A 57,671-nucleotide genomic window follows, 5' to 3' on the forward strand; every position below is an offset into this window, starting at 1 on the left:
CCATAAAAATGTGATACTAATCATAGTCATTCTGCCATTAAAAAGGAGTATGTTGTGGGCATCAGGATTGAATGGAGCATGACACAAAATGCTTGGGACAAACGGGTCTGTGAAGATTATTGGGCCTATAATCATAAAATCAGCTATGTAGATTATGTACGTATGCTTTGTTAAAAATACAATATTAGCTCGCAAATATTATTTGAAACTATAAGCCAATGCTATGCTTGCTTAGATGATGTTTGCTGTGAATATTGTGGAAGCGCCTGCCCTATTGAAGTACCTGCTGATATCGCCTATATGCGGGCAAAAGAGAGTTGGTTTTGTGCAGTATGTGAGCATGCTATGTGGAGAAGTGACTTTATTAGCAAATAAATAATCAAATCTACTTTCGGCTAAAAAATTCATATTTTTATCTGACATAATCAATCCCTCTCACTCAAAGCGCTAACTCTATTCGTATGCATGACGATTTGGTTTTCGTTAACTTTATCCCAGATAGTTTGCGAGTAATTGATTAGGTCTCTATCAGCCAGGTTTTCAGTATCGAATAGATCATTTAACCTTGCGACTATTTTTGATAGCCAGTCCTCTTGTTTATCCTTAGCATTGCCAGCTCCACCGCTACCAATATTTAGCGGATAGAAACTAACTTATTGCAGCTTTAAATCTTGTTGACGTAGCTTAGAAAAGCGGTAGTGGCTCATAATAATATTACTAAAATAAACCTCATTATCATTGAGCCTCTCACGTAGCATAGGTTGCAAATGGCGAGCATAAAGACTTAGTTTCTCTATATCCTTATTATCGTAATCGATAATCTGCGACATAAAATCATACTGACTGGCTTAATCATGGTGATCTTGCACTAGGTCGCTTCGGCGCATTAGCAACTATTTTAGTATTTATCATTGTATTTATTAGTCTTTCAATATCTTGCTAGTACTAAAGCTCGCTGACGATTATGCTTTTAATAAGATTATTTTATGGATTAAGTAGTAATTTCTTAGATACTTATAGCCTTGTTAAAGAGGGTTTAAGACTATTAGCGTGATGAGTAAATATCGATAATGATTAGATATAAGTAGTAGCAAAAAAGGTGCTAACGCTATATACGGCATATTGTTAGCACCCTTTTTGGTTCGAAAATTTACTCAGGCGAGTTTATCAAAATTGGGGTTTTGATAAGGCTATTGTGGCAAAGATAAATTGGAGATTTGAGGAGTGTTCCGTGGTATAAGTAGCAGTGAGAGTTTTTATAAAAAAAGGCTTAGAGTATATTTACTATGCTATCTTTATATAGTGTTATTGAACTTTTTTTTACTAAAATCTAACACGCCTACAAATCACTGTCGCAAGGGAAAATTATGAAAAATGAAATGGATCTTACAGGGTTTGATCAGCTAGAAAAAAATTTAGCCAGCCTATCTGGTGAACATGAGATGCCAATAGATGAACTGATGACTCCTAAATTCATATCAAGCTGTAGCAAATATTCTAACTTTGATGAATTGTTAAAGTTTTCTGGATTTGAGAGGGAGTCACTAGAAGGCTTTGAAGCTATCCCAAACGAAAAATGGGATAGTTTTATTCAAGAAAATACTACTTACGAAAATTGGCAGAAAATGCGAATGGCAGCCTGGAATTTATATGTCGAGAAGAAACTAACGGAAGGATTAAAATAGTAATTTAACTCTATCTACTTCTTGAAATAAAAAAGCCCCGCAAATGCGAGGCTTTTTATTAAAACACTAATATCAATGCGCAAAAAAATTCTTTTCTGCTAATAATGCAATAAAATTACTTCTACTCTTATAACGTTCTTTATTGCTTGCAACTTTCTCATCAATCATATGAATCAGACGACTTGGTAAAGTTACATTGATTTTTTCAGTTTTTCCGAGATAACGATTTACATCGACTGGCGCTAAAGCCCAAGTTACACCTTCGTACTCTGGATTATCCATATAAGCACCGATATCAGAAGGAAGTGGGATTTGTTCTCCGTCTTCTACCAAGCCTTCTAAATGCAGCTCGATAGCTTCAATCGCCATATCAACAGCGTCTTGATAGTTATCAGCAGCAGAAAAGCATCCTGGTAAATCAGGTACACGGATACCATGCGCTGTATGACTATCTCCTCTCTCGATTGCGATAGGATAAAACATGGCTAGACTCCTTTATATAGGTTTTATTAATTCAACGGTATAGATTATTTCAAAACAGATTTTTTATTAGCATTTACAAGTTAGCTGTAGTCAAACGTTAGCTTCGTTTGCAAACAAAGCTAACTATTGCTAAAGCCACTGGATCATTTCAATCCAGCTTGTTTGAAAATACTATTAACAGTACCTTTCGGTAGGTCTTTTTTAGGGTGTGGGACAGTAACCCTGCCCTTTTTCGTTTTATGCTTGTACTGAAAATGACTACCCTTAGTGGCGACCCAATACCATCCATCTGCTATGAGCATATCTATAAGCTCGGATGACTTAATAACAACCTCCTATAATCAAAATTCATTTCTATTGTAATAACCATAACCCTAGGGGTATGAATTATTAAGTACAATATAACCCTAGGGTTATTATATGTCAAATTTATTCTTAAATATTTCAAAAAGGGGAAAAATCAGCTACTGCGATAACTTCGCCAGCCACCGCAACCTTGACGTCCATATTCTGAGTTGATGGTATGTTAACCGCAATCTCTGGCACAACTTGCCACGGTACAAGCCGTGATAATGTAGGAGCAAGCTCTGACAGCTCGCAGATATTTACCACTGCATCAAGTTTAATACGAATATGACTGGTCAAAAACCTATCTGTACGCGCGGTATCGGTCAGATATGAGGGATATTTGTGCGCTAAGGATTTAGAATGCCAAAGCCTCATAATTTCATTTTGTTTGGGGTATAGCGTATCGAGAACAAACTGCAAAAATCCCAGCCCGCGCTCACTTGCCAGCGCTTGCCAATTGGCATAGATAATCCGCATCAGCCTGTCTGACAAGCCCTCATCATCACGTCTAAGTACTACTAAACCGTTTAGCTTAGTAAAGCACTCTACGACCGACTGACGACCCTGGCACGGCACGCTATAGTTAAATATAGTTGAAAATACCATTGAGCGCATTAGGAGAATAATCATCAACCATTTATGCAAATACATCCGCGATCGCTTGCTCAAGTTCGCCCACTTTGTGGCTTTTTACAATCGAACCAATATACTCACTGGTCGGTAAGCTGGCTCGCTGCATATCTACCCACTATATCGGTCATACTGAATTGCCGCTATCAGTGGTTTGCGTTACCCTGATAATGATTGTATCTTCAGGAAGATAGGCCCACTGACGTGGGACCTATACCGTCAAATCCGTACACATCAACTTGGGAGATAGGAGTATTACATGTGGAATGAAACTATCAGATCAAATTTTAGAATTAGTTTCTATTGCTAAATTGAGACTCGATTGGCTTAATATCATAGCCAAAATACCCTTCTATAACGTCTCGCAGGTTACTCCTACTGATGTTTGGCACTTCCTCGTAGCCACTATTGCTGTAAATTTCTAATTGGGTATCGCGAATAAATAAAAAGCGTTTACCAACAACCATCGAGAAACGTAACTGGCTACTAAATGGATAGATAATATCGGCAGAAAAGCGGTTTTCAATACTGTGATAGATTTCGGTTTCAGGCTTTGCGGCAATATCAATTTCCATTTGTTTTTTTTCTACATTACGTTTTCGGTGGTAGACTGTGACCACACCATTTTCTATTGCGGTTCTAAAGCGCATACCATAACACTCATATAAAATAGGAGTTGCGGCTGGGATGAGTTGAATGGATGGCCACCCATTGCCAATATCTGCAAAGTAGCGCTGGTTGTTTATTTCAAGTCTTACTAGTCGGTGAATATCTTTTCCACCAATGCGAGCAGAGTGCAAGTATGCATTTAACCCGGCTGCTTTGGTTGCCGCTAAGTAGCTTAGAGCTTTGTCTGAACAGGTACCGCCATATGCCATCGTTGCAGGGTGTACGTTGTTGAGTAGGTATAAATTATGGAATGGCTCTTGCTTAAATTTAGCGAGTAGTATTTGTTGAGCTAAGTGCACTGTCATCTGTGAGATGCTCCTCGTTTAGCAATAGCAGAATCAAATGTTGGATAGCTAAAAAAGTAAGGATCGTCTACATCATATGTGAATGTATCTTTCCATATTTCCTTAAGTTCTGCTATTTCTGTATTACCGTTACGGGTTAAATGGTCCACTACCAACTTTCGGATGCCACTGCCAACATCAAAAGAGGTCTTTTTTCGGTTTGCGATCTCGGCAGGTAATAAGTGCCTAAAGGCGTCCCTAAGTGCTATTTTGTTGTAACCGGGAATATAGAACTGCTTATGCTCAAGGTTATCGGCAACCCTCTTTACTGTACGATCTAAAAATGGGCAACGAGCTTCAATACTGTGTGCCATGCTGCACTTATCAAGCCTACGAAGTTCCGTAAAGTGCATATCGATTATCAGCTTGGTACGAATAACTTGCCACTCTTGTTCGGATAGTTGCTCATGGTAACCAGCAAACAGCTCATCTGCCCCTTCTCCGGTTAGTACTACCTTTAAGTCTTTCCTCTGTGCTGCTTGAGCTAATAAATAGGTCGCAAGGCCATTGCTAATGATTGATGGATTGTAACTTTCAGTTGTGTAAAGTACTTTATCAATCAATCCGGGTAACTTTTGCTCACTTGGTAATGGGATGTAGATAACTTGCTTTAATCCTAGGTGTTTAACAAGCATTTCAACCATAGCAACATCAATACTATCGGAATCTCCCAGAGTAAAATAAGTTACATCTTGGCGATGCTGACAAGTTATAGCCGCAATAATCGAGCTATCTAGACCTCCGCTCAGGAAAACACCGAAGGGCTGTTTAGGTAAGCGTTTAATGACTGCTTGTTCCATTGCTGAAAGCAGATTAGATGTTGTACTGGTTAACTGTTGGTGGCGTGCTATTTGGGTGAGCGTGCCCGTGGCTAAGTCAAGCTGACTAATACCAAGGGGCACTTGCTCGAACCAGTCAATATTTTGTAGGGCTTTAAGTTCACTGACAACAAATAAGTTGTTATTGGCGTGACCGTAAAACAGTGGCTTTTTACCCATATGGTCGCGAAACAATAGAATCGAATTTGTCTCCAGTTGATAAATAACCCCTGAATAAAATCCGTCTAACTCGCTTAGTACCTGCTCACGCAGTTGAGCGAATAGTGGTGCGATTACATGTGTATCGCAGTCGCTATTACGGAAGAGGTCATATTGTTTTGCAAGTAAATCTGCATTGTAAATCTCGCCATTAAAAGCTCCTATCATACAGCTGGATTTGTAAGGTTGGCGTCCTGTAATGCTTTCATCATTAATTGCTAAACGTGCAAACCCAATAGCTAATTTCCCCTTGATCCAATAGTGTTGGTCGTCAGGACCTCGATGAGAAAGGCGAGTTAAAGTAGCTGATATATTCTGTTCGGCGGTATCACCGTGAAGCACGACTATTCCACACATAGTTGCGCTTCTTTGTTGACCTGTAGCTGATTACGCAATTGCATTAACAGTTCACCTAACCGATTCAAGCCGCTACCATCTTCTGCATCGCCCCAATAGCTGTCATTGAGTGTATGTTCGGCTATGTGATATTGCTGGGTTGATAATAATAACGCTTCAAGTTCAGGGTTCTGAGTAAATTTGGCTGTAAGTGCTTGCAGCATTATATCTTCCTTAATGTTATGCCAGTTAGGTTGTAGGTGTTGTGATTCTAACTGCTTAGCCATTTGTTTGGCTAACATAGGACTTGCTGCACAGCGTATGCGCTCTTGCAATATAGGGTCTATAAATTTTTGTGCTTGGTAAAAGTGCTCTGCTGTCGGCCAAATTTTATTATGCAGATATATGGCATGTTTTGAAAAGTTGGAAAGCTCTCCCCAGGTTTGGTCTGAATGGTAAAATAAAATAGAGTTAATATTGTCATACTCTAAACTTAAAGGCAGGCAGTGCCCTAATTTTTCGTTTTTACTTTTCAAGTAATCTATATTTTCAGGCCGTATTTGTGGGTGTGTATTAAGTAGTTCTACTTCGATTCCTGCTTGTTCTAGTGCGCGTCGCTTACGTGGGTTGTTTGATACCAATAGTACTTGTTTTATTGCCATTTCTTTTAGCACATCTATGGCTGGTGCATAGTCGCGAACGTCTTGTTCTAAACCCAGTGCCTCAAACGACTCTGCTGCATCTAAAGCTTCGCTCTGCATTTTGTATACTGCTTGAATCTTATTAGAAAGGCCCTGTCCACGGCCTTCTTGATGTAAGTGGAAAATGATCCCACTTCCATTGTGTGCCATTATCTTCATGGATTCGCGCAATTGGTCGGCACAATCACAATCCCTTGCTTCAAATACTTCAGAGGCTAGGCAGGAAGAATGTAATCGCAGTATTGGTTTACTCTCTAGTTTATTGATATCACCAAAGGTGACTACTCGTAACATTTCGTTGCCAGTATCGTACATTCTAAATGTGCCGTGTGGTGTTGGGAGTTCGCAGTAATTTTTAAAAGGCATTTTATTCTATTCTCTCAAGGGGTTTCTGATGTGCTTTTGCAAAGCGGTCACTCTGCGGCACTATTTGATTTAAAAATTCGTAAATATGGCACTCGTTCATTTGTTTAACTTGGGTTTCTAATTTAGTAAAAGCATCTGGGTTAAAAGAGCTAGCCAAGTATTTATACAACTCGCTCAGTTCTGGATATTTGGATAAAGCTTGCGTTAAACCATTGATTCGGTAAAAACTGAGCCTTAAACGTAAAAGACGAGTGTTGCATTCTGATTTGGTCGCTTTCCATACCTGGCCAATCTCACTATCAGTAAAGACCAAGTTATGTCGTTCGTTGTTTCGTAGAAATTCTTGCAGACCAGCGTACAATACTGATCCCATAATTTCATCCTGTACTTTACTTAAATTCAAAATTGGTTCGTTCTGTATACGCCCAGTATGTTGAACAGGAAATGGTGCACTTTTAATAGTTAGTCCATGGTAATGTTTATTGACTATTGCCCAGACCATGTCTGAACGGCGAGCTTCACGGCCGTTAACCTTAAAAATTAGGTTAGGCGTTTGTATTAAGGCTTTAGCGTTTAGTACAAAGGTGTTGCCTCCACGGTTTACCGTATCTTTTGCTGTAGCTAATGGGGATATTGAGCATATTGGAACAATGGCACGAGTGAGTGGAAATCCTGTGACCAATAAAGGCGCATGTGCAATCAATCGAGAGCGAGCTTCAGTGACGCTTTCACCTTTGTAGGCGGGTTCGAGCCAAAATGGTGCTTCGATATGAGCCGTATGTTTACGAGATAAGTCATAGTAATAATCAGGATACTTATTTCGAAGTATTGTATTTTCGTGGCTGCGATCAGGCAGTTCAATATTGTTTGGTAGTTTATCAAGCCAGCGTAAGTTATGAAGTAGATCTACCAATTGCCCACGTAGGCCATTTAACGGAGGATTAGGCGATGAGCCTTCGTATTGTCCGATCACTATATCGACATCTGCTTGCTTAAACACTGGCAGCCAAGCTAGAAACTGTTTGGCTCGGGCATCTAAACGCATATCGTCATCAAGGATCCAAGCATAGTTATTTGGAGTCGTTATGCATTTTAAACCAACATATTTTTGCAGCATGCTCCGTGCATGTGCAATTCCTACCTGACCTTTTGGTCGCTTGGCCAAGTCGGAACCAAATAGGCCGCTTGCGGCATCTTCTATCTGTTGTGTTTCGCTTATTATTTTTATATCACCCACTAACCTTTTACTGAATGAAAGCGCTTCTTTCACAGAAGCATCTGAGCAACCGTTGCATAGCACTATGGAGTTTATACGGGATAAAAAATCACATTGTGCAAGATCAGCAATACTATTCAATAACGGCAATAACTTATGCGCATCACCGGTAATCACACCAATAGTTAGAGCAAATGGTTTGGATGGTTTTTCTAGTGGGCCAAGGGGCAACCACGCATCCTGTGCTTGTTTAAGGTTACAATCAATACCAGTTAAACTTTGACGAAATGCTTGATAACCCTGCATTTCTGGGATATTTATTGTCTGCAGAGATTGGCGCATTAAGTGCTTGAGATTTGGATGATCCACATGATGAATAGTTAGATAAGCCCTCCGAGCCATGTGTTCAAACCCTAATTCATTCCACGGGCGAATATCCGCGCCATAATCAATCAGTTTCACTTCACTCTGGGTTTTTATTAAGTTTTTCGGGTGCATGTTATTACATACAATTCCTGCTTTGCTGCAACTGTGTAGCAAGTCAATCACTTGTTCGCAGTTGCCACCTTGATAAGGGATGCTATTTTCAAAGGGATAAGTGAGTACCAAAGTTTTTCCATCTGATATAACTTCGTCAAGGGTATATAAACCAGGTAGATTGTACCAATGTGAACTGGACCATTTTAAAAAATTGCTTTGCTCAGCAGGTATGTGGGTTTTCCAATAGTCAATGCATTTAAAAACACGTTTACCATCTGTCAGAACAACAGCTTCAGAGCCAATGCCAAGTAGTAGAAGCTCATGAATACCAAATAGCCTTCTGATACGATCATTAGCTGCATCAATACGGCATTGTTTTATTCTATTAGCGAGTGTTGCATGCGGTTTTAAGAGGAGCTCATTACAGCGGTTAGTACATAAATGACGAGCGCCTAAGTCCGTCAGTATTGCTGATAAATCGTTCTCGCTTCCAATAGAGCGTTGCTTTTGAAAGTCACCATCTTTTAATACCCATGCGCTATTACCAATATTTTCTTTGGCAACAAATGCTGTGGCTGTTTCAATACACGTTTGCTGATGGCATAAATTATAGCAAGTAACTCCCAGTTGATTTATCTGTTCAATAAGCGCACGCAAATCAATCTGATCTAATTTTTTAGTTGTGGTCAAAACGATATTGAAGCTAACCAGATTTTTTTGGCCTAAATGATGAACTTTTTCTATAGCTTGCTCTAATTGGTTAAATAAAAAACTTCCTAATTCAACGCCAAGAGTTAATGCGATTTGAGATTCCTGCTTTAGTATTTTTTTTGGTAATGTTTCTGGTTGCCAGAAAAATAGGCGCTTTGCGCGCTCAAGGAACGCGTTACTTTGATCAGCGCTCATACGTCCATGGTATTTCTGCCAAAAAACTGCTAACCCATTATTCTTGGCTGGTGAGTTTGGTGTACTAAGGCGTTGACGGTCACTATCGGCATAGTGATTCAATAGTGGTTTTTTTATATTGCAGTAGCGTGTTGCGTCTAATTCACAGAGGCGTATACACAAATCTCGATCAGTGCAACTTGATAGTTGCTCATCAAAACCGCCTGCCATCAACATAATATCTAGTGATAAGAATAGGTTAGAGCCTTGAATACCTGGATTTCCGCACAAGAACAGTTCTTCATTTATTGAGTCGGGAGGTATACATTTAATAGGCTGCTGTTCATTACCTTCACAACGGTAAAATCCAGCTGCCACCATATTACAATGCTTTTTGATTGCTAACGATTTGCAGTTTTCTAAGTAGTTAGGATGCCATTCATCATCATCGTCAAGAAATGCTAGAAATAGTGAACCGAAGTCCTGCTTTTGTTTGTTGCTCAGATACTCTATTGCCGTATTCCATGCTCCACTAGCACCGACAGTTCGCTGGTTTAGTAAATATTGAATATGGGAATTAGTTGATGGAATAGATTCGACTATCATTCTGTTTTGACACTGAATTTGTTCTGGAGAGTCATCTACAACAATAATATAGCTCGGTGATATGGTTTGATTTAATACTGAGTTTATAGCTCGCTGTTTTAGTAGATTAGGTCTGTTTTTGGTCGCAATAATTACTGCTATTTGTGGGGCGTTCAAACAATACTCCATTGCTAATGAGCAACCAGCTTTCATACTTGCATAGTCAGATCATAAAGCTTCTTGTATTAATAAGTTAGTAATTCGGTCAGAACTATTTAATATTTTTACTTTCATATTATTGGTTGGTACGAATACGGGTTACAGCTACATGAGAAAGGTTACTAGTGATTTTATACTCCCTTTCTGACGGGTAGTAGTACAATGGCTTACAAACGTCACAGTGCCTGAAAAACCGTAACAATATACAATTATTATTTACTTATCAATTAATTTTGCATTAATCGAGGGTAACTTAACCATGACTGTGAAGGGTAAGGCTCCGCAATTAAATTCGGCAGATACAATATCGAGGAAAGGGGAATATTACTTAATCTTCAGTTAGCTAAAAAGCCCTTCCCTGTTTAGAGTATATTATCGTGTATGAGTTATTACACTTTCAATAACGACAGGTCTAAAGCTTCACTAGATACGTACATGCCTGACTGGAGATCCAGACGTGACTTACTTGACCGGATGCCTTTAAGTTAAGAGCATTGGAAGTAGCTCTTTATTATCTGATCAGATATATATGTTGGCCACTATCAAGCTAGATAAGTCATTTCATTCGTATAATAAAATGACTTATCTAGCTTGACTGATACTCAAAATCCACTCTATCTTTAACTAAGTTTAACGCTATAGAAAAATCACTTTATAGGCTGGCTTGATATTTGTCAGATGCCAACTACTTCGTTAGTGTGGGTATAAGAATATCAAGATCATAAATTCATATACGGTATGACTGATTTTGATAGAAGTAAAAAAGATTGCCAACACTATACTAGGCATAGTGTTAGCAACCTTTCTCTAGTTAGTATTTTACTTAGGTGATGTGATTAATATTGGGGTTTGATTACTCTAACTATCCTACTGATAACGATAACGTGCAGAACGCGCATGCGCATCTAAATCTTCACGTTGAGCTAAAATGTCAGCAGTTTTAGCTAACGGCTTACTACCACTTTCACTACAGTAAATAATTGATGATTTTTTCTGGAAGTCGTAGATACCAAGCGGTGAAGAAAATCTTGCCGTTCCTGATGTTGGCAACACATGATTAGGCCCTGCACAGTAGTCACCAATAGCCTCAGGTGTATGACGACCCATAAAGATAGCACCAGCGTGGCGAATGTCATTAAGTAGCGCATCTGGATCATTAACAGACAACTCTAAATGCTCAGGTGCCACCCGATTGATAACGGCCATACCCTCGCTACGGTCTTTCACTAGTACTAGTGCGCCACGATGTTTTAGAGAGTCTCGGGCGATATCGGCTTTTGGCAGATTATTTAACGCCTTCTCAATCTCAATGGCCACTGCTGCAAGCTGCTTAGGGCAAGTTGTCACAAAAATAGCTTGAGCCACACGGTCATGTTCCGCTTGCGACAATAAATCCATTGCTAGCCAATCAGCACGGTCATCTGCTTCGCCTTCAGCATATACGAGCACTTCTGATGGCCCTGCAATCATATCGATACCCACTTGCCCAAAGACTGCACGCTTTGCAGCGGCCACAAACTTATTGCCAGGACCCGTAATTTTATCCACTTGCGGGATAGTCTCTGTACCATACGCCAATGCTGCCACTGCTTGCGCTCCGCCTATCGTAAATACTCGATCGACTTCTGCTAAATGAGCCGCTGCTAAGACCAATTGATTGAGCACACCTTTAGGTGCTGGCACGACCATAATCACTTCTTTAACACCAGCTACCTTCGCAGGAATGGCGTTCATCAAGACTGATGAGGGATAAGAGGCCAGACCACCTGGTACATAAATACCAACTCGATCAAGTGGTGTGACCTTTTGCCCTAGTCGATTGCCCAGTTCATCCTCATATTGCCACGTTTCTTGTACTTGACGTTGATGAAAGTCTTTTACTCTTGTTGTCGCAGTGGTTAGTGCTGCTTTCGCTTCGTCATCTAAAGTAGCAAACGCTTCAGCCAAAGAGTCTTTAGACAGCTCAAGCTCATGGATTGATGTGGCTGGATGTTGATCGAACTTCTGAGTTAGTGCCAGTACGACGCTATCACCATCAAGTCTAACTTGAGCAATGATGTCATCTACTGTTTTTAGCAGGTTGGCATCGTTGACAGTTTCGAAGGCAAGCAAAGTAGCTAGCTGCTGCTCAAAATCCGTATCTTGGGTACTTAACTGGCGCATAAGTCTAATCCTTAATATTTGTAATTAATGTTGATAACTGATTGAGCAAAACAACCTTAGCTCTAAAAAATTAAACTAGGCTGATAGATTCTCTTTGGTATCTAGGTCTATTTAAATCACTTTGAGAGTAAAAGATGTAGTAACTTTTGACCTACTCTAACGACTCGAGCATCAAACAACGAAAAGCCGTATTAGCAAATGCAAATACGACTTTTCTGTTAACTCAAAGCAAAACTAACACTGAAACTAAGGCATCAGCTTCACTTTTGGATAAACCATATTGGCAGGAGATAAGACAAAGTCCAAAGTCTCTTTGTTCATTAGTTTTTCACCTAAAACAATGTCGTAAACACTGCCGCCCGTTTCTTGTGCTTTTTTAGCCACATAAGACGAAGACTCATAACCTAAATGTGGGTTCAGTGCGGTAACCAAGCCTATATTATTAAATACCTCAACACGGCAAGCCTCATTATTCATCATAAGACCATCGATACAACGAGTCGCAAAAACCTCACAAACATTTGACAGCATGCTCATGCCCGTAAATAAATTGAATGCCATGACAGGTTCGAATACGTTCAACTGTAGCTGACCACTTTCAGAGGCCATAGCGATAGCATTGTCCACCCCCATCACATGAAAGCAGGCTTGGTTGACTACCTCTGGGATTACTGGGTTTACCTTACCCGGCATAATCGAGCTACCAGGCTGCATTTCTGGCAGCCGATATTGAGCCAGACCTGCCCGCGGGCCAGACGTCTGTAGGCGCAAATCATTAGCAATTTTCGATAAGCGTGCAGCGAGTAAACGTAAGTTGCCGGACAACGCCACATAAGGACTCGTGTCTTGCGTGGCTTCAATCAAATCTTCGGCGATGTAATAAGGTCTGCCTGTAAGCTCTTCTAATGTTTGTGCACAGAGCTCTGAATAGCCAACAGGAGCGTTTAATCCTGTACCAATCGCTGTACCACCCATATTGATTTCGTGAAATAACACACGACTAGATTCTATACGAGCCATCTCTTTTTTGATCATCGTTGCAAAAGCATTAAATTCTTGACCAGCAGTCATAGGTACTGCATCTTGTAGATGCGTCCGACCCATTTTCAACTCATCAGCAAGCTCAATACTTTTGTTTATGAAGCTATCGTGTAGTATCTTCATCTTTTGTAACAAGCGCGTACAGTAATCATCCAAAGCGACTTTCATCGCTGTAGGATAGACGTCGTTGGTCGATTGTGAAAGATTGACATTATTATTGGGATGGACGTGCTGATAGTCGCCTTTCTGATAGCCTAAGATTTCCAATGCTCTATTGGCGATGACTTCATTGGCATTCATATTGGTTGAAGTACCTGCGCCGCCTTGAAACATATCGACGATAAACTGGTCATGATATTTGTTATCAATCACATCATCACAGGCAGCGACGATAGCGTTTTTAATACGTTCATCGAGCACATCAACTTTATTATTCGCGATTGCCGCGGCTTTTTTTACGGTAGCCAGCGCTCTAACAAATGTAGAAAATTGATGCAAACGTACACCACTAACGGTGAAGTTTTCGAAAGCACGTAAAGTTTGGATGCCATAGTAGGCATCGGCTGGAACGTCACGATAGCCAATTAGATCATGCTCTTGGCGAGTAGCAGTATTCATCGGGTAAAACTCCTTTTTATAGAACCCTGATTAATGATAATGTGCTTATGTTGTCATTCGTGTTGGAATAGCAATTGATAGCGTTACTTGGTTAAAGAAATCGCTGCTGCAGAGACGATATTGCTTTTTATACTGCTACCAGCATAACGAGCCCTGCGGCAAATCAATCTATGTTGCTTATGTCTCATCCATGTGTGACATAAATAAAAATACTTTAAAAGCGTGAAAATCGGTAAGGTGTTGGGTCAATTAAAGGTGTGCCACTTTGCATGACCATATCGGCAGCAAGTTGACCTGCGGCAGGCGACGTACCAAATCCATGACCTGAAAATCCAGTCGCAATAGTCAAACCTGGGATTTTATCGATACGATCTATCACAGGGTTAGAATCTGGCGTTATATCAATCACACCAGCCCATTGTGTTTCAATTTCTGCATTCTCAAAACCTGACCAAGAAGCACGTAAATTATCTAAGGCATTGCCCGTCAGTACTTCATTTGACATTGGATTCATGGCTCGAACTTTTTCAAAGGGCGATACACTGTCCTCTTTCCATTTGCGTGCTAGACGTAAATCATCCCAAAAATATTTACCTAAGCCAATTTTTAAGAATTTATGCTGCACCTTGAGCGCAGGTAAAAACTTTAACCCTAGCAACAAATGGTCTATGGTTAATGGCGCATCTAACTTACCTCTTTGCGAAATAATATAACCACCATCTCTATGCTTTCTGAATGAAAAATCTGGTGCGCCTACAGAGGGGTCAAATTTAATATCCATTGGCTTGGTTTTCAACACCGAGCATATCGTTGGTAATGTCGGCAAATTGACGCCCAAATTACCTAAGAATCTACGCGACCAAATCCCGCCCGCCAACAACACTTCTTGGCAAAGAATCTCACCTTGTTCAGTAATGACGCCAGACACACGCCCGCCTTTGGTGGCCAGCGTTCTGACTGCACAGTTTTCGATGATGACAGCGCCTTTGGCAATGGCGGCATTGGCAATAGCACTCGATGCCAATGTCGGCTCTGCGCGCCCATCAGATGCCGTATAAATCCCGCCCGCCCATTTGCCGCGACCGTTTGGCACGAGCTGGTCAATCTGCTTGGCCGTGACCATACGCGAATCAAGATTTAATGACTGTGTAGAGTTATGCCAACGCTCATACCCTGCTGTTTCGGCAGGTGTTCTGCCAATAAACAAAATACCAGACTGACTATACCCCACATCAGCGCCTACTCTTTTGGACATCTCTGCCCATAACTTGTCAGAGGCTAGCGCCAAAGGCACATCATCAGAAAGACGATTGGTTTTTCGAATCCATCCCAAATTACGAGAGGACTGCTCACCTGCGATTCTTCCTTTTTCTAGTACCACGACAGGTACATTGCGTTCAGCAAGCGTTAAGGCGGCGGTTAATCCAACAATGCCGCCACCAATGATGACCACAGTAGTAGCATGCGGTAAATTGGTCGCAGGATTGATAATCGGTTTTATGATAGGTGCCATTGGAACCGTACTCCTTATGGCTTATTATTGGCCAATATTGATGGTAACTGTTTCTGCACTTGAGGCGCCTTTAAACGCAGTCACTTCTATCTCTACTTTGTAGATATCAGAACCCAACGGTGGGCAGCTAACGGTAGTAGCAGGATCAACACCTCTAAATTTCTCCCCGACTATTTCCATAATATCCATCGTATTTTTTGGATCTTGAATGAAAACACGAGACATCACCACATCTGCCAATGATGCATCCACTGCTTTTAGCGCCCGTTCAATATTGGCAAATACTTGCAGAGTTTGTTCCTTCAAATCGTCTGGAATCTCTTTGGTCTCAGGACAACGGCCCGCTGTGTTAGAAACAAAAATCCAATTATCCACACATACTAGTCGTGAATAACTGCTGTGCTCTTCTAGCGCTGAACCTGTCTTTAATTTAGTAATTTTCGTCATTGTCATTCTCTCAGTTGAATGTAGTTGAAACATAATTTATAACTTATCAAAAGTTATAACGCTGTCAGGCTACGTAAATAAGTTAATAGCCTGAAATAAATAAGCTTAGCTAGATAGCACTATTTAACATAGGACTGGGGTGTCCCATAAGTTAAGCTTCACACCAATACCTTTTTCAATCGCGTTGCGATATACGACGGTCGCCCACGCCACATCTTCAATAGGCAAGCCACCAACAGACAAGATAATAATTTCATCGTCATTTTGGCGTGCAGGTGCATCACCACTGATAATTTTGGCTAAGTCTTCGATGTCTTCTTTTTTTAGCGCACCTTCATCAACCATATCCATGAACTTTACGCCAATGATTGGCACATAATTATGAGCAGGCTTATGGTCTGATTCCTCAAACCAAGCTTCGTATAATCCAGTGCAATCTAAAACTTTTCTGACATCAGAGGTAGCAAGCGCATCATCAATATTACAAGCCGCTGGCATCGCCATGAATGCACCAGGCTTTAACCATTCTTTCTTAATAATGGGATACGTTGCCGCATCACCAACGACACTTGAAGCACAATAAGTCACGATATCCGAGCCACGAACTAAGTCCTCTAATTCATCGACGATTTGCACGTCGATCTGTGGATGCGCTGCCGTCACCCAGTCTATAAACTTGTTTAAACTTTTTTGGCCTCGGCCCTTAATTTTTAAGGTATCAATTTGAGGACACGTCACAACCAATGCACTTAGTGCCGTTTTAGCCATGACTCCAGGTCCTAAGATTCCAACCACTTTGCTGTCTTTCTTAGCTAAGTATCTCGCACCTACACCAGAAATAGCCCCTGTACGATGCGCTGATAATAGGTTTGCTGACATCAAAGCCAAAGGCGCGCCAGTGTCAGTATCATTTAGCATAAAGGTAAGAATAGAGCGTGGCAGTCCTTTACCTCTATTTTCTGTGTTTGAGCCGTACCATTTGACACCCGTCGTTTGAAAACTACCGCCTAGATAAGCAGGCATCGCCATAAACCGTCGATCAGCTGTGTTTTTTGGCATGTTAGGAAATGGAGATTCGTCAGGGAACATCATCATGGCGCCATGAGAGTCATTATTAGGTCCGGCCATACGATAGTCACCGCTGTGTAGCAATTTAAACATATCGTCCATGGTGTCTACGCATTGCGCCATGTCAGTCACGCCAGCTGCAATCATGTCTGGCTCTGATAAATAAATAAAATCAATCTTTGTATTGGCATATTCCGTTGTCATTTTATTCTCACTTCCTTATTAGTGTATGTTGCTTGCTGTCACTTAATAGTCACACACTACAAATCCTATAAATAGAATAAATCGGCAATAGAAAGCCTAAAACTTGACTTTTTATAAGTAAGTTAATAATAAATTTGTGAGGTGTTGGAGTCGATGAATTGAAACGAATCAAGCGAAATCAAAGAAGTAATTAAAGCTAAGGAGATAGATTACTTTAGGAAAGGTAATGCAGAAATATGCGGTCATCAATAGCCTGATGCCGTTCAATGAGAATAGAACGCTTAAAAATAGCAGATAATTAAAATACAGACGCCATAAAATTTCGATTCTATAGCGATAGCCGATCCATCAAAAACAGACCCATTAAATTAAGCTCTGTGGGTATATTTATTCAGCATATGCTGAAACTCTCTTGGACCTTGTCCATTGTATTGTTTAAATTGTCGAAAGAAATGTGCTTGATCTGAGTAACCAGTGTCGATTGCAAGATCGGTTAGGCGCTTGCAGTCATTTTGCATCAACCTATCTAATACATGCTGATATCTCAAAATAAGATTGCAGGCTTTCGGAGAAAAACCATAATAATCGTTAAAAGAGTTACCGATGGTTCGGGCAGAATAGCCGCTTTGATGACATAGCTCGGTGATACTAATATTACCATGGTGTTTTAACATTAGCTTGATCAGTACATGGTATAGCTTAGAGGACTGCAATAAATCGGTCTTTTGACTGCAAATTTGTTGGAAAACGCTGATTTGTTGTTCAAAGCTTTGACAGTCAGATAGCCTATCGACCAAAGAAGTGCCTAATACAGAAACATCCTGTAAAGGAATGCTTTGATCAATAATATCTCCTGGCTTGATAGACAAAAAACTCGGCACTATACCAATTTGATAGCGTATGCCAAAGTATGAGCAGCCATGCTCAAATACCGTTTTTCCAAGCTTTCGCCAACTGCCGCAAGCCCATGCTTCAGGTTTGTCTTTGTGCAATTTAAAAATAATATCGATACTGGCATCGGGCACCACACTGACTGCATCTCCTTCTTTGTCTAAGGTAAAGCAATAAAAGTGGGCAATACCATCACGATTGATCTCTTTTTTTTGGTAGCTGTTTTGCGCATCTAATATAAAATACGGCTGAATTGGACTGATTAATTGAGTGTTCATGAGCCTCCCTGACGAATAGTAATAGGTATAAAAGGCTGGGAATGGCGACCAAAATAGATGTTGGTCACCATTCTATGAGTCATTAAAGTATATACACTACAGCAACCCAAGTGAATAGCACCATTCCTATATTAATATGTGTAAAGGTAGGAATCACACTGTCTATCATATGATCATGCTGTCCATCCGCATTCAAACCTGCTGTGACGCCCAGCGTAATACTAGACGCAGGCGAGCCTGCATCACCTAACGCTGCTGATGCCCCCAATATTGCCAAACTGGCTAATGGCGAAAAACCGAGTAATAACGCTAAAGGCAAATAGATAGGCGCAAGAATTGCAACTGAGGCAAATGAATCCCCAAAGCCGATGGTGATAAAGAGACCCATCAATATCATGACAGTGGCACCCATCACTCTATTGTCGCCAATGTAACTCATAAAAATCTCAATCAATGAGTTTACTTCACCAGTCGCAGTAATCACACCTGCAAAACCAGTCGCCAGTGTAATGACGACACTGATTTCTGCCATCAATGCAACACCTTGAGTAAAGACACCATCTTGCTCATTCCAACGGAAAATACGAGAAAACGATAGGATAACAAAACCGATTAAAGCTCCTACTAATAATGAGTCATACATAATCTGTAAGGTTAAAGCAACACCAATCGAGATAAGCGTAATAGCAATCTGAAATTTATTGATGGGTTTGTCTGATTTAACTTTAGAGGTTAATACAGGAAGGTCTTTATACTCACGTTGTTTGCGATAAGTGATAAATACCGCAAACAACATGCCGGCAATAATACCCATCACTGGAAAAAACATCGCTTTGGGTGCCATACTGGATGTCGCAACAAAGCCTAAGCTTGCACCAACGTCATTGGCACTTGCCAACAATATTTGTTTGAGATACACGTCACCAAAGCCATACGGTATCAGTAAGTAAGCGACACTGATACAAGAGGCTAAAATACAAGCAACTGCACGGCGATCCATTTTCAACTCATTCATAATATGAATCAGTGGTGGTATGAGAATAGGAATAAAAGCGATATGTACAGGAACCAAGTTTTGTGACATCAAAGCGGCGACCGCAAATATAATAAACAGTGTCCACTTAATACTTTTATGTGCCGTAACCGTATTACTATCCATTTTTTTAGTGATTTTAACTGCCAATAGCTCTAGTAATCCGCTACGAGCCAACGCTACTGCAAAGGCACCAATCATGATATAGGTAATACCAATTTGAGCACCTGAGAGCAAATTTTCATTAAAAGCGGCTAATGAATCCCCAAAAGAAAGCCCCGATTGTAGACCACCTAATAAAGCAGCCATAATAAGGGCAATGGGAACTGGCATTTTTATTAAACAAAACGTGACCATTAATATAATAGTTAGGGCGACGGCATTGATGTGAATACCAAGTAATAGCGATAAAAGATAGATCGCCACTATAATAATGAGTGTGGGCAGAGCCCGTTTTAATAGAAAATTTGGCGTGGGTGGGTTTAGAGTCATATTCATAAAATCCCTTAATATGATTAATAGCCAATGTGAAATATAAGATAAGTAATATTAAAATTTAAAAGTAATTTATTCGCTCTACGTTATGAATCAGAGCGAATAAACTATTAGCAACTTTTATTGATTGATAACATTCATACCATCAATCAACGTAAATTTTTCTGAATATGACTGCTATGCCAAATAAAAATAACCATTGACCTTTATTTCAAGTACCAGCCCAAAGGTGCTTCACTGTGGTATGTCGTGATTTGTTTGGTTTCTAAATAATTATCCAGACCCCACGTGCCCAACTCTCGTCCTATGCCACTCTGTTTGTAACCGCCCCAAGGTGCTTGTAGAAATAGCGGCTGTGAGCAATTGACCCAGATAATACCTGCTTGCAGATTTCGAGCGACACGATTGGCTCTGTCAATGTCTTTAGAAATAACGCCAGCGGCCAGACCCAGCTCTGAGTTATTGGCACTTGCAACGGCTTCTGCTTCATCTGTAAAACGACGAAGGGCAACGATAGGCCCAAAAATCTCATCTGTCCAGATAGGATGGTCTTCAGGAACATCGCCAAAAACGGTCGGCTCAATAAAATAGCCTTTATCAAATCCGCTGGCTCGTTTGCCACCAGTTAAAACATTGACACCGTCAGACCTACCTTTTTCAAGCGTAGCCATAACAGCGTCATACTGTTTTTTATTGACAACAGGCCCCAACTGAACCCCTTTATCCATACCGTTACCAATGACGATTTTTTCAGCTTCTTGTACTAAGCGCGCTGTCAATTCATCATAGATGCCGTCTTGAACTAATACTCTTGAGGTTGCAGAACAGACTTGGCCTTGGTTCCAAAAAATACCAAACATAATCCATTCGACTGCTGTCTCAATATCAACATCATCAAAAATAATGAGTGGTGATTTTCCGCCAAGCTCAAGGCTAATTTTCTTCACCGTATTTGCAGCTGATCGCATAATCTGCTTGCCGACTGGGCCACTACCAGTAAAGGCAACTTTATCAACTGCAGGATGCTCGCATAAGATCGGGCCTATTTTTGAGCCATGACCGGTGACGATATTTAATACGCCATTAGGTAACCCAACTTTTTGACAGATACGGCCAAGCTCTATGGCAGTCATTGAGGTAACTTCTGCAGGTTTTAATACCATAGTACAACCCGCTGCTAAAGCAGGAGCGACTTTCCACGCTGCCATATCTAGTGGAAAATTCCATGGAATAATGGCACTGACTACTCCTAATGGCTCTTTACGAACTAGGCAGCTATAACCCTCACTATGAATCTCTATTTCAGACTCTTGATTGTTATCAAAATCTTCTGCTAGGTTGGCATAAAACTCAAAACAATCGATTACACCGTTCATATCCAACTGAGCTTCTGTAAAAGGCTTGCCGTTGTCTTGTACTTCTAACTGCGCCAAAAAATCCAAATTATCTCTGATCTCTTTGGCAATAGCGCGCAGATACTTCGCACGCTGTGAGCCTGTGAGTCCAGACCAACTACCGTTATCAAATGCTTCTCTAGCGGCTATAATAGCGGCTTCTGCATCTTCGACAGACGCGTTAGCAATGTCAGTAATCACACTTTCATTACTAGGGTCGATATTAGCGATAGTGGCTCCGGTTGATGGTGTCACCCATTTGCCGTCAATATAGAGTTCGTTGTATGTGTTCATCAATTATTCCTATAGAAATTTGGTTTGTTGGCGTATTTAGCGTCCTTAACTATACTCGTGATATTTTTTCTTAATAGCGATATGTTCAGCAATGCGCCCAGCATCATGCCAAACACCCCAAATAAAGGATGAGCCCTGCCCTGACAAGAAAGGCAAGCCGACAAAATAAATACCAGTTGCTGACGTGACACCGCGATTATGTAGTGGGCGACCGACTTCATCCAACACATCAACCTCTAACCAGCTGTAGTCATATTTAAAACCAGTTGCCCAAATCACGCTAGTGATGTTACTTTCACTGAAATCTATCGATAAACTCGGATTTCTGATAGATTCAGGTAACGCTAAGAACTCACGGGCTGCTGGCTCTTCAGGTAGATCTAAACCGTTGTCTTCAACATATTTATCTGCCACATCTAAAAGCGCCAAATAGTTTTGCTCTGCTTCATTGACGTTTTCGAATAAATCATCATTGAACGTTAGCGTGTCGCCTGAAAATGATTTTGTTAAGCCTAATAAATGAATACCATCATGAGCCAGTTTACGGAAATCAACTGTTTCTCCGCCATTCATACCGCTGACAGCAAAGCCTTTTAATGGTCCATCATTTGGTTTTTCTTTGTCCCAACCGCCTAACACGCCTAACCACCAAACATTGTCACGACCTCTATAGCGTCTTGGTGGACGTTCATGCGCACCAACAGACAAATAAACTTTTTTGCCAGCAGCGTTTAATTCTTTAGCAATCTGTACGCCTGATGAGCCACTACCAATTACTAAGACAGCACCCTCTGGCAATTGTTCAGGATTCTTATAACTATCCGAGTGAATTTGTTGCACGTTGGCGGTTGAAGCAATAATCGGTGGAATAGAAGGTACTTGGAACGCCCCCGTTGCTACCACGATTCGTTTGGCTTCTAACTCGCCCTCTGAGGTAGTGATGTGATAGCCTTGTCTGCCCTGTAAAGGCGTAACCTTAGTAACCGCAACACCTGTTTGAACAGGGGCATTGATATGTTCGGCATATTTTTGGAAGTAATCCGCAACCTTGTCATGATGAATAAACCCTTCTTGGTCATCCTCAAACAGCATGCTAGGAAAGCGATCATGCCAGCAAGGTCCGTTGGCAACTAAAGAGTCCCAGCGGCGAGTACGCCATGCTTCTGCAATACGATTCTTTTCTAAGACAATGTGCTCAATGCCTTCCTTAGACAGGTGCTCACTCATTGCAATACCAGCTTGTCCACCGCCAATTACTAACGTATCCGTCGTCTGCATTATTTTCTCCAGTAAATTAATGTCTATCTACATCCTATGTGAAACAACAACAATTTAAATAACTCTTTTAATAACTATTGCTTCAGAAAAACAAAATCAATAGAAAATCCATAAGTAAGTGATGGTGCCTAAAATCAGTTCGCTTCTCTGGTTTATTATTTCTGAATCAGAAGTACAAAAAATCAGAATAGATAAGGTTTCAGAGTTTACCTATACTAAATTTTCTTCATTTATTTAACTAAAGGGTACAGAACATGAAACATGAAAGGATTCGCTGCTTCAACACCAAAGAAACTTACCCCGAACAAAGTATAGACAATGATCTGTGTCAGGCAGTCGTTGCTAGAGGGCGTACTGTTTTTCTTCGAGGTCAAATTGGACAAAATCTCGAAACCACAGAAAGCGTTTGCCTTGCCGATGTGGCAGGACAGACGGAAAGAGCGATGTACAACATTGATATGCTATTAAAAGAAGCAGGTGGTGAACTAGAAGATATCTGCAAAATCACGATTTATATCGTTGATCCACGCTATCGTGAAGACGTTTACCGTGTCGTCGGCAAGTGGCTAAAAGGCGTATACCCGGTCTCTACCGGTATTGTAGTCACGGCATTAGCCAGACCTGAGTGGCTAGTAGAAGTAGACGCCACTGCTGTCATTCCTGACTAACGCAGACCTAGACCTAAACTATCAGGTAAACACTATTGCATTTGGAGATTAACATGACCTTTTCTATTATTGCTCGCTGTAAAAAAACAGGACAAATTGGAGGTGCCGTGTCATCTTCTTCACCTGCAGTTGCGTCACGATGTTTGCATGGCCGCGCTGGGGTCGGCATGGTAATGAGTCAAAATATTACTGATCCTATGCTGGGTACCAAAATTCTCGATGCTTTAGAGAAAGGTGACACGCCAGAGAACGCTATTAAACGTTTGGTTGAAACTGAAGACTTTATACAGTATCGCCAGTTGGTTGCTTTGAATAATAAAGACAAAGGCGCGGTATTCAGTGGCGAGCAGACGTTAGGCGTTCATGGGCATTTCATCAGCACAGATGTGGTTAGTGCCGGAAACTTGCTCGATAACGATACTGTGCCACAAGCGATTGTTGAGGCATTTGAGCAGACTGATGGATCCCTAGCAGAGCGCCTGTTGGTGGCTATGAAAGCAGGTTTGTCTGCTGGCGGTGAAGCTGGACCTGTTCATTCCGTTGGCTTGATGGTTATGGCTAAAGACATACAGTGGCCTATCGTCGACTTACGATTAGACTGGTCAGAGAACCCAATTGATGATTTAGCGACTGCTTGGCAAGTTTATGAGCCACAAATGAATGACTATATAGCAAGAGCTGTTGATCCAACGACTGCACCAAGTTACGGCGTGCCTGGCGATTTGTGAATAAAATAGTGTAATACGATGCGTTATGTTTAATAATTGAGGGTACAGTGACAGTACCCTTTTATTAAATAGATGAGTATATACATGAACCGCCGAATCTCTTTACGTCAGATGGAATATTTCGTTGGTGCTGCCAAGCATGGCAGCATCCTAGCCGCTTCAGAAGAAGTGCATATCTCGTCGCCATCGATTTCGGCCGCTATTGCTCATATTGAAAAAGAATTAGAGGTGCAGCTTTTTATTCGGCAACACGCAAAAGGTCTACAGCTAACCCCAGTAGGCGAAATACTCAAAAAAAAATGCCAAAGAATTCTAGATGAAACATCAGATTTATATGCTTGGGCTGCTGAGATCTCTAGTGAGGTAAAAGGCAAATTGAAGCTGGGTTGTTACATTGGTGCTGCACCAACGTTGTATTCCGAAGTGATTCAACATTATTCGCAAACCTTTGAACAAGTCGAGATCGATTTGAACCTAGATACGCCTCGTATGCTGATGATGTCCCTGCTCTCTAATAAGTTGGATTTGGCACTGACCTTCGATTTACAAATTGATGAGAAGCAGGTGAACTTTCAGCCACTAGCGAGCTTGCCACCTTATGCCTTAGTTTCTGCGAACCATCCTTTAGCATCGGAAAAGTCCGTTACCCTAAAAACTTTGTCCAAACTGCCTATGGTTTTATTAGATATCCCCTACAGTTATGAGTATTTTTTATCACTTTTTGAGCAGCAAGGTCTAACACCGGATATTCATACCCAAAGTCATTATGTTGAGATTGTCAAAACAATGGTCGCCAATGAATTGGGATACAGTATTTTTAATACAAGACCTAGGGTCAATACTGCTATGGATGGCAAAGAGTTAGTACGCATACCAATCCAAGGGAATCTGAGACCAATGAAAATAGGTATTATGACGCCAATTAATGCACACAACACACTATTGGTTAAATCCTTTATTCAACACTGTCAGCGTTGTTTTGCAGATGGCAATATCCCCGGAATGAGCGCCTTATAACAACGACCAATAACATTCAAATTTAAGAGGTTATTTATGTCATTAATAAAGAAAGACAGCAGCATAGAAATATTGAAAACACTGATTGGTTTTGACACAACTTCTTATAAAAGCAACTTATCTTTAATCGAATCCATCAAATCCCTATTCGACAGCTATGGCATTTCTGTGGTTGTCGATTATAACGAAGAAGGCAACAAAGCCAACTTATTTGCTACAACTGGTCCAGTAGAGGAACACGGTGTCTTATTATCAGGGCATACCGATGTTGTTCCTGCTAATAAAGATCACTGGGAGAGCGATCCTTTCATTGCTGATGAACGTGATGATAAAATTTACGGGCGCGGTTCGACGGACATGAAAGGCTTTATCGCTTGTGTGATTAGAATAATGTGCCAAGCCAGCCAGCAGAAACTGACTATCCCGCTGCATGTATGCTTATCTTTTGATGAAGAAATTGGTTGCTTGGGCGTTAGAAATATCTTGCCTCAGTTGCCAACGTTGATTAAGACGCCACGGTTTTGCGTGATTGGTGAGCCTACCTCGATGCAAATAGCATTAGGGCATAAAGGCAAGGCAGTTTATCAAGCGCGTTGTAGTGGAGAGAATGGGCATTCTTCTATGGCACCCAATTACCGCAATGCGATTCATGTTGCTACACAAGTAGTGACGTCATTGATAGACAGCCAAAATGAACTGGCTCGTAGCGGACAACGTGATGAAGAGTATGATATTCCTTACACCACTATTCATGTTGGGAAAATTCAAGGTGGTACCGCGTTAAACGTGATTTCAGACAGCTGTACCATAGATTACGAGATACGGCACATAGCAGAAGACAGTATTGACACGATTACCGATATCATCAATACAAACCTGCAAAGACACTCTCACAGTCAATATGCCAATATCCACTTTATGAATGCTTATCCAGGGTTAAGTACCAGTCATGAGCATCCTGAATTAAAATTTTTGAAATCCCTACTCTCAGATGATACCACCGTTGGGAAGATATCTTTTGGGACAGAAGGTGGTTTGTTTTCTCAAACCTTTGATAGCCCTATTTTTGTTTGTGGGCCAGGTTCTATGGAGCAAGGGCATAAACCCAATGAGTATGTAGAAGTCTCTGAAATGGATAAGTGTGACTTGTTTTTAGAGAACTTATTAAAACAGCTGAAATAGCGTCAAATCTGCTTAATTCTCTGAAACTCATTGAAAAAGTAAAATGTACAATTAGTCGTTGGTTGGCTCATTTATTCTTGATTGCCGTATTGAACACATGGCGTACTAAATTAGCGGTCATGCGTTCAATACGACATAGCCTAACAGCTCTTTAGTGTAGAAATCTTTAACACCCACCAAGTTTAGCCAACCCTAGTTTGCCCATATGTCAGTAATATCACTAACCCAAGCTTCATTAGGTCGATTAGTATTAAATGTTTGGTTTAGAAGGTTTAGATAGACCAACCTGTTATGATTTGATTTAAGCGTATTCATAATTTGGGTACGCTTTTTTTAATATCTATTACATATTTATGAGTGCTCTTATTTTTCGGGGAGATTGCCCTTCTACCGAGATGCGGTACGTGCTCAAGCAAAGGATGCATATGCTGCTATTTACCGCACTGAGCTGGTGCTTGATAGTTTGATTGATTTGGCCAATAGTCAGGGTCACGAAATAAGTGATGTGGAGAGCTTATATCAGTTTAGTCAAATGGCGCGTATACCTACGCACTTAAGTCTTGGCAAGAATAAGGGTAAGGTTATTACAGATTTGGCTGCGAGCTTTGAAGGTACTGGCTATATTAAATGGCGGCTTAAACAGAACGGTGTTGACCTTTATTTAGCTCAAGCATGCCAGCAAGCATTAGAGTAGTTATAAATACACTGACGTAGTCAATTTTATAGTCAAGCTATACTGAAAATTGAGATCCATACTAGAAATAGTTAACGCTAAAGCAGATCAAGTCTTATTAAAATTATAACTTATTAGGTAGTAAACCCATCAATATTATGGTGTTTAAAACATCATCAATATCTGCATATGCCATATAACAATCTTACTCTGACAAGTCGGAAAAGCTCTATATACTATTATCTATATAATGTAGAGGGCTGGGGTATGAAACTTACTTTTCTTAGGTGATGCTATTAATATCGGGGTTTGACTGATAGACAGCTACCCAGCAAGGATGACTTGCCTTTAATATAAGGCATGAATGCGAAAGTAAACTTTTCGCTCAGCTCACCTGTTAGGTAAATATGGTCAATATCGAAACAAGGAGTTGAAGCAGGATCAGCGCTCTGAGAACTGGTGGGCACTATAGAAGTGGAAGGTGCTTGTTGATACGTATCAGTATTTATATTGACATTGGGCTTAACCAGTTGTTGCTGTTTTAAGGCTTCACTACGCTGCTCTTGGTACTGCTCAGGCGTAATCGCATTGGCATTGACACCCATACAAATGCTGACCGTTAAAAGGCTTAAAGTAGGGCCAGCTATATCTGTTCTCAAAATATTTGTATACATAAGTCCACCATTTTTATAGTGAAAGAATTATGTATAGGACAAGTACTTATTGCAAGTATTTTTTCTAATTATTAGCTTTATAAAAACAAGAATTCATATTTGAATGGCTAAGTGCTAAAATAGTATTTTAACACTCTTATATGAATGATTATATTATGGACATAAGATTTGATTTTTATACACCAAGTGAGATTTCTCAGATTTTAGGTGAACGCTTAAAAATGCAGCGACTGGCATTAAACTTAACACAAGCCGCTTTAGCAGATAAGGCTGGTACTGGCATCAGTACTGTTGCTCGTATTGAGTCTGGTCAGGGCGGTACACTAGACAATATAATCAGGCTCGCTATGGCTCTTGGCATGGTAAATCACTTTTCTGAATTATTTGATGTAGTACCTACCAATATAGAAGATGTTATCGCTAAACAAAATCCACGCTTGCGCGCCTCAAACAAAAGCTGATATAAGGTAGCCATTTCAATGTATCAACCGATATCAATAGTCAATATTTACTACCAAGGATTCGGAGACAAACGTCTTATCGGTAAATTAACGATGGATGGACGACGCCCTACCTTTGGCTATGATGCGGCGTGGCTGACTGATGGACTGGATTTATCACCAATTGAGATGCCCTTACGATCAGCACCTTATTATGGTACTCATGCGTCGAGCCATTACCTATGCGGATTATTATCAGACAGCTTACCTGATGGTTGGGGAATGCTGCTAATGGATAGATTCTTTCGAAAAACAATGTCTCATGCTACGTCAATCAATGTTTTAGATCGCCTCGCTTATATCGGTAATTCAGCAATGGGAGCACTTAGTTTTGAGCCACAACAAGACCTGTCAGGCGCTGATATCGACATCACTGATTTTACTTTAGCCAAACTGGCCGCTGCCAATCAATCGATTTTATCTGGACAAGATAGTGACATATTGGCTGAGCTCATCGCCATCGGTGGCTCACCACAAGGTGCAAGACCAAAAGCACTTGTCTTATATGATGAAGCAACCGAGTTTATTGCTACGGACTTAACAAGCGAACAGCCATCCGCAACGCCGTGGCTGATTAAGTTCCCTGCCCAATCTGAGCATAAAAGCGTTTGTCTATTAGAATCACTTTATGCTGATAAGGCTAAGCAAGCAGGCCTAAACATGCCTGCGCATCATTATTTTGATATCGGTGAAAAACATGCTGCTTTTGGGGTTGAGCGTTTCGACCGTATGGGCAATCAACGCGTTCATACTCATACGCTAGCAGGTTTATTAGACATTGATTTTCGCATCCCATCACTAGATTATCTGCAGTATTTACGCTGCGTGCGTATGTTGACCCAATCACAAGTTGCTGTAGAAGAGGGTTTTAGACATGCGGTGTTTAATGTCATCTTTAATAATAAAGACGATCATAGCAAAAACTTCTCTTTTATGATGAACAAGGCTGGCAGGTGGTCGTTATCGCCTGTCTATGATCTCGCTTATAACTCAGGTATGAATGGTTATCATCAGATGGACATAGCAGGTGAAGCTCAGCATCCTACCCTTTCACACTTATTAAAGTTGGCTAAACTTGCTGATATTAAGCAAAACAAAGCACAAGCTATTATTGATCAGGTAGCATCAGTTGCTGAAGATTTTTTGACTGTTATTAGAGACCACAACATCGAGAAAGAATTATCCAATCAGGTCATTCGTGATATAAAAGCCAATATCAATCGGATGGCAAATCAATAGACCATAGGAAGTTGTTAAATTTGTTGTTAAAATTAATACATATAGACCCAAAAGCCTTATATAAAAAGACTTTTACTAAGTTAGTCGTTGCGTGGTGGGCGCACCAACAAACATTGTCAAAAGTAATCAAAAGACCTCACAGCCTATCAGTTGTGGGGTCTTTTAATGTCTTATCGCATCATAACATTGCATAACTGACGATGTATTTTCATACAACATACCTTCAACACACAAAAAAGCCTTTCAAGCTTTATATTTTATAGCTTGAAAGGCTTTACCGATCACATGCTTTTATCTAAGTGAGCGTTTTAATATTAGAGTTCACCTAAAGCCGCTCTTAATCTATCTTCAACATCGATTTTGCCACGGCTTCTGCCACTTTTATGCCATCAATCCCTGCTGACAATATGCCACCTGCGTAGCCAGCGCCTTCGCCTGCAGGGAATAAGCCTTCGGTGTTAATGCTTTGGAATTCTTTATTACGTTTAATACTGATTGGTGACGATGTTCTGGTTTCTACACCAGTGAGTAACCCATCATCAGATGAAAATCCTTGGATTTTCTTATTAAACGCTGGAATGGCTTCACGTATGGCATCCACGGCAAAGTCAGGTAATGCTTTGCTTAAGTCGGTTAAGGTAATGCCCGGTGTGTAAGAGGGTTTTACATCGCCCAATTCTGAGTTTGGTTTACCTTTTAAGAAATCACCAATGGTTTGCGCTGGTGCACTGTAGTCTTTGCCGCCTAATTCAAACGCTAAGGTTTCTAGTTGTCTTTGTAATTCGATACCAGCAAGGGGGTGGTTTGGGTAATCTTGCTCTGGGTCGATGCCTACCACAATGGCACTGTTGGCGTTGCGCTCGTTTCTTGAATATTGACTCATACCATTAGTGACCACACGGCCTTCTTCTGATGCGGCGGCAACCACGGTTCCGCCTGGACACATACAGAAGCTATAGACAGAACGACCATTTTTGCAATGATGAACCAGTTTATAATCCGCAGCGCCTAGTATTTCGTTTCCAGCATTGTCACCAAAGCGTGCTTGGTCTATGGTTGACTGTTTATGTTCAATTCTAAAGCCAATCGAGAAAGGTTTTGCTTCAACATACACGCCTTTATCATAGATCATTTGGAAGGTATCACGGGCGCTATGACCAACAGCTAAAACAACATGGTTCGTTTTTAAGGTTTCGCCAGTATTAAGTGTCACGCCTGTTACTTTTGAGTCAGTGATGTGCAAGTCGTCTACGCGAGTAGCAAAACGGACTTCCCCACCGAGTGCTATGATCTCGGCACGCATTTTTTCTACCATGGTGACTAACTTATAAGTACCTATGTGCGGTTTACTGACAAATAAAATCTCCTCTGGTGCGCCAGCTTTTACAAACTCGGTCATGACTTTACGGCCATAATGATTGGGATCTTTCACTTGGCTATATAATTTACCGTCAGAAAAAGTACCTGCTCCGCCTTCACCGAATTGTACGTTAGATTCTGTGTTTAATTTACGCTGACGCCAAAAACCAAAGGTATCTTTGGTGCGTTGTCTGACTTCATTACCACGTTCAATGATAATAGGCTTAAAACCCATTTGAGCAAGGGTAAGTGCTGCTAATAACCCACAAGGTCCAAAACCAATAACAACAGGACGCTCAGTTAAATGCTCTGGCGCTGCACCTACATATTTGTAGCTGGTATCTGGTGTGGCTTTAACATGATTGTCTGACTCAAACTGAACCAGTAAATCATTGGTCAAATCCGAGTCGGTCAGTGTGATATCTAGCGTATAAATTAATTGGATATTTCTTTTATTACGAGCATCATAACCACGTTTAAACATCACAAATGACGCCATTTTCTCAGCAGAAATTTTAAGTTTTGTGGTTATTGCTGTTGTTAACTCTTCAGGTGCATGATTTAACGGCAATTTAATTTCAGTTAAACGTATCATTGGTTACTCATAAACTCGTGTAGAAAACAGTCTCGCATTTTACTGGTACTGATACAAATAAGCGAATAAATATTTTACTTACGCAGGGTAAATTTACGGTTTCTTCAGCATAGATCAGCACCCTATTATAAAAACTAAATGTCAGACTTCATCCCAAGCTAGCTACCAAGCGTAATGGCTAACGTGCTTTAGCTAAAAAAACTTATCTTTAGTTGCGTTAATATCATTTAGTACGTTTGCTTCTTAATTTCCTTCTGTTCACACTTTCTGAACTCAAAAAAACATCGCTTCTGATATCGTCATATTTTATACCGCTTTAGCATTTCTTAACCAGACATAAATGGTGCATAGAAAATCATAAAAACCATCATGGTGCGAAAAAAGTGCAATATCTCCTAAAAAGACCGATATTGGTGCATTTGTCTAGTATTTTATATTGGCATAGATATTGAAGTATTAATAGCAGTTAGGAATGGCTCGTTCACTCGGCCTACCAGGCTGCTACTTTATCTTTCTGGAGAAATATATGTCTTTATTGCCAACGCTTATCACTGCTACTCCTATCAGTACAAATTATCGTATCGACTCAAAATTGACATCACGTTTGTCTCTGCTAGCAGTAGCCGTTGTCGGCAGCTTAAGTCTTATAGGTTGTCAAAAACCTGCGGAAACCAGTGCAGAAACCAATTCTACAGCCACAAAAACCGAAACGGCCGAGATCGCTACTACCCCTGTGGCAGATGGTGACACCATCAAAGTTGGTATCTTGCATTCTTTATCTGGGACGATGGCCATCTCTGAAACATCATTAAAAGATACTGCGCTCATGACCATTGATGAAATTAATGCCAATGGCGGTGTGTTGGGTAAGCAGCTAGAGCCAATCGTCGTAGATCCCGCTTCTGATTGGCCGTTATTCGCTGAAAAAGCACGTCAGCTGTTAACTCAAGACAAAGTGGATGTGATATTTGGTGGTTGGACGTCGGTATCACGTAAGTCCGTGCTGCCTGTCGTTGAAGAGTTAAATGGCCTCATGTTCTACCCTGTTCAGTACGAGGGTCAAGAGCAGTCAGAAAATATCTTCTACACTGGTGCTGCACCTAACCAACAAGCCATTCCTGCCGTTGAATACTTAATGAGTCCAGAGGGTGGTAGTGCAGAACGCTTTGTCTTACTTGGGACCGATTATGTCTATCCTCGGACTACTAACCAGATACTGCGTGCTTTTTTAAAGTCTAAAGGAGTCGCTGAAACAGACATCATGGAAGAGTACACCCCTTTCGGTTTTAGCAACTATCAGACCATCGTTGGTAATATTAAAAGCTTCTCTACCGGTAAAAAGACGGCGGTTATCTCTACCATTAATGGGGATTCAAACGTACCCTTTTATCGCGAGCTTGCCAACCAAGGCATTAAAGCATCTGATATTCCAGTCATGGCATTCTCAGTAGGAGAAGAAGAGCTTCGCGGTATCGATACCAGCTTATTGCAGGGGCATTTGGCATCATGGAACTACTTTATGTCGGTTAAAAATCCTGTCAACAGCGACTTCACTAAAAAATATAAGAAATATGCGCTGGATCATAAGCTACCCAATGCTGACAAGGTCGTGACCAATGATCCTATGGAAGCCACCTACGTGGGTATCAATATGTGGAAACAAGCAGTCGAAAAAGCTGGTACGACTAATGTCGATAAAGTGCGTATTAGTATGGGAGGTCAGACTTTTGACGCGCCATCAGGGTACACGCTGAAAATGGATGAGGAAAACCATCATTTATGGAAGCCTGTCATGATCGGTCAAATCCGTGCCGATGGTCAGTTCGATGTAATCAGCAAAACGCCAACAGTCATTCGTGCTGAGCCATGGAGTCAGTACATCCCTAAATAAGTTTATGGTCACCCAAGCCTCAGTCCATAATCCTTAGCCCCTTAATGGTATCAATACCAGCAACCCTTTAACCTCTACTGATAAAACAGTTTTTAGTAGAGGTTAAAGGAGTGTTGACTGCAAAAAAGGAACCATCATGTCACATTACTCTTCCTATTATAAAAGTGACGCGCAAGCCAATTATTTTAACAAAACTTTTATCATCGCCTTACTATCTTTACTCCTTCTCATTGCTATCACATCGCCTGCTCATGCTCACGAGACATCAGCAGTACACAGCCATGGCGAGAAACTATCGACTAATACTGTGGCAGCGACATCCAATGCTGTAAGTGAAGAGACCTTACTTGCTCAAGACGACACCTTGCTTGCTCAAAACAAGCAGTCTCTAACAACATCAGCTGATCTTGCGATAAGTAAAGGGGATGCTATCGAACAGTTCGTTGCTGCTGACTTCACCATTCGCCAAACCATGCTCAACCAGTGGCCGGGGTCAGTTGAGAGTTTGGATACTTTAGTTGAGCTGATAAAAAACGATGAGCTGTACCAAGGTAATGGTGGGCAAACCTACCTACTTAACAGCGAAGATGAGCTATTTACTTATCCTGCTAAGCAGCTGACCACCGAGTGGCCTAGTGACTTGGCGCAAGTGACTTTGACCAATACGCTACGCTCAGCCTTAGTATTTGGACAAGCCAAGGTTAAGCTTGAGTCAAACGATCCTACGCAACGTGTGCAGGCAGTTGCCATCTTAGCGGACAATATCGAACAGCTAGATCCAGTACTTATAAGTACTGCTGCCGCTAATGAGCAAGACGACGATGTCAAAACGGCGCTGAGTATTTTACAAGCAAGAATTGATTTTAGAGATGGCGACGTCACCAAGCAAATTGCCGCGCTTACCGTGCTTGCTGATAGCGATAGCCCACAAGTATTAGTGGATGTTAAAAAAGCATTGGCGGCAGATGATATCGATCCTGTGCTCAAATCTGCGCTGTTAGACGCTGAGGATAGTATTGAGCAGCGCATTACCATCAGTACTTGGATAGGTCATCTATTCACGGGGCTTAGTACGGCAAGCATCTTACTACTCGCAGCATTAGGGCTGGCCATTACTTTTGGGCTACTGGGTGTCATCAATATGGCTCATGGTGAGCTCATTATGATTGGTGCTTACGCCACTTATATGGTGCAAAATCTCTTTCAAGCGTATTTTCCTAGTATGACTGGATGGTATCTGGTTGCTGCTATACCCGTCGCTTTTTTAGTTAGTGCCATTATTGGCATGGTTATCGAACGAATCATTATTCGCCCGCTTTATGGTCGTGAGCTTGAAACCTTACTGGCAACCTTCGGTGTCAGTCTGATTCTCATGCAGTTGGTTCGGATGATATTTGGCGCACAAAACGTCGAAGTCAGCAATGTCGACTGGTTGAGCGGTGCATATCAAGTATCCTCGAGCCTTGTGCTCCCCTTCAATCGTATCGCTATTATCGGCTTTACCATCATCATTCTTATGCTATTGGTGTACTTACTGAACAAGACTCGCTTTGGGCTATTTGTGCGCGCTGTGACTCAAAACCGGCAAATGGCACGTGCAGTTGGTATCTCCTCTGCTCGCATCGACATGTTGGCATTCGGCCTTGGTTCAGGGTTGGCCGGTCTCGCTGGCTGCGCTCTAGCACAAGTGGGTAACGTCGGACCCGACTTAGGTCAAACTTATATTATTGATGCGTTCTTAGTCGTCGTGGTTGGCGGTGTTGGGCAAGTATGGGGCGCGGTATTGGCATCTTTAGGTCTTGGTGTCAGTGGTACGGTGCTTGAGATTGGCATTGGTGCTGTGATGGCTAAGATTGTGTTACTGGTTCTTGTGATTTTGTTTATTCAAAAACGTCCACAAGGTTTATTCGCCCTCAAAGGCCGTTTTGTGGATTAAGGAGAACCTCATGCGTTTGACTCAATTATTATCTGATTCCCCACGTAATGCTATTTTGATTGGTTTGTGTTTTTTAGTGCTACTGATATTGCCTTGGCTCCATTTGTTACCTGAAACCTCTAGTTTTCACCTGTCTGCTTATTGGATAACTTTGATTGGTAAAATAATGGCGCTCGCCATGGTAGCACTGGCTTTAGACTTGGTCTGGGGCTATGCCGGCATTCTAAGCTTAGGTCATGGTCTTTATTTTGCGCTAGGAGGTTATGCTTTTGGTATGTACTTGACGCGTGAAACTGCTGGCACGGGCTTGCCAGATTTTATGCGTTTTTTGAGTTGGACCGAATTGCCGTGGTACTGGGCAGGCACTCAACATTTCTGGTGGGCGATGGCTTTAGTGGTGCTAGTTCCCGGTCTGGTCGCTTTTATCTTTGGCTATTTTGCTTTTCGCTCAAAAATCAAAGGGGTTTATTTTTCGATTATCACCCAAGCCATGACCTATGCTGCCGCCTTATTATTCTTCCGTAACGAAACAGGCTTCGGTGGTAACAATGGCTTCACAGGTTTTACCACGCTATTAGGCTATGACATCACCGCCTCTTCAACGAGGGCTGTGCTGTGTTTTACGACTGCTTTGGCGCTGCTACTGTCCTATCTTGGACTACGCTATCTGATGAGCCAGCCTTATGGGCGTGTGCTTGGTGCCATCCGTGATAGTGAAAATCGCTTGCAATATCTAGGCTATCGCACGCTTTGGTACAAGCTTTCAGCTTGGGTATTGTCTGCAATGATAGCTGGTATCGCTGGTGCTCTATATGTACCGCAAGTTGGTATCATTAACCCAGGCGAGATGAACCCCGTCAACTCTATCGAGATGGCAGTCTGGGTGGCTGCTGGAGGCAGAGGTTCATTAATCGGTGCCATTGTAGGCGCTGGTACAGTCAATGTGATTAAAACCTATTTTACCGTCGCCTACCCAGAGTTCTGGTTGCTTATTCTAGGCGGATTATTTGTAGTGGTTACTATATTTCTCCCTAACGGCATCATTGGCGTACTTGATCGTCTTAAGAAGGAAAAAGAATAATGTCAATAATATGTAATAATGCTGCTTCCCAAAAAACGGCTAACGATGGACTTATTAAAAATAAAAATGATTCTAGTATACATAAGCCAATGGGAAGTTTTGACAATACAAATAACATAACGATTGCAGAAAACACGCCTACCCGACCAGTCACTACTCTGACTGAAGATTACGGAGATAGTGGTGGCTTGGCGCATCCTGTTCCCAAATCAGGGCCGGATATGAGACATGGTATTGCGCTGTATTTAGAAGGCGTTAGCGTGTGGTTTGACTCGTTCCGCGCACTCAATGATTTATCTCTATACATTGAGGCAGGCGAGCTGCGCTGCATCATTGGTCCTAATGGTGCAGGTAAAACCACGTTAATGGATGTCATCACTGGTAAAACGCGCCCGACCACAGGTAGCGCATTTTTTGGTCAAGTACATAATTTAGCCAAACTATCTACCGAAGAAATAGCCGAAGCAGGCATTGGCCGTAAGTTTCAAAAACCCACCGTATTTGAGAAATTTACCGTACTTGATAACTTAATGCTGGCTGCACCAAAGGACAAACGGGTATCAAAAAGCTGGTTTACTAAAATTGACGCAGAAATCCAAGATACTCTTGACTCAACGCTTGATCAAATACGCCTAAAAGAGCTGATTAGCAAGCCAGCAGGATTATTGTCTCATGGTCAAAAGCAGTGGCTAGAGATTGGGATGTTACTGATGCAAAGACCAAAACTTATCTTACTTGATGAACCAGTAGCAGGCATGACAGATGCCGAAACGGAACATACCGCTGAGTTATGTCTGCGTCTTAAAAAGAATCACACCTTAATCGTGGTGGAGCATGACATGACTTTTATTGATGCCATCAGTGAGAAAGTGACGGTTTTGGCAAATGGCGCTATTTTGGCTGAAGGCACGTTGAGTGAAGTACAGAATAATGAGGCCGTTATTGAGACCTATCTAGGTCGATAATTGATAGTAGTACTTAGACATGGACCTAAAAAACAGAGGTGCTTATATGTTAGAAATCAATGCCATAAATCAATATTACGGTGGCAGTCACATTTTACGTGATGTCACCCTCGCCGCACCTGTAGGAGAATGTAGCGTGGTACTGGGTCGTAATGGCGTCGGTAAAACCACCTTGCTTAAATGTTTGATGGGCATCCTACCAATCAAATCAGGTGAGATTTTATTAGACGGTAAGGACATTAGTCAGATGACGCCTGAGCAGCGTGTGCGCGCAGGACTCGCTTATGTGCCGCAAGGACGCGATATATTTTCTACTTTGACCGTTGAAGAAAACATTCTGATTGGCATGGCGAAATTCTCTCAACGTAAAGCAAGTAAAGTACCCAAACACTTATATGATATATTTCCAGTGCTGGACGAAATGAAGCATCGCCGCGGTGGCGATTTATCTGGCGGTCAGCAGCAGCAACTTGCTATTGCTCGTGCGCTTGCATCAGAGCCTCGAGTACTAGTACTTGATGAGCCGACTGAAGGCATTCAGCCCTCTATCATCAAGGACATCGGGCGGGTCATTAGGGATTTAGGTTATCAAGGTGAAGTGGCTATTGTACTGGTCGAGCAGTTTTATGAGTTTGCAGAAGAGCTTGCCGATAACTATACCGTGCTTTCTAGAGGACAAGTGATAGCTCAAGGGGCTGGATGTGACATGGCAAAAAATAACATTCAAGAATTGGTGGCAATCTAGAAGGACACTTTCTAAAAAGACACTTTCTAAAAGGAAATACAGTTTTGACTTGGCAATCCTCACTACAGCTTCATTTCGACTGCGCCTCTAATGCTGCAAAAACTCGGCTGTGTCATCGTGCTCATACTGGCGCACTCATGGTGCAGCGCGCTCTGTATCCTGAGCCTGATAGTACTGATAACAGCCAAGCAGGGATTTGCCATATTTATGTATTATATCCTCCTGCTGGTATCGCCGATGATGACCACTTAACGTTGGAATTCAACCTAAAATCTAATAGCCATGCGGTGATTACTACTCCTGGAGCCGGAAAATGGTACGGGCAACGCCAATCATTACGATCCTCTAGACCCAGCGACTTATCAAAAGTTAACAACGGTACTCAATCGGCAAACAGCAACACCTCTAACGACTGTTTTAATGATGTTGTCAGCGCAGAACAGCATATCGACGCCCGCCTCGATGACCACGCTGTCCTTGAATGGCTACCCCAAGAAAGCATCTACTACGATTATTCCAACTCTAATGCCAATAACCGATTTTATTTAGCTAAGACAGCAAGTTTGTTGACTTGGGATATTGCGGTATTTGGACGTCAAGCGTATCAAGAGACTTTTGCTAATGGTCATTATGTTAACCGCTTAGAGATATGGCGTGAGAGTAATTTATTGGTCAGTGAGTGCACCTCCCAGCAAGCAAATACGCGCTGGTTTATCTCACCATTAGGACTGAACAATCAACATGTGCATGGCTCTTTTTGGGCAATACCTAGCACAGAGGTCATTGCGCCAGAACTACAGAATAATCCGCTCAAGCTCGGTCAATATTTAGATGCCACTATTACCGAGCTACGCCATCTCATTGATACGCAGTCACTACCCATTCACTGTACTCACAATTTTCAAGGTATTAATTGCCGTTATTTAGGAGCAGATGTGCGCGCTTGCTTCGAGGCTTTTTACCAAGTCCGCGAGCTTATTAGGTCTAAATGGTACACGCTTGAGCCTCATCGACCAAGGATTTGGGATACCTAATACCATGTGCTCCTGCATACTATCATCCTTGAACAAGGCTTAATCAAACTAGAGTGACTCTACTTATCCTATTTACTTGATAAAGATTAAAAACGAATCATAGTCTTCAAAAGACAATAATTATTAAGGAAGTTTTATGCAGTTAAATCCTACCGAAAAAGATAAGCTCTTACTATTTACCGCAGGCATGGTGGCGGAACGTCGTAAAAACCGCGGCGTCAAGCTCAATTATCCTGAGTCTATCGCTTATATCAGCATGTTACTGATGGAAGGCGCGCGTGATGGCAAAACCGTGGCGCAACTGATGAGTGAAGGAGCCACTTATCTCTCTGCCGATGACGTCATGGAAGGCATTGCAGAGATGATACATGATGTCCAAGTTGAAGCGACTTTCCCCGATGGCACTAAGCTAGTGACAGTGCATAACCCCATCGTATAGCTTGTTTGCTATGAAGCTGTATAAAACGATATTGAACTAGAGCCATTGCCATAAGACGATTAAGGATAATAAAAATGACGATAAAAGCAGGCGAATATAATATTAAAGCAGGCGATATGGCTTTGAATGCTGGTCGATATGTTCAAACCATAACGGTAATCAATACCGGCGACCGCCCTATTCAAATCGGTTCTCACTATCACTTCTATGAAGTCAATGCAGCACTGAGCTTTGATCGAGAGTCGACGCTTGGCTATCGACTCAATATCTTATCTGGTACTGCGGTACGCTTTGAGCCGGGCCAAGCGCGCGAAGTTGAGCTAGTCGCTATCGCCGGTAAGCGACACATTTATGGTTTTTCAGGCAAGGTTATGGGCGTTGTAGACCCTAAAACCTCTCAAAATACCTCAAAAAAACGCATTGACCGACGTATCTATGCCGAGCATTTTGGCCCTACCACAGGGGATAAAGTACGCTTAGCCGATACGAATTTATGGCTTGAGGTTGAGTATGATTTGACCAGTCATATTGATCACCAGCGTGATATTGATAGCATCAGCATTGGTGAAGAGGTTAAATTTGGTGGCGGCAAGGTAATCCGCGATGGTATGGGTCAATCACAGCTAATAGGTGAGCAAGTTGCCGATACTATTATTACCAATGCTTTGATTGTGGACTACAGCGGTATCTATAAGGCAGATGTCGCTATTAAGGGCGGTCGCATTAGCGGTATCGGTAAAGCCGGTAACCCTGATATTCAGCCTAACGTGACGTTACCTATTGGCGCTGCTACCGAAATTATCGCAGGAGAAGGTAAAATATTAACTGCTGGCGGGATCGATAGCCATATTCACTTCATTGCACCGCAGCAGTGTGAGACGGCATTAATGTCTGGTGTAACCACAATGTTAGGCGGTGGTACGGGACCTGCTGAAGGTACTCTTGCCACCACTTGTACTCCTGGTGCTTATCATATTCACAGCATGCTAAAAGCCACTGATGCTATTCCGATGAATATCGGATTCTTAGGTAAAGGCAATGTTAGTCTACCTGCCCCCATTGTAGAGCAGATTGAAGCGGGTGCTATCGGGCTTAAGCTTCATGAAGACTGGGGCTCCACGCCCAAAGCCATTGATAACTGCCTTAGCGTGGCTGAAGAATATGATGTGCAAGTGGCGATTCATACTGATACGTTAAATGAAAGCGGCTATTTAGATAGCACTCTAGGCGCGTTTAAAGACCGCTGTATTCACACCTTCCATACCGAAGGCGCTGGCGGCGGTCATGCCCCAGATATCTTAAAAGCTATTGGCGAAACCAACGTTTTACCCTCATCAACCAATCCAACGCGCCCTTTTACTATTAATACCATTGACGAGCATCTCGACATGCTCATGGTTTGTCACCACTTGAGCCCAGCCATTGCTGAAGATGTCGCTTTTGCAGAAAGCCGTATTCGTAAAGAAACCATTGCCGCCGAAGATATTTTACAAGACATGGGTGCCATCTCCATGATGAGTAGTGATTCGCAAGCGATGGGACGCGTGGGAGAAGTCATTATTCGCACGTGGCAAACAGCTGATAAAATGAAAGCCCAACGCGGTCATCTGGCTCCTGATCAATCAGCTAAAACTGAGCAAGCATTAGAAAATATCATGCTAAGTCCCACTGACTCTGATAGCAGCAATGATAATTTTCGTATCAAACGCTACCTCGCAAAATACACCATCAATCCTGCCATCACTCATGGCATTAGTGACGAAGTGGGATCCATTGAAGTAGATAAATGGGCGGATTTAATTTTATGGTCGCCTGCATTTTTTGGCGTAAAGCCCGACCTTATCATTAAAGGCGGCTTGATTGCGGCAGCGTCCATGGGCGACCTCAATGCTTCCATTTCAACCCCGCAGCCTGTGCACTATCGCAGCATGTTTGGCAGCTTGCCCAAAACAGTGGCGCAGACTTGCATCACCTTTATGTCAAGTGCGGCTATTGATAAGGGGGTTGCTAGACAACTAGGGTTAGAAAAGGTCATTAAAGCGGTACACAACATTCGTAAGGTACGTAAACAAGACATGAAGTTTAATAGCTACTGTCCTAAGATGGAGGTCAACCCGGAAACCTATGAAGTGTACGCCGATGGTGAGCTGCTGACCTGTGAGCCTGCCGACTATCTACCGATGGCACAGCGCTATTTTCTATTCTAGCTGCTTTTTATTGTCGTGCTGACAATCCACCATCAGCTGTCAACCATCTACTTTAACGGACTATAAACATAATTATGAACATTTATACGCAACGTCTTGATCTATCAACCCTTAGCGCTGAACAACAAGCAGTTATTGATAGGCAAAAACAGGCAGAAAACTTTTTATATTTAGATTTCGATACCCGTCAGCGTAGCCGTTTTAAAGCAGAAACTCAGCATCAAGAATCCATTGGTGTTGATTTGCCACGTACGGAAACCATTAAGAATGGCAGTGTTTTAGCAGACTATCAAGGCAACTTGATACAAATAATAGCTGCCAAGCAGGGATTAATCGAAGTGACTGCCGATAATGATTTTGACCTTATGAAGGGCGCTTACCATTTAGGCAACCGCCATGTGCCTTTAATGCTGACACCTAATGCACTCTACTTTGAGCCTGACCATGTTTTAGAAGCGATGTTACATCAACTTGGCCTACATACCCAAGCCGTACAAGCGCCATTTGAGCCAGAAACGGGTGCGTATAAAGGTGAGCACGGCGGACATTCTCACTCTCATAGCCACAATCGTGATCATAGTCATAGCCATGCACATAGTGATAACCATCAGCATAATCACTCTGACGCTCACAGCCATAGCCATGAGCATAATCATGACTAATCACGCCACACACTCACAGCAGACTACCCGTACCGCACAAGGTATAAATGATCTGAATAATACAGAGGTAACTGGACGTTTGCTCATGCTGGCGTCAAGCAACCTACCTATTGGCAGTTATACCTACTCGCAAGGCATAGAGCCTGCTATCGAGTCAGGGCTTATTCATGATGAAAGCAGTAGCATGGATTTTATGAGTGATTATTTGGAACTGGCATTGTGTCGTTATGAGCTACCGCTACTGGCTCTGATGATAGAAGCACTTATGATTAATGATGTGGCGCTGACTGATGCTTTAGGTGCCGATTACCACGCTAGCCGCGAAACCAAAGAATTCGTCTATGAGTCAAGTCAATTGGCACTGTCTTTATCCGCATGGTTAGATAATGTTCTTGAGCTCAATGTGCCTGATAGCTTACTCGTTCATGGTTTTTTGCCACTGTTTGCCCATATCAGCTCGCACTGGCAACTTAAGCCTGTACAAGCCATGACCACCTATGCCTTTGGTCAAATTGAAAACATGGTGCTGGCTGCGGTCAAAACCGTACCGCTTGGACAAATGGCAGGACAGCGCATCATTTGGCAGCTGCAACAGTTATTAAGTCAGCAAATACAGCCACTGGCTGCTAATGTCCAGCAAAAATTTTCGCACGCTCAACATATGGCGTTAATGACTGATCGCTCTGATATAACAACATTTAAGCTAAATCTTCTCTATCAACAGCTACATATGTCCGCCAACCTACCAAATTTAGCCATACTATCTTGTCAGCATGAAAGGCAATACAGCCGCCTATTTCGCTCTTAATCGCTAATAAACACAACTCTCATCAAGGAACTTTATCTATGGCACTAACACCCAAAGTCGAAAACAAAAATTTAGAAACGACGCTCTCTCCGCTACGTTTAGGCATTGGTGGCCCTGTAGGCTCAGGAAAAACGGCATTGACGCTGAGACTATGTCAACGCCTGCGGGATGACATCAATATGGCAGTGGTGACTAATGATATTTATACCAAAGAAGACTCTGAATTTTTAACCCGCAATGAGGCGATGCCAGCTGAGCGCATTCGCGGTGTTGAAACCGGTGGCTGCCCGCATACTGCCATTCGTGAAGATGCCTCAATTAACTTATCTGCCATCGCCGAATTACAGCAGCAATTTGCAGGTCTTGAGCTTATTATCATCGAGTCTGGTGGTGATAATTTGGCAGCAACTTTTAGCCCTGAATTGTCCGACTTGACACTATATGTCATTGACGTGTCTGCAGGCGATAAAATTCCTCGTAAAGGCGGCCCTGGTATCATGAAATCGGACTTGCTCATTATCAATAAAACCGACCTTGCCCCTTTCGTAGGCGCGTCACTTGAGGTGATGGCACGTGATGCCAAAAAAATGCGGGGCGATAAGCCTGTGGTCTTTAGCAACATGAAAACGGGTGAAGGCGTTGATGACATTGTTGCTTTTATCTTAGATAAAGGCATGTTAAGTGTGGCGTAGAATGCCTTAGGTGATGGCATCAATAAGTGCTCTACAAACCGCTGATGGATCAGTGGATTATCAGTCAGTTTTTATATCGATTTGTTTATTTATTAAGGATTTATCATGACAACAGACACAGCCAAAACGATGACACGCAAAAACCTCTTCCAAAAAACCACCATGATCAGTGGCTTAGCACTGTTATCATTACTACCAACACTCGCATTTGCTCACCCTGGGCATGAGTTGATGGCAGCAGATGGCTCATTTAGCCTTTCAATATTGTCTGGTATCATGCACCCTTTGACTGGGTTCGACCATCTGATGTTAGCGCTTGGCATGGGGATGCTATTTACTCAAATGCACAGCTTTAAAAAAGGCTTTGTAGCACTATTAATTGGTCTAGTAACAGGATTTGTACTGAGTTTAAGTGTGAGCTTGAATAGCGTGTTTATTGAATATGGCATTCTACTCTCTATCGTACTACTGACCATGGCACTTATGAGCCGCTACTTTAATGTGGCATTGAATCAAAACCACGAGATGTCCGTCAAAACCGTGTATAAATCCTTAGTCATTGGCTTTGGTGCGCTTGCTATGTTCCACGGTGCAGCTCATGCAATCGAAGTGCCTGCAAACAGTAATACCGCTGGCTTCTTTACGGGTATGATTATTGCCATGCTAGGTCTATATACTATCGGCAAAGGATTTGCCACTTATCTAAACACTCACCTGCAAGACAGTTTGATTATTCAACGTGTTATAGCTGTTGTCGGTTTATGCGGTGTGCTGTTAGGGTAACTTTGTTAATTTATACACAGAGTTATTGAACACGGTAGTAAGTTGAAGTGTAATGCACGCAGGTGACATTATATAAATTGCCTTGTGACATTGCCTTATGACCCTAAGCTTATGGCAGCGCTTAAAGAAATAAGGCAGCTCAAGCGACCGCTTAGCTCGCGGCAGGATTGGCATTCAAAAAGGTTTGGGCTATAAGAAGTTTTAGATAATAAGTAAAAATGGTCATCAGAGAAAAAGGACAAGTTAATGTCCTTTTTCTGGCTTTTGGTTTACTTAATGCTTACCAGCTAAAGCCCATACCCATGCCACCAGAGTTCTCATCTTTCGTGAAAGCACCACCGAGACTAAAGCTGGTATTGGGATTAATGACACGCTGATACCCCAATGAGACCGCTTGCTCGGAGCCCTGAAAACCTGCGCCCACGCCTATACGGTTCTTACCTTGTAGACCTGACGTGCTGGTTGCCATGTTTAACATCGCAGCACTCATCGCACCTTGACGATCAAAACGATCATCAATTTCCTTAAAGCGCTGTCCATTGTCTTGCAGATAATTGTGAATAGAGTCATTTAGAGCATTAAATTTAGTATCAGTATAGGTGTTCGAGGTTTCGATAGCGCTTGTTTTTGCGTCTTGTAACTGACTGACATTGACTGCGTCATTATTAGCGGTACCATTAGCAACATTGATAATCTGACGCTGGTTAATATCCGAACCAACCGACACTGTGTTTTCACGGCTAGAGCTAGAGTCATTACCGAGTACCACGGCGTTTTTTGCCGTAGTATTGATATTATTGCCGAGCACAAAAGTATTGTCGCCAGACACGGTATTATTATTGCCCATACTATAGCTGTTATTGCCACTGACCGTACTTGGATCGCCAATCGCACCTGAATGATTTCCAGTCACTTTATTACCAGTGCCAATGCTGATAGCTTGCTCACCGATTGCTTGGGCTCCATCTCCCATTGCAATAGATTGCTTGCCCTGCGCCGCCGCATTAGTGCCTAAAGCCATTGCGTTGTCTCCACTAGCAATCGCTTCTGCAGACGTACCACCATTGATGCTTAGGTATTTATGCTGTGCAGCAATGTCCTGTTTAACGCTCAATACCTGATCATTCGTATAACTTTGTGACAATGCCAGAGTCTCTGTTGCTTTGCCATCGGTGTAACCTTTGGATGCGGTTAAAGTCTCGGTTGCTTTTCCGTCGGTATAACCTTTTGATGCGGTTAAGGTTTCAGTTGCTTTTTCGTCGGTATAACCTTTAGAGGCGGTTAAGGTTTCAGTTGCTTTTTCGTCGGTATAGCCTTTGGAGGCGGTCAAAGTCTCGGTTGCTTTGCCGTCGGTATAGCCTTTGGAGGCGGTCAAAGTCTCGGTCGCTTTGCCATCGGTGTAACCTTTGGATGCGGTTAAAGTCTCGGTTGCTTTTCCGTCGGTATAACCTTTTGATGCGGTTAAGGTTTCAGTTGCTTTTTCGTCGGTATAACCTTTCGATGCGGTTAAAGTCTCGGTTGCTTTTCCGTCGGTATAACCTTTTGATGCGGTTAAGGTTTCAGTTGCTTTTTCGTCGGTATAACCTTTGGAGGCGGTCAAAGTCTCGGTCGCTTTGCCATCGGTGTAACCTTTGGAGGCGGTCAAAGTCTCGGTCGCTTTGTCGTCGGTGTAACCTTTGGAGGCGGTCAAAGTCTCGGTCGCTTTGTCGTCGGTATATCGTTTATTTACCGCATCTGTATCATTTGTCGCATCTGCCACATTAGTGATACGTTTTTCGAAACCCTTGCTACCAACTGAAATTGTATCTCTTTCATTTGCAATGGAGAAACTACCGATGGCGGTTGCGCCTGTCGCAGTGGCTTGGCTATTACTGCCAAACACGCTGCTGTCTGTACCTGATGCGGTATTCTGATAACCAACTGCAACACTATAGTCACCCTCTGATGTATTTTCAAAACCGACGGCACTACTGTTCTCACCTGATGCTGTATTATTATAACCGACGGCGCTGCTATTTACATTCGAGGCGGTATTTTTATAGCCAATTGCACTGCTATTTATGTTCGATGCCGTGTTGTTATAACCAAATGCACTACTATAACCCTCTGAGGCGATATTATTAGATCCTATCGCACTGCTATTGATACGCGATGCGGTATTGTTATAACCAACAGCACTACTGTACTCAACTGAAGCTTCATTATTAGCGCCTAATGCACTACTATAATCACCTGATGCTGCATTAGTATAACCAACCGCACTGCTATAACTACCCGAGGACTTATTGAAAAACCCCACTGCATTGCTAGAGTTACCTGTTGCTTCATTTGCATAACCTAGCGCACTAGTCGCTTCATTTGAAGCTTTATTGTCAATACCTAAGGCACTACTATTAATACCGCCTGCTGCATTATTTATTCCACAGGCTAGTGCAATTGCACCTCTTGCCGTACTTCCTCCAGAAACAGGATCCGTTACGCATACCACGCCTGCCCACACTGTCGAACCACTGATCGCTGCGATACTGAAGGCAAGCCCTTTTAGGGTCAACATCTTATAGTCATTTGAGCGAGCTATTTGGGCGATAGTGCCAGTCGTGCCGCTAGTCTTACCAGCGCTCTTAGTATTTTCAGACACCACCACTATACAACCTAGTGATTGACTCCAAATCTTTTTAAATACTTTATTCATAGCTCGCTCCATAAGTCCAAAAACTACTCGTTGATAAAATCAAGGCTATCTATGCCACTTACTATGTCACTTACATTAACCATGCTCATAAATGACAACTGTCATTTATTAAAGCACAAAGCTAACATACCTGTATATTTACATTAAAGGATATTTAATCTTCAGGGCTGTCTTAGATAAGCAAAATAATCTGGGATAGTTTTATGGAGAAATAGCATTATGAGTAAGATTCGCCTACCCAAACGCTCACAGCACAGTTAGCATAACGATTGTTATATCGGTAAGAGTGAGCACGTCTGGTAGGGTTGCAAGTGCCGTTATGGCACTCGCAAGGTCTGGCAGCAGATCAACCTGATGGCGTATCTAAGGAAATTTGGATGGCATAGAGAGTGTTGAACAAGTAACCCTTAAGTGGATGGACTGATTTCATAACCCAAACAATCCACCTAAATGATTCACTCACGTAAATCATCCACGACTGCCAACATAGCCACTAATGAGGCTTCCCCTAATTTCATAGAGCGCTCTGGTGACCAACCCGTATCCGCATCGGGGACATTATTGTTATCTATAAATGGCATCTCCAAGGTATTGGCAAGGCAGTCAAAACGTTCGGCAACCCAGTGAGTGGCAAGCGTCATGTTCGCAGTACCCGGTGCATCTACGTCATAGCCTTCTTCCGTCTGAAAGTCGGCACTGGCGATCTTTAACACTTCTGAGAATCTATCGCGTAGACGTGCGAGGCGGTCGCTATAATTTGGCGTACCCTGCGAGCCAGCAAGGAACACAAAAGGTATTTCTTCATCACCGTGTACATCATAAAACAGGTCAACGCCCGTTTCTTCCATTTTATTAATGACATGAAAGACTTCTGGGCTGGTTTCCAAACTTGGATTTGACCAAGCACGGTTTAAATTAGTACCGACTGCGTTGGTGCGCAGATGACCGCGCACGCTACCATCAGGGTTCATATTAGGCACGATGTAGAAATTAGCTTTATCTAATAACAGTTTACCCGTGGCATTATCACCATCTAACAAGCTATGCAGTAGACCATCGACCAACCATTCAGCCATCGTTTCACCAGGATGCTGACGCGCCGTAATCCAAATATTGCGTTTAGGCGCATCGTTATTGCTAGCGCCATCACTAATTTTGACTAAGGTTAAATCGCGCTTATCAAGGGTTTCTCCCAAATGCTCTAACGTCACTAATGGATGCATTTGCACCGCTGCTAATAAATCTTGATGACGCTCATCACTGTAAGGGGCAAAAAAAGCAATTTGAATGGTTTCACATTCCAACTCTGCCGTTATGGTTAGTTTGCCGTCTTTATAAGAGGTTGGCAGACGAAACCAATAGTCGCGATCGTACGACGCTACCGCTTGGTAATTCTCCCACCCTGCAGGGAATGCTGCATCCTCTGCATTCATAATATTGAGCACATATTGCTCGCCAACTTGACCTGTCAGGCGAAAATTAAACCACTGAAAAAACTCGCCTCCAACGTCCGGACGAATAGCCAATTGGATATTTTTTTTATCTTCTAAATTAATAACCTCAATATTACCAGCATCGAAATTAGCAGTGATATGCATAAATTTTCCTTAATTATTTCTGGGACTGTAGTAGATAAGCACTATGCTAGACTACTTTTATGAAGATAACCCGTTGTAAAATAAACGCCACTCTCAGCTTAAACGAAGCCCTGATTTTACTAGCCTAGATTTAGTTTCAAGAAAGCCACTGATTTATAATATATTTAAAATCAGTGACTTATGAAAATAAGTTGAGAGCGGCATAAAATAAGTAAAAAAGCACAGCGAAGGCTATTAGAGTTTTTTACGGCTGGAGTAACTGCTAGAACAGCCGCAGATTTGCTTAATATCCAGCCTAACACTGCGGCACTTTTTTATCATAAAATAAGACTTGTGATAGATTCTCATCTCTCATTGGAAGCCGATGAGATTTTTGATAGTGAAGTCAAATTAGATGAAAGTTACTTTGGCGGCGTACGCAAAGGCAACAGAGGTCGCGGGGCTGCTGGTAAAACAGCTGTATTTGGTATTCTAAAACGAAATTGTAAGGTTTATACCACTGTCGTAGCAGACACCAAACAGACGACTCTAATGTCTGTTATTAAGCGTAAAATCAAGCCTGACAGCTTTGTTTGTACTGATAGTTATCGAAGTTACAATTCGTTAGATGTGAGCGATTTTAAACATTTCAGAGTCAATCACTCTAAAGAGTTTACTTGCGGTAAAAACAATCACATCAATGGCATTGAGAACTTTTGGAATCAGTCTAAACGAATACTCAGAAAATATAATGGGATCGATAAGAAGAACTTCCATTTATTTTTAAAAGAGTGTGAGTTTAGATTCAACTATGGATCACCGTCTACTCAGCTTAAAACTCTGAGAATATGGTGTGATGTTTAATCCTTATCTACTACAGCCCCTAAAAGTCGATAGTGGGTTGTCCATGCAAAAAATAATGCTCTTAACCAGAAATAGTCACTGCCACGTCATACATGAAATTTTCAGGCTTATAAGTTGCACCATTATAGGTCAATCGAATCACGTGCTTGTCATAAGAGTCTACTTTATAATCACCATTGGCGAAGTCATGCAGCGCTGGCACTATCAGTAGCGCTTCAATTTGACTGTCGTTAATGCTAACCGAGATCTGCTGACCACTGCGTGGGTATAAAAAATAATCACAATGATTATTCACCATCACTTCTGCAGTACGCTCAACGACCTGACTGCCTATTTCTTCTTGTATGAGTTTTGGACAGATATCTGAGCGCTTTGAAGCCAGCCGAGCATAAGAGTTCTTAATATTATCTTCAATATCTTCAACGTCCTGTAAGTTTCTGTCAGGATCAGTAGCGGAATCTTCTGCCGTTAGAGAGCCTTGTTCAGAAAACGTTTCTGGGCTACAAGCACTGACCAATAAAAGAGAGAGCAAAACTGAACCAAACAAAGCCATATACGTGTTATTTGATTGTAAAAACGCTTTTTTTGGCTTATCAGACTTATGTGTTTTCACCATCGTTGAATACCGCTTCTTCATAAATCCTACTTACAATAGACGCTATGTGATTTCATAAACTAAATGATCATTAATCATAGTTTTGTAATGCTAAACTATTTATCATTTAGCGCTGCCTTTCATCAGTATTATTATAGCGCTTTTACTCTAACTTAATTAGCTCTGGCTCATATTTATTTGATTTTTTGATAGATCATAGATGACTTAATAGCGGCACGAAGATGAGCTGCTGGCATGATTAAAGCCCCATTTACGATAACCATCCGTGTCTAGATGTATCGCACCCGTAGCATATAGCCCTAAACCGAAATTATGAGATTGCCCCTGATATTGCCAAAACTGGCATAAGCCATCTTGCATCGTACTGAGCCGCCATAAGTTATCTTCATACTCTGGTACCCAGATGTCGATAGCACTGGCATTCATATGCTTGCTACTATCGGCACCGCCTGCACAGTCATTAAGACCAGGACTGCGATATACCGAGCGTATTTCACTACTGATAGGTAGAATTCCTTGATGCTTCAATTCGCCGTACAAACGTAATGTCGGGACGATATTTGCCCATAACTCTTGCGGTGGCAGCTGATAAGGCTCATAACCACATTTGCTCCAGCTTCGCGCTGTTGTGAGCAATTGCGACATAGGCGGTACATTGTGTACCCCTACCCGCGAATTTAGGTAGCGTTGAAAATCTGCCACTTGCCTAGCACGGTAGCTATTGCTATTCAACCACGCGTTAAAATCCATACTAATAGAATCAGTATAAGTACTATTGTAAGTATTGTTCGCAGTGCTGTAGCTGTTATTACTGTAAGTTGTATTATAAGCAGGTGCGCGCCGATTGACATTCATGCGCTTATTTTCTTCAATAGACAGACTGTCATCGAACTCAAAATCACGCTGCTTTTGAGCAATCAATCCTTGCATGCTATCGCCACTCAGCATGGTAACGCCAGAATTATAGCTTGTAGTATTCGTCGAAGGTCTGATGTGAGCGTTACTACTACTACCCTGACGTACTTGGATACGGCGCTCACTATTGTCGCTGATAATAGCGGCATGAACAGAGATGCTACTGGCACAGATGAGTAGTGCAAGCATAGGCTTGTGAATCTGCCTATAAGGATATTTTTTTGTATTGGTCATTGCAACAAGCTACCGCTAAAAACGTTTTATCGATACTATCAAATTTTCAGCAAGCAAGCTAAACTATCGCCTCTAATCAGAGGCGTGTTATTGGTAATTAACACTTATCCTTATAATTTTTATAATTATGTGACTTTATTTCTTATGTGTTACTTTATCTACGATATTTTACTTGCATAGATATAGATATGGTGCGATTGCCTTTAAATGTTGATCTGATTTGAAAATTCCCTCTTACCTCAATTGCCAGACACACTTTGCCTATGTCTTCTAATCCGCAATACCGTTTTTCACGTCAGAGCCATCATTTAGGCCAAGGCCATGCACCATCGTTATGGCAGCGTATACATATCGATCCATGGTTGACCCTTCTCTTATTGACGGTTTGCTGCATTGGTTTGACAATTTTATATAGTGCGGCCGGTCAAGATGTCGGTATGGTATTACGTCAAATGGTCAGCTATGGTGTGGCCTTTACGGTTATGTTTATCATGGCACAGATACCGCCTAGCCTTTATCGCACTTTTACACCTATCTTTTATGTAATGGGATTAATTTTATTGGTATTGGTCGATATCATCGGTGAAGTACGTATGGGTGCTCAGCGCTGGATTAATTTACCAGGGTTTGGCAGTGTGCAACCCTCAGAATTTATGAAACTTGGGATGCCAATGATGTGTGCTTGGTTTTTATCCAAGCGTGATCTACCGCCCTCTCTATCTAGCATCGTCATTACCTTAGCCTTAATCATCGTCCCTGTATTATTAATTGCAAAAGAGCCTGATCTTGGGACGTCGCTATTGGTGGCAGCCAGTGGTATCTTTGTGCTTTTTTTGGCAGGGTTGTCTTGGCGATTGATTTCAGCTGCCGCCATATTAGCGATACCGCTTATTGCGATTGCTTGGAATTTTCTATTACATGATTATCAGCGTACCCGTGTCTTAACACTGCTCAATCCTGAAGCCGATGTACAAGGGGCTGGGTGGAATATCATTCAGTCAAAAACCGCCATCGGTGCGGGTGGACTCACTGGTAAGGGCTATTTAGAAGGCACGCAGTCGCATTTACATTTTTTACCAGAAGGTCATACTGATTTTATTATCGCGGCTTTTTCAGAAGAGTTTGGCTTGTTGGGTGTGATTTTATTAATGTTCATTTATTCCTGTTTGCTCCTGCGCGCCTTATACATCGCTTTCACCCATCCTGATGTATACAGTAGATTACTAGCGGGTGCAATTGCCATGTCTTTCTTTGTTTATGTGTTCGTTAATGTGGGTATGGTTGGTGGTATTTTACCCGTCGTTGGCGTTCCTCTGCCCTTCATTAGCTATGGCGGTACTGCAATCGTCACTTTGATGGCAGGATTTGGACTACTTATGTCCATTCACACTCATAAGCCCAGTTGACGCACAGTTACCAGTGATTCTCTAATGAACATTCAAACTTTATCTTAATGCTATTCATGTTAAAAATCAAAAGACACAGGCTATATAAAAGTTGTAAGGCGGATGAATCAGCCAATTAAAGCCTTTATCTAAATCATTGTTACATGCAAAATGGTTGAAAATAAATATAAATCAACAACAAATTAAGGGTTTTTAACAAATTTTATTGTTTCATCATTTTATGGCAAGTCCTATAACTTGCCATAAAGACCCTCCTATCTACTTTTGATAATAAATACAAGCCATTGATTTAATTGAAATGATTAAAAACACCCTTATATTTCCTCTCATTAAAACACTTCGTTGCCAATTGGTACTGATAGATTTTAATCCTTGTTTTTTACAAATAATTGCGTTAACCTCCTTTTACTGTACTTTGATACATAACCCGTACATAGCTACTAATAAACTTTGCATTTAATTATATTTTGGTTGTAGCTCGTACGTATAGTTAGCGAATTGTAGATTCCAAGCTTTCAAATACACTACTTAATTAACGGTTTAATAACAAAAACACACGCAATGCCTTCTAAAACCTTTATTAATTTAGCAATGTTAGAAAGTTTGTAAATAGCACATATAGCGGACTCGGTACTCAACCTTTGTATTCGGATTGGGTATTCTACTAATATCGTTAGCTGTCATTTGAGCGTTTCATAAGTATCTTTGGGCGTATTATCCTGACCCGCTTATGATAATAAAATGAAAAATTACCATACCTTAAAATCTATAAAAGCCACGTTTAGTATCAATAATTATATGAAAAAAATATTGATGATGCGGCTTTAGAGTTTGTGACGCTGTTAGATTGGTCTAACATTGCCACGCTCAGTCTAGAACTATTAGAGTTAGATTTTAAAGTATAAGTTATAGAGGTATCTATGAATAAGCGTTTATCTGGTTTACTTACCATGTCAGCAGTATTGTTTGCTGGCTCCGCAGTTGCTACTAATGCAAATGCTGTAGAAGCCAAAACCTCTCTTGCGATGATTTCACAAGATAACGCCTCCCATATCGATCGTGTACTTGGTGAGCTTAGCCGTCAACATGATGGCGCATCAAGTTTGGTGAAGTCAGCACGCCAACCAACCTCGTTGGCACTTAGCAGCTCACTGTTAGCCAGTGACACCTCTCAACTGACTAATGATGAAGATGTATTAGAGCGTCTGACAGCCGTAGCCTCTAACTCGGTCAGTAAATTTAAGCAAACAGGCCTAGCCTCTTGGTATGGTCGTAAATTCCATGGTCGTAAAACAGCCAGTGGTGAAACATTCGATATGAATGGTTTGACAGCGGCGCATCGTTCACTGCCATTGAATTGCTATGTTAAAGTCACCAATAAGACCAACGGTAAAAGCGTCGTGGTAAAAGTGAATGATCGTGGTCCATTCCATGGTAACCGCGTGCTAGATTTGTCTTATGGTGCTGCCAAAAAACTCGGTATTACGGGTAAAGGTGTGGGTAATGTTGCTATTGAGCGCGTTTCAGGACCATAATTCTAAAAAAACAGTCTATTTGTATTAGAGCATAAAAAGCGCCTAACACATCAGTGTTAGGCGCTTTTTTATAGTTTCAGTTTATTGTATCCATTAGGCTACAAATAAAGCTGTAGCGCTTAGCAATAACTTATAAAACAAGGTGTAATCAAAATGATTAACCCTTACACCTTACAGTTCAAATGCACTCTCAATGGCATCATCGAGACGTTCAACGGCAATCACATTGATGCCTTTAAATTGAGGAGCATCCTTAGCAGGCGCATTGGCTTTTGGGATAATGGCATACTTAAATCCATGTTTCATCGCTTCCTTTAAACGTTCTTGACCGTTTGGTACAGGACGGATTTCACCCGACAATCCCACTTCACCAAATACAGCCAATGACGATGGCAAGGCTTTTTCTTTAATACTTGAGGCACAAGCCAACAATACTGCCAAGTCAGACCCAGTCTCTATAACCTTGACACCACCGACGACGTTGACATACACATCTTGTCCGCTAGTATGAATACCGCCGTGTCGATGCATGACGGCCAGCAGCATGGACAGACGCTGAAAATCCAATCCTAATGCCATTCGTCTAGGTGAGCCTTGCGAATCATCCACTAATGCTTGCACCTCCACCAACAAGGGTCGTGTGCCTTCGCGGCTGACCATGACGACAGATCCAGCAACGGGTTTGTCATAGCGACTTAAAAATATCGCTGATGGATTGGCGACCTCTTTCAGTCCCATATCTGTCATACCAAAAATACCTAATTCGTTGACGGCACCGAAGCGGTTTTTGACGGCACGAATCATCCGAAAACGTGAGTCTGATTGACCTTCAAAATATAAGACCGTATCAACCATGTGTTCAAGAACGCGCGGCCCTGCGAGCGTGCCTTCCTTGGTTACATGACCCACTAAAAATAGCGCGGTGCCAGTCTGTTTGGCGTAGCGAGTCAAGATGGCCGCAGACTCTCGAATTTGACTGACGCCGCCAGGTGCAGAATTGATTGCATCCGTATAAATGGTTTGAATAGAGTCAATAATAGCGATGGCGGGTTGCTCTTGAGTCAAGGCGGCACAAATAGTCTCTACATTGGTTTCGGCCAGTACGCGTAATCTATCGGCCGGTAAATCTAAGCGCCTAGCGCGCATAGCAACCTGTGCCAATGATTCTTCACCAGTCACATACAAGGCGCTACCTGCCAACGAGTCGGCACGTGCCATATTAGTCGCAGTTTGCAGCAAAATCGTCGATTTACCGATACCAGGATCACCGCCGATTAAAACGACTGAACCAGCAACCAATCCTCCACCAAGTACACGATCAAACTCACTAATACCAGTTGGTAAGCGTGTGTCTAGCGTCACGCTCACAGCATTAAGCGGCATGACCGCACTATGCGTACCCGAATAATTTCCTGATGGTGCACCACCTAATTCACGAGAGGCTGATCGATTTGCTGCTGGTTTAGAAACGTTTTTATTGTGATGGGGCATGCTCACATTTGGTGCTTCGACCAAGCTGTTCCATTCACCGCAATCGGTACATTGCCCTGCCCACTTGCCAAAATGCGCGCCGCAATGCTGACAGACATAACTGCTCTTATTTTTTGCCATAACGTATGAACCTTATTCAAGTGTCCAATCAAGATTAATTGATAAAATATCGTGACGCTCTAATAAGCGTTAATTTGAGAATGATTTTTGAGATAAATTAGCCATCAGTACGATGGACTAGATCTTATAGAAGAGGTGATGCTAAATGTGATGAATAGCTAGATATAGGAAAAGTAGCAAGCGCTGTCTTGAGAACTTAATGGAAATTATAAGTCTAACAGACAGCGTAAATAGTAGCGCGAAAAACACGTTGAGATATTAAGGTTGTATTGAACATTTAAAAATACGCAGAGCTAATCGATGCGCATTTAGCAAAAATGTATTCGAGACAAGTACAATATTCAACACATCCTCGTTTATACGTGAAAGTCTTTACCCAGATAAACGGCTTTCACCAATTCATTTTCTAACACTTCACTAGAAGTACCTTCAGCGATAATAGCACCTTCTGAGACGATATAAGCTTTCTCACAAATAGCCAAGGTATCGCGAACGTTATGATCAGTAATCAAAACACCAATACCACGATTTTTGAGGGTCAAAATAACGTCTTTGATATCACCAACAGAGATAGGATCCACGCCTGCAAATGGCTCATCTAATAAAATGAACTTTGGGTCAGCCGCCAATGCACGGGCAATTTCACAGCGACGACGCTCACCACCTGATACGCTCATACCTAATGATTTTCGTACATGCTCTAGATGGAATTCACCGATTAGTTTTTCCAGCTCTTGCTTTTGCTCGCTTTTACTCAATTCTTTGCGAGTTTCTAAAATAGCCAAGATGTTGTCTTCGATAGACAATTTTCGAAAAATAGACGCCTCTTGTGGTAAGTAACCAATTCCTGCCCGTGCACGCTCATGCATGGCATATTTAGACAGATCCATTTTTCCTAAAGTGACACGGCCTTTGTCCATATTGACCAACCCTACCACCATATAAAAGCTGGTTGTCTTCCCTGCACCATTTGGACCTAATAAACCAACGACCTGCCCTTGTTCTACGGAGAAAGAGACATCTTTCACAACCCAGCGCTTACCATAGCGTTTGCCTAGATTTTGCATTGATAGTCGCGTCGCAGGTGCTGCGTTATTGTTGGTTGCTAAAGGGTTTGTATTTTTATTATCACTCATAACTTACTCGTACGGTTGCGGAATTCAAGCACTAATACACTAAGGGATGTTGATACAGTTACATTAACCATTCAGCTTTTTAGCGGATGCTACTTTGGCTACCATTACTACTGGGCGGAAACACCAACTCTACGCGCTGATTACCGCCAGCAGTTGCTTCAACATCACCAGCTTTTAGGCTATAACGAATGACATTACCCGCAAAACTGGCGCCATTTTGAACCAACTTAGCATTACCCGTCAAAGTAACAATACCCGTGACCGCATTATAATCAATCTTATTGGCTTGACCTTTCGCCAGCCCTTTTTCTTGTGTGACTACCTGTTGCATGGTTGCAGGGCGTCCAGTCGCTACTGCTGAATTAATACTGCGACCCTGTGATAGGTTAACCGTAATGTTATCAGCGGTCATTTTAAACGTACCTTGAGTGATAATGACACTACCCGAGTAGCTGGTAACGCCTGTACGCTCACTATAGGTCGCTTTATCAGCCAATAGTTTGATT

The 57,671-nt window shown here is 41.9% G+C and carries 47 protein-coding genes and 2 pseudogenes (1 of these 49 running past the window's edge); 23 read left to right on the forward strand and 26 right to left on the reverse strand.

Annotation, left to right across the window (positions count from 1 at the left end):
* Window positions 1–1,367 precede the first annotated feature (1,367 nt).
* Entirely contained in the window at window positions 1,368–1,685 is a 318-nt protein-coding gene (locus ACT3S4_RS09055) for a hypothetical protein (protein ID WP_444760914.1), read from the forward strand.
* Between the two features lie 72 nt (window positions 1,686–1,757).
* Here the strand turns inward: ACT3S4_RS09055 and ACT3S4_RS09060 are convergent, their stop codons facing one another.
* The 16 genes from ACT3S4_RS09060 to ACT3S4_RS09135 form a co-directional block, all read right to left on the reverse strand.
* Complete coding sequence (locus tag ACT3S4_RS09060) at window positions 1,758–2,168, reverse strand: type II toxin-antitoxin system HicB family antitoxin (RefSeq protein ID WP_105245849.1); 411 nt, start codon at window positions 2,166–2,168, stop codon at window positions 1,758–1,760.
* 143 nt (window positions 2,169–2,311) lie between these two features.
* Window positions 2,312–2,494 (reverse strand): type II toxin-antitoxin system HicA family toxin, encoded by a 183-nt coding sequence (locus ACT3S4_RS09065; RefSeq protein WP_198332463.1) that lies wholly within the window; start codon window positions 2,492–2,494, stop codon window positions 2,312–2,314.
* A 118-nt stretch (window positions 2,495–2,612) separates the two neighbouring features.
* Window positions 2,613–3,122 carry a hypothetical protein gene (locus tag ACT3S4_RS09070; protein ID WP_444760915.1) on the reverse strand — a complete coding sequence of 170 codons (510 nt, stop codon included), beginning with the start codon at window positions 3,120–3,122 and terminating at the stop codon, window positions 2,613–2,615.
* A gap of 317 nt (window positions 3,123–3,439) precedes the next feature.
* Window positions 3,440–4,120, reverse strand: a complete 681-nt coding sequence (locus ACT3S4_RS09075; RefSeq protein ID WP_444760916.1) for a hypothetical protein — start codon at window positions 4,118–4,120, stop codon at window positions 3,440–3,442.
* Window positions 4,117–5,538 (reverse strand): asparagine synthetase B family protein, encoded by a 1,422-nt coding sequence (locus ACT3S4_RS09080; RefSeq protein ID WP_444760917.1) that lies wholly within the window; start codon window positions 5,536–5,538, stop codon window positions 4,117–4,119. The genes ACT3S4_RS09075 and ACT3S4_RS09080 overlap by 4 nt, the downstream gene beginning before the upstream one ends.
* Before the next feature lie 2 nt (window positions 5,539–5,540).
* Window positions 5,541–6,599, reverse strand: a complete 1,059-nt coding sequence (gene ribA, locus ACT3S4_RS09085) for a GTP cyclohydrolase II RibA (protein WP_444760918.1) — start codon at window positions 6,597–6,599, stop codon at window positions 5,541–5,543.
* A 1-nt stretch (window position 6,600) separates the two neighbouring features.
* A complete protein-coding gene (locus tag ACT3S4_RS09090; RefSeq protein ID WP_444760919.1) occupies window positions 6,601–9,942 on the reverse strand; it encodes a glycosyltransferase family 2 protein in 3,342 nt (1,113 codons plus the stop codon).
* 909 nt (window positions 9,943–10,851) lie between these two features.
* Entirely contained in the window at window positions 10,852–12,147 is a 1,296-nt protein-coding gene (gene hisD, locus ACT3S4_RS09095) for a histidinol dehydrogenase (RefSeq protein ID WP_444760920.1), read from the reverse strand.
* Window positions 12,148–12,393: 246 nt separating this feature from the next.
* Window positions 12,394–13,806 (reverse strand): aspartate ammonia-lyase, encoded by a 1,413-nt coding sequence (locus ACT3S4_RS09100; protein ID WP_444760921.1) that lies wholly within the window; start codon window positions 13,804–13,806, stop codon window positions 12,394–12,396.
* A gap of 214 nt (window positions 13,807–14,020) precedes the next feature.
* Entirely contained in the window at window positions 14,021–15,319 is a 1,299-nt protein-coding gene (locus ACT3S4_RS09105; RefSeq protein ID WP_444760922.1) for an NAD(P)/FAD-dependent oxidoreductase, read from the reverse strand.
* 24 nt (window positions 15,320–15,343) lie between these two features.
* Window positions 15,344–15,766: a RidA family protein gene (locus ACT3S4_RS09110; protein ID WP_201544751.1), complete on the reverse strand. Its 423-nt coding sequence runs from the start codon at window positions 15,764–15,766 to the stop codon at window positions 15,344–15,346.
* Window positions 15,767–15,889: 123 nt separating this feature from the next.
* Complete coding sequence (locus ACT3S4_RS09115; protein WP_444760923.1) at window positions 15,890–17,038, reverse strand: tyramine oxidase subunit B; 1,149 nt, start codon at window positions 17,036–17,038, stop codon at window positions 15,890–15,892.
* A gap of 368 nt (window positions 17,039–17,406) precedes the next feature.
* Window positions 17,407–18,207 (reverse strand): helix-turn-helix domain-containing protein, encoded by an 801-nt coding sequence (locus ACT3S4_RS09120; protein WP_444760924.1) that lies wholly within the window; start codon window positions 18,205–18,207, stop codon window positions 17,407–17,409.
* An 82-nt stretch (window positions 18,208–18,289) separates the two neighbouring features.
* Window positions 18,290–19,732, reverse strand: a complete 1,443-nt coding sequence (locus ACT3S4_RS09125) for a Na+/H+ antiporter NhaC family protein (protein WP_444760925.1) — start codon at window positions 19,730–19,732, stop codon at window positions 18,290–18,292.
* A 209-nt stretch (window positions 19,733–19,941) separates the two neighbouring features.
* Complete coding sequence (locus ACT3S4_RS09130) at window positions 19,942–21,423, reverse strand: aldehyde dehydrogenase family protein (RefSeq protein WP_444760926.1); 1,482 nt, start codon at window positions 21,421–21,423, stop codon at window positions 19,942–19,944.
* Between the two features lie 45 nt (window positions 21,424–21,468).
* Complete coding sequence (locus ACT3S4_RS09135; protein WP_444760927.1) at window positions 21,469–22,701, reverse strand: flavin-containing monooxygenase; 1,233 nt, start codon at window positions 22,699–22,701, stop codon at window positions 21,469–21,471.
* Window positions 22,702–22,955: 254 nt separating this feature from the next.
* Between ACT3S4_RS09135 and ACT3S4_RS09140 the strand changes: the two genes are divergently transcribed.
* The 4 genes from ACT3S4_RS09140 to argE all read left to right on the forward strand — a co-directional run bounded on the left by ACT3S4_RS09140 (window position 22,956) and on the right by argE (window position 26,296).
* Complete coding sequence (locus ACT3S4_RS09140; protein ID WP_110924355.1) at window positions 22,956–23,369, forward strand: RidA family protein; 414 nt, start codon at window positions 22,956–22,958, stop codon at window positions 23,367–23,369.
* 53 nt (window positions 23,370–23,422) lie between these two features.
* The gene (locus ACT3S4_RS09145) at window positions 23,423–24,097 is read left to right on the forward strand and encodes a DUF1028 domain-containing protein (RefSeq protein ID WP_444760928.1); all 675 of its coding nucleotides are present in this window, start codon (window positions 23,423–23,425) and stop codon (window positions 24,095–24,097) included.
* A gap of 84 nt (window positions 24,098–24,181) precedes the next feature.
* Window positions 24,182–25,114 (forward strand): LysR family transcriptional regulator, encoded by a 933-nt coding sequence (locus ACT3S4_RS09150; RefSeq protein WP_444760929.1) that lies wholly within the window; start codon window positions 24,182–24,184, stop codon window positions 25,112–25,114.
* A 36-nt stretch (window positions 25,115–25,150) separates the two neighbouring features.
* Window positions 25,151–26,296: an acetylornithine deacetylase gene (gene argE, locus ACT3S4_RS09155; protein WP_444760930.1), complete on the forward strand. Its 1,146-nt coding sequence runs from the start codon at window positions 25,151–25,153 to the stop codon at window positions 26,294–26,296.
* A gap of 70 nt (window positions 26,297–26,366) precedes the next feature.
* Here the strand turns inward: argE and ACT3S4_RS09160 are convergent.
* A pseudogene (locus ACT3S4_RS09160) lies at window positions 26,367–26,605 on the reverse strand (DDE-type integrase/transposase/recombinase); the annotation flags it as partial.
* A gap of 70 nt (window positions 26,606–26,675) precedes the next feature.
* Between ACT3S4_RS09160 and ACT3S4_RS09165 the strand changes: the two are divergent.
* Window positions 26,676–26,990 carry a hypothetical protein gene (locus ACT3S4_RS09165; protein WP_444760931.1) on the forward strand — a complete coding sequence of 105 codons (315 nt, stop codon included), beginning with the start codon at window positions 26,676–26,678 and terminating at the stop codon, window positions 26,988–26,990.
* Between the two features lie 275 nt (window positions 26,991–27,265).
* On the opposite strand, the gene ACT3S4_RS09170 is transcribed toward ACT3S4_RS09165, so the two are convergent.
* Window positions 27,266–27,643 (reverse strand): hypothetical protein, encoded by a 378-nt coding sequence (locus tag ACT3S4_RS09170; RefSeq protein ID WP_444760932.1) that lies wholly within the window; start codon window positions 27,641–27,643, stop codon window positions 27,266–27,268.
* 140 nt (window positions 27,644–27,783) lie between these two features.
* On the opposite strand from ACT3S4_RS09170, the gene ACT3S4_RS09175 reads away from it, so the two are divergent.
* Both ACT3S4_RS09175 and ACT3S4_RS09180 read left to right on the forward strand, forming a co-directional pair.
* A complete protein-coding gene (locus ACT3S4_RS09175; RefSeq protein ID WP_444760933.1) occupies window positions 27,784–28,104 on the forward strand; it encodes a helix-turn-helix domain-containing protein in 321 nt (106 codons plus the stop codon).
* A gap of 18 nt (window positions 28,105–28,122) precedes the next feature.
* Complete coding sequence (locus tag ACT3S4_RS09180) at window positions 28,123–29,382, forward strand: type II toxin-antitoxin system HipA family toxin (protein WP_444760934.1); 1,260 nt, start codon at window positions 28,123–28,125, stop codon at window positions 29,380–29,382.
* A 337-nt stretch (window positions 29,383–29,719) separates the two neighbouring features.
* Here the strand turns inward: ACT3S4_RS09180 and ACT3S4_RS09185 are convergent, their stop codons facing one another.
* Complete coding sequence (locus ACT3S4_RS09185) at window positions 29,720–31,336, reverse strand: NAD(P)/FAD-dependent oxidoreductase (RefSeq protein ID WP_193837052.1); 1,617 nt, start codon at window positions 31,334–31,336, stop codon at window positions 29,720–29,722.
* 580 nt (window positions 31,337–31,916) lie between these two features.
* Between ACT3S4_RS09185 and urtA the strand changes: the two genes are divergently transcribed.
* The 12 genes from urtA to ACT3S4_RS09245 all read left to right on the forward strand — a co-directional run bounded on the left by urtA (window position 31,917) and on the right by ACT3S4_RS09245 (window position 44,579).
* Window positions 31,917–33,227, forward strand: a complete 1,311-nt coding sequence (gene urtA, locus ACT3S4_RS09190) for an urea ABC transporter substrate-binding protein (RefSeq protein ID WP_201560966.1) — start codon at window positions 31,917–31,919, stop codon at window positions 33,225–33,227.
* A 136-nt stretch (window positions 33,228–33,363) separates the two neighbouring features.
* Window positions 33,364–35,163, forward strand: a complete 1,800-nt coding sequence (gene urtB / locus ACT3S4_RS09195; RefSeq protein WP_201560954.1) for an urea ABC transporter permease subunit UrtB — start codon at window positions 33,364–33,366, stop codon at window positions 35,161–35,163.
* Window positions 35,164–35,173: 10 nt separating this feature from the next.
* On the forward strand, window positions 35,174–36,244 hold the full coding sequence (gene urtC, locus ACT3S4_RS09200) for an urea ABC transporter permease subunit UrtC (RefSeq protein ID WP_444760935.1): 1,071 nt from the start codon (window positions 35,174–35,176) through the stop codon (window positions 36,242–36,244).
* Entirely contained in the window at window positions 36,244–37,209 is a 966-nt protein-coding gene (urtD, locus tag ACT3S4_RS09205) for an urea ABC transporter ATP-binding protein UrtD (RefSeq protein ID WP_109589715.1), read from the forward strand. The genes urtC and urtD overlap by 1 nt, the downstream gene beginning before the upstream one ends.
* Before the next feature lie 46 nt (window positions 37,210–37,255).
* Window positions 37,256–37,954, forward strand: a complete 699-nt coding sequence (gene urtE / locus ACT3S4_RS09210; RefSeq protein WP_109589713.1) for an urea ABC transporter ATP-binding subunit UrtE — start codon at window positions 37,256–37,258, stop codon at window positions 37,952–37,954.
* A 44-nt stretch (window positions 37,955–37,998) separates the two neighbouring features.
* Complete coding sequence (locus tag ACT3S4_RS09215) at window positions 37,999–38,988, forward strand: urease accessory protein UreD (RefSeq protein WP_444760936.1); 990 nt, start codon at window positions 37,999–38,001, stop codon at window positions 38,986–38,988.
* Window positions 38,989–39,124: 136 nt separating this feature from the next.
* Window positions 39,125–39,427, forward strand: a complete 303-nt coding sequence (ureA, locus tag ACT3S4_RS09220; RefSeq protein WP_010200554.1) for an urease subunit gamma — start codon at window positions 39,125–39,127, stop codon at window positions 39,425–39,427.
* 74 nt (window positions 39,428–39,501) lie between these two features.
* Window positions 39,502–41,634, forward strand: a complete 2,133-nt coding sequence (ureC, locus tag ACT3S4_RS09225) for an urease subunit alpha (protein ID WP_201560958.1) — start codon at window positions 39,502–39,504, stop codon at window positions 41,632–41,634.
* 74 nt (window positions 41,635–41,708) lie between these two features.
* Window positions 41,709–42,296 carry an urease accessory protein UreE gene (gene ureE / locus ACT3S4_RS09230; RefSeq protein WP_201560959.1) on the forward strand — a complete coding sequence of 196 codons (588 nt, stop codon included), beginning with the start codon at window positions 41,709–41,711 and terminating at the stop codon, window positions 42,294–42,296.
* Entirely contained in the window at window positions 42,289–43,104 is an 816-nt protein-coding gene (locus ACT3S4_RS09235) for an urease accessory protein UreF (RefSeq protein ID WP_201560960.1), read from the forward strand. Before ureE ends, ACT3S4_RS09235 begins: the two co-directional genes overlap by 8 nt.
* Before the next feature lie 38 nt (window positions 43,105–43,142).
* Entirely contained in the window at window positions 43,143–43,796 is a 654-nt protein-coding gene (gene ureG / locus ACT3S4_RS09240) for an urease accessory protein UreG (protein WP_201560961.1), read from the forward strand.
* A 105-nt stretch (window positions 43,797–43,901) separates the two neighbouring features.
* Complete coding sequence (locus ACT3S4_RS09245) at window positions 43,902–44,579, forward strand: HupE/UreJ family protein (protein WP_201560962.1); 678 nt, start codon at window positions 43,902–43,904, stop codon at window positions 44,577–44,579.
* 280 nt (window positions 44,580–44,859) lie between these two features.
* Here ACT3S4_RS09245 and ACT3S4_RS09250 read toward each other — a convergent pair whose 3' ends face one another.
* Window positions 44,860–47,271, reverse strand: coding sequence for an ESPR-type extended signal peptide-containing protein (locus tag ACT3S4_RS09250; RefSeq protein WP_444760937.1), 2,412 nt, complete (start codon window positions 47,269–47,271; stop codon window positions 44,860–44,862).
* Between the two features lie 455 nt (window positions 47,272–47,726).
* Entirely contained in the window at window positions 47,727–48,869 is a 1,143-nt protein-coding gene (locus ACT3S4_RS09255) for a M14 family metallopeptidase (RefSeq protein WP_201560922.1), read from the reverse strand.
* 207 nt (window positions 48,870–49,076) lie between these two features.
* Between ACT3S4_RS09255 and ACT3S4_RS09260 the strand changes: the two genes are divergently transcribed.
* Complete coding sequence (locus ACT3S4_RS09260) at window positions 49,077–49,712, forward strand: IS1595 family transposase (protein WP_201560935.1); 636 nt, start codon at window positions 49,077–49,079, stop codon at window positions 49,710–49,712.
* 61 nt (window positions 49,713–49,773) lie between these two features.
* On the opposite strand, the gene ACT3S4_RS09265 is transcribed toward ACT3S4_RS09260, so the two are convergent.
* Together ACT3S4_RS09265 and ACT3S4_RS09270 are read right to left on the reverse strand one after the other, a co-directional pair.
* Window positions 49,774–50,349: a hypothetical protein gene (locus tag ACT3S4_RS09265; protein ID WP_444760938.1), complete on the reverse strand. Its 576-nt coding sequence runs from the start codon at window positions 50,347–50,349 to the stop codon at window positions 49,774–49,776.
* A gap of 183 nt (window positions 50,350–50,532) precedes the next feature.
* Window positions 50,533–51,477 (reverse strand): D-Ala-D-Ala carboxypeptidase family metallohydrolase, encoded by a 945-nt coding sequence (locus ACT3S4_RS09270; RefSeq protein ID WP_443518149.1) that lies wholly within the window; start codon window positions 51,475–51,477, stop codon window positions 50,533–50,535.
* Window positions 51,478–51,740: 263 nt separating this feature from the next.
* On the opposite strand from ACT3S4_RS09270, the gene rodA reads away from it, so the two are divergent.
* The gene (rodA, locus tag ACT3S4_RS09275) at window positions 51,741–52,883 is read left to right on the forward strand and encodes a rod shape-determining protein RodA (RefSeq protein ID WP_055124925.1); all 1,143 of its coding nucleotides are present in this window, start codon (window positions 51,741–51,743) and stop codon (window positions 52,881–52,883) included.
* Between the two features lie 1,193 nt (window positions 52,884–54,076).
* Window positions 54,077–54,418, forward strand: a pseudogene (locus ACT3S4_RS09280) (septal ring lytic transglycosylase RlpA family protein); the annotation flags it as partial.
* A 171-nt stretch (window positions 54,419–54,589) separates the two neighbouring features.
* On the opposite strand, the gene radA reads toward ACT3S4_RS09280, so the two are convergent.
* The 3 genes from radA to lptA all read right to left on the reverse strand — a co-directional run.
* A complete protein-coding gene (gene radA, locus ACT3S4_RS09285; protein ID WP_201560925.1) occupies window positions 54,590–56,029 on the reverse strand; it encodes a DNA repair protein RadA in 1,440 nt (479 codons plus the stop codon).
* 356 nt (window positions 56,030–56,385) lie between these two features.
* Window positions 56,386–57,165, reverse strand: coding sequence for an LPS export ABC transporter ATP-binding protein (gene lptB, locus ACT3S4_RS09290; protein ID WP_055124926.1), 780 nt, complete (start codon window positions 57,163–57,165; stop codon window positions 56,386–56,388).
* A gap of 79 nt (window positions 57,166–57,244) precedes the next feature.
* Window positions 57,245–57,671, reverse strand: the 3' portion of a protein-coding gene (gene lptA, locus ACT3S4_RS09295) for a lipopolysaccharide transport periplasmic protein LptA (RefSeq protein ID WP_087816076.1). The gene runs 56 nt beyond the window's last position; the window shows 427 of its 483 coding nt (coding positions 57–483); its start codon lies beyond the right edge, outside the window; its stop codon occupies window positions 57,245–57,247.

Origin of the sequence: Psychrobacter sp. AOP30-A2-5 (assembly GCF_052378115.1) — a bacterium.
GTDB lineage: Bacteria > Pseudomonadota > Gammaproteobacteria > Pseudomonadales > Moraxellaceae > Psychrobacter.

Bases quoted from the DNA above. Each gene is read 5' to 3' on its own strand.
- ACT3S4_RS09055 (WP_444760914.1), top strand. From the start codon at position 1,368: ATGAAAAATGAAATGGATCTTACAGGGTTTGATCAGCTAGAAAAAAAT.
- ACT3S4_RS09060 (WP_105245849.1), bottom strand. From the start codon at position 2,168: ATGTTTTATCCTATCGCAATCGAGAGAGGAGATAGTCATACAGCGCAT.
- ACT3S4_RS09070 (WP_444760915.1), bottom strand. From the start codon at position 3,122: ATGGTATTTTCAACTATATTTAACTATAGCGTGCCGTGCCAGGGTCGT.
- ACT3S4_RS09075 (WP_444760916.1), bottom strand. From the start codon at position 4,120: ATGACAGTGCACTTAGCTCAACAAATACTACTCGCTAAATTTAAGCAA.
- ribA (WP_444760918.1), bottom strand. From the start codon at position 6,599: ATGCCTTTTAAAAATTACTGCGAACTCCCAACACCACACGGCACATTT.
- hisD (WP_444760920.1), bottom strand. From the start codon at position 12,147: ATGCGCCAGTTAAGTACCCAAGATACGGATTTTGAGCAGCAGCTAGCT.
- ACT3S4_RS09100 (WP_444760921.1), bottom strand. From the start codon at position 13,806: ATGAATACTGCTACTCGCCAAGAGCATGATCTAATTGGCTATCGTGAC.
- ACT3S4_RS09105 (WP_444760922.1), bottom strand. From the start codon at position 15,319: ATGGCACCTATCATAAAACCGATTATCAATCCTGCGACCAATTTACCG.
- ACT3S4_RS09110 (WP_201544751.1), bottom strand. From the start codon at position 15,766: ATGACGAAAATTACTAAATTAAAGACAGGTTCAGCGCTAGAAGAGCAC.
- ACT3S4_RS09115 (WP_444760923.1), bottom strand. From the start codon at position 17,038: ATGACAACGGAATATGCCAATACAAAGATTGATTTTATTTATTTATCA.
- ACT3S4_RS09120 (WP_444760924.1), bottom strand. From the start codon at position 18,207: ATGAACACTCAATTAATCAGTCCAATTCAGCCGTATTTTATATTAGAT.
- ACT3S4_RS09125 (WP_444760925.1), bottom strand. From the start codon at position 19,732: ATGACTCTAAACCCACCCACGCCAAATTTTCTATTAAAACGGGCTCTG.
- ACT3S4_RS09130 (WP_444760926.1), bottom strand. From the start codon at position 21,423: ATGAACACATACAACGAACTCTATATTGACGGCAAATGGGTGACACCA.
- ACT3S4_RS09135 (WP_444760927.1), bottom strand. From the start codon at position 22,701: ATGCAGACGACGGATACGTTAGTAATTGGCGGTGGACAAGCTGGTATT.
- ACT3S4_RS09140 (WP_110924355.1), top strand. From the start codon at position 22,956: ATGAAACATGAAAGGATTCGCTGCTTCAACACCAAAGAAACTTACCCC.
- ACT3S4_RS09145 (WP_444760928.1), top strand. From the start codon at position 23,423: ATGACCTTTTCTATTATTGCTCGCTGTAAAAAAACAGGACAAATTGGA.
- ACT3S4_RS09150 (WP_444760929.1), top strand. From the start codon at position 24,182: ATGAACCGCCGAATCTCTTTACGTCAGATGGAATATTTCGTTGGTGCT.
- argE (WP_444760930.1), top strand. From the start codon at position 25,151: ATGTCATTAATAAAGAAAGACAGCAGCATAGAAATATTGAAAACACTG.
- ACT3S4_RS09170 (WP_444760932.1), bottom strand. From the start codon at position 27,643: ATGTATACAAATATTTTGAGAACAGATATAGCTGGCCCTACTTTAAGC.
- ACT3S4_RS09175 (WP_444760933.1), top strand. From the start codon at position 27,784: ATGAATGATTATATTATGGACATAAGATTTGATTTTTATACACCAAGT.
- ACT3S4_RS09180 (WP_444760934.1), top strand. From the start codon at position 28,123: ATGTATCAACCGATATCAATAGTCAATATTTACTACCAAGGATTCGGA.
- ACT3S4_RS09185 (WP_193837052.1), bottom strand. From the start codon at position 31,336: ATGATACGTTTAACTGAAATTAAATTGCCGTTAAATCATGCACCTGAA.
- urtB (WP_201560954.1), top strand. From the start codon at position 33,364: ATGTCACATTACTCTTCCTATTATAAAAGTGACGCGCAAGCCAATTAT.
- urtC (WP_444760935.1), top strand. From the start codon at position 35,174: ATGCGTTTGACTCAATTATTATCTGATTCCCCACGTAATGCTATTTTG.
- urtD (WP_109589715.1), top strand. From the start codon at position 36,244: ATGTCAATAATATGTAATAATGCTGCTTCCCAAAAAACGGCTAACGAT.
- urtE (WP_109589713.1), top strand. From the start codon at position 37,256: ATGTTAGAAATCAATGCCATAAATCAATATTACGGTGGCAGTCACATT.
- ureA (WP_010200554.1), top strand. From the start codon at position 39,125: ATGCAGTTAAATCCTACCGAAAAAGATAAGCTCTTACTATTTACCGCA.
- ureC (WP_201560958.1), top strand. From the start codon at position 39,502: ATGACGATAAAAGCAGGCGAATATAATATTAAAGCAGGCGATATGGCT.
- ureE (WP_201560959.1), top strand. From the start codon at position 41,709: ATGAACATTTATACGCAACGTCTTGATCTATCAACCCTTAGCGCTGAA.
- ACT3S4_RS09235 (WP_201560960.1), top strand. From the start codon at position 42,289: ATGACTAATCACGCCACACACTCACAGCAGACTACCCGTACCGCACAA.
- ureG (WP_201560961.1), top strand. From the start codon at position 43,143: ATGGCACTAACACCCAAAGTCGAAAACAAAAATTTAGAAACGACGCTC.
- ACT3S4_RS09245 (WP_201560962.1), top strand. From the start codon at position 43,902: ATGACAACAGACACAGCCAAAACGATGACACGCAAAAACCTCTTCCAA.
- ACT3S4_RS09250 (WP_444760937.1), bottom strand. From the start codon at position 47,271: ATGAATAAAGTATTTAAAAAGATTTGGAGTCAATCACTAGGTTGTATA.
- ACT3S4_RS09255 (WP_201560922.1), bottom strand. From the start codon at position 48,869: ATGCATATCACTGCTAATTTCGATGCTGGTAATATTGAGGTTATTAAT.
- ACT3S4_RS09265 (WP_444760938.1), bottom strand. From the start codon at position 50,349: ATGAAGAAGCGGTATTCAACGATGGTGAAAACACATAAGTCTGATAAG.
- ACT3S4_RS09270 (WP_443518149.1), bottom strand. From the start codon at position 51,477: ATGACCAATACAAAAAAATATCCTTATAGGCAGATTCACAAGCCTATG.
- rodA (WP_055124925.1), top strand. From the start codon at position 51,741: ATGTCTTCTAATCCGCAATACCGTTTTTCACGTCAGAGCCATCATTTA.
- radA (WP_201560925.1), bottom strand. From the start codon at position 56,029: ATGGCAAAAAATAAGAGCAGTTATGTCTGTCAGCATTGCGGCGCGCAT.
- lptB (WP_055124926.1), bottom strand. From the start codon at position 57,165: ATGAGTGATAATAAAAATACAAACCCTTTAGCAACCAACAATAACGCA.